This window comes from Mycolicibacter engbaekii (assembly GCF_002101585.1).
GTDB classification, from domain to species: Bacteria; Actinomycetota; Actinomycetes; order Mycobacteriales; family Mycobacteriaceae; genus Mycobacterium; species Mycobacterium engbaekii.
In genome coordinates, this window is sequence record NZ_LQOT01000016.1 from 56,064 (window position 1) to 109,418 (window position 53,355).

The following is a 53,355-nucleotide window of genomic DNA, read 5'->3' on the forward strand; positions in this document are numbered from 1 at the left end:
ACACGATCTGGCCACCGGCGAGCTGAGCCCGCTAGTCGAGACTCTCGCTGACCTCGTCGACGCAAGCGCTCGAGCCCAGAGCCGCCACCCACCCGGTGATCTGGCGGGCCACGTCCTGCGGGGTCAGGCCGACCTCGGCCAGCACCTCGCCGCGCGAGGCGTGGTCGTAGAAGCGCTGGGGCAGGCCGACGTCGCGGCAGGGCAGATCGAGCTCGGCGCGGCGCAGCGCCGCCGACACCGCCGAGCCGACACCCCCGGCCACCCCGTTGTCCTCGCAGGTGACCACCAGTTTGTGCGCAGCGGCCATCTCGACGAGCACGTCGGGCACCGGGAGCACCCAGCGCGGATCGATCACGGTCACTCCGATACCCTGCTTGCGCAGGCGCTCGGCCACCGCCAGCGCCATCGGGGCGAACGCGCCGACCGCGACGAGCAGAACGTCGGCGGCCAGACCGTCGGCCGGCACCGCCAGCACGTCCACCCCGGACCGTCGCTCAACAGCGGGAATATCTTCGCCCACTTCCCCTTTCGGGAATCGCAACGCGGTGGGGCCGTCGTCGACATCGAGCGCTTCACCGAGTTGTTCACGCAGCCGCACGCCGTCGCGCGGTGCGGCCACCCGGATACCGGGCACCACACCCAGAATGGACAGATCCCACATGCCGTTGTGGCTGGCGCCGTCGGGCCCGGTGATCCCGGACCGGTCCAGCACCAGCGTGACCGGCAGCTGATGCAGCGCCACGTCCATCATGAGCTGGTCGAAGGCGCGGTTGAGGAACGTCGAGTAGACCGCCACCACCGGGTGCAGACCGCCCATCGCCAGCCCCGCCGCGGAGGTCAAGGCGTGCTGCTCGGCGATCCCGACGTCGAACATCCGATCCGGAAAACGCTGCCCGAACGGCGCCAGCCCGGTGGGGCCGGGCATGGCAGCGGTGATCGCCACCACATCGCGGCGCTTGGCGCCGTACTCGATGAGCGCATCGGAGAACACCGCCGTCCAGCCACGCCCGGACGTCTCGGCGGCGTAGCCGGTCAACGGGTCGATCACCCCGCAGGCGTGCATCTGCTCGGCCTCGTCGTTCTCGGCCGGGCCGTAGCCCTTGCCCTTGCGGGTCACCACGTGCACGATCACCGGCCCGCCGAACCCGCGCGCGCGGCGCAACGCCGACTCCACCGCCGCCTCGTCATGGCCGTCGATCGGCCCCAGGTATTTCAGGCCGAGGTCGGTGAAGAGTGCCTGCGGCGCCAGCGCGTCCTTGAGGCCCGCTTTGACGCTGTGGATGACCTGGTAGCCGAGTTCGCCGACCAGTGGCACGCCGCGGACCGCGGTCCGGCCCCGTTCCAGCAGCCGCTCGTAGGCCGGCTGCAGCCGCAGGACGGCCAGATGGTCGGCGAAGCCGCCGATGGTGGGCGCGTAGCTGCGGCCGTTGTCGTTGACCACGATCACCACCGGACGGTTGCCCGCAGCGATGTTGTTGAGCGCCTCCCAGCACATCCCACCGGTCAGGGCGCCGTCGCCGACGACGGCCACCACGTGCCGGTTGCGGTGCCCGGTCAGCTCAAAGGCTTTCGCCAGCCCGTCGGCGTAGGACAGCGCCGAACTGGCATGGCTGGATTCCACCCAGTCGTGCTCGCTCTCCGCGCGCGACGGGTAACCCGACAGGCCGCCCTTCTTGCGCAGCGTGTCGAAGTCGAGGCTGCGCCCGGTCAGCATCTTGTGCACGTAGGCCTGGTGGCCGGTGTCGAAGATGATCGGGTCGTGCGGCGAGTCGAACACCCGGTGCAACGCCAAAGTGAGTTCCACCACACCCAGGTTCGGCCCCAGATGTCCGCCGGTTGCGGCGACCTTGTGGATCAGGAACTCGCGGATCTCCGCCGCCAAATCGGTCAGCTGGGCCTGCGAAAGGTGCTGCAGATCGGCGGGGCCGCGGATCCCTTCAAGCATCTGGCCAGTCTACGCACGGCGACCGGAAGCCCAGCTATGGTCGTCCTATGCGTGCCGCGGAGATCGCCGAGGAATTCCCGGTGGTGGCCATCGACTCCAGCGCCCTATCGGCAGCCAAACTGCTCGCCGAGCACCGGTTGCCTGGGATCGTGGTGGTCGATGGATCGGGTCGTCCCCTAGCAGTGCTGCCCGGCTCCCAGGTGGTGCGTTTCATCGTGCCGGGCTACATCCAAGACGACCCGTCGCTGGCGGGTGTGCTCAACGAGCACATGGCCGATCACGCCGCCGACAAGCTGGGCGCCAAAGCAGTACGCGACATGCTGCCCGAGCACCTGCCCGAATTGCCGGCCGCCGGCGCCGACGAAACCGTGATCGAAGTCGCTTCCACCATGGCCCGCTTGCGTAGCCCGCTGGTCGCCGTGGTCAAAAGCGGTACACTGCTCGGCGTGATCACCGCGTCGCGTCTGCTGGCCATGGCCCTGGAAGCCTGATACCGCGGATGGCCTTTTTCGCGACGGCGGTGTTTTTAACCGCGTACGCGTTCATCGCCGCTGACCGGATCAACAAGACCGTCGTCGCGCTGGCCGGCGCCGCGGCCGTGGTCATCCTGCCGGTGATCAGCTCCGAGGACATCTTCTATTCCCGCGAAACCGGGATCGACTGGGACGTCATCTTCCTGCTGCTGGGCATGATGATCATCGTCAGCGTGTTGCGCCAGACCGGCGTCTTCGAGTACGTCGCGATCTGGGCAGCAAAGCGCGCCAACGGTTCTCCCCTGCGGATCATGATCCTGCTGGTGCTGGTGACGGCGGTGGCCTCGGCGCTGCTGGACAACGTGACCACGGTGTTGCTGATCGCCCCGGTCACGTTGCTGGTCTGCGACCGCCTCGAGATCAACGCCGCGCCGTTCCTGATGGCCGAAGTGTTCGCCTCCAACATCGGCGGCGCCGCCACGCTGGTCGGCGACCCGCCCAACATCATCATCGCCAGCCGGGCCGGGCTGACCTTCAACGCCTTCCTGATTCACCTGGCGCCGATCGTGGCCGTGGTGATCGTGGTGTTCATCGTCATGCTGCCCCGGCTTTTTCCCGGATCGTTCGCCGTGGAGCCCGAGCGCGTCGCCGATGTGATGGCACTCGAGGAGCGCGAGGCCATCCGCGACCGAGGGCTGCTGATCAAATGCGGCGTGGTGCTGGCCGTGGTGTTCGCTGGATTCATGGGCCATGGGGCGCTGCATCTGGAGCCGTCGGTGGTGGCCCTGTTGGGCGCCGGGGCGCTGGTCATGACGTCCCGGCTGGACCGCTCCGACTACCTGTCGGGGGTGGAATGGGAAACCCTGCTGTTCTTCGCCGGACTGTTCGTGATGGTCGGCGCGCTGGTGGACACCGGGGCGATCGGCGCGCTGGCCAAGACTGCCGCCGAGCTCACCGGAGGCAACGCGCTGCTGACCACGATGGGCATCCTGGGGGTGTCGGCTCCGGTGTCGGGAATCATCGACAACATCCCCTACGTGGCGACCATGACCCCGATCGTCGCCGAGCTCAGCACCACCTTGCCCAACGACCTGCATCCCGACGCGTTGTGGTGGGCCCTGGCGCTGGGCGCCGATTTCGGCGGCAACCTGACCGCCGTGGGAGCCAGCGCCAACGTGGTGATGCTCGGCATCGCCCGGCGCGCCGGCAACCCCATTTCCTTCTGGGAGTTCACCCGCAAGGGCATCGTGGTGACCGCGGTGTCGGTGGCGCTGTCGGCGGTGTACCTGTGGTTGCGCTACTTCGTGTTCGGCTGACGCCGGGCGTTCACCGGGTGAGCAGCGCCACGCACTCCATGTGATGGGTCAGCGGGAAGGCATCGAACACCCGGATCTGCTCGACGCTGTACCCGTGGCCCCGATACAGGCCGATGTCGCGGGCGAACGCGGCCGCCTCACAGCCGACGTGCACCACGCGCGGCACATCTGCGGCCGCCAGCAGGTCGATCACCTCACGCCCGGCGCCGGCGCGTGGCGGGTCCAGCACCGCGACCGCGGCCGGCCCGCGCTGCGCCTCCAGTGCCCGGCGCACCGAGTCGGTGCGCACCGATACCTGCGGGAGATCGGCCAGCGCCGCCCGGGCGGCGCCCGTCGCGGCGCGTGAGGTGTCGACGCTGATCACCTTCCCCGACGGCCCCACCGACTCGGCCAGCGCCGCGGCGAAGATTCCCGCCCCACCGTAGAGATCCCAGGCGGTGCTGCCCGAATCGGCCTGTGCCCACTGCGCTATCAGCGCACTGTAGATCGAGGCCGCCCGCCGATGCGCCTGCCAGAACGCGGTCACCGGGATCTGCCAGCGGCGGCGGCCGACCCACTGGGCGGCGTGGTAGTCGCCCTCGACGACCTCCGGGCGATGCCCCCGACCGGTGCTCACGACATGCCGGACCCCGTCGTCATCGGCCACCACATGCACGTGATCGCCAGGACGCCAACGTTGTTCGGCCAGCCCCTTGATCATCCCCGCCGGCAGCTGACCACACCGCAGGTCGGTGACCAGCTCATCGCTGTGGTATCGGTGAAATCCGGCCTGCCCGTCGGCGCCCACCTCCAGGCGGACCCGGCTGCGCCAGCCCGTCGGTCCGTCATCGCCGAGCGGCTCGGCTTCCCCGTGCCAGGCATGGCCGCCGAGCCGGGCCAGCTGGTTGGCCACCACCTCGCCTTTGAGCACCCGCGCTGCCGCCGGGTCGGCGAACGCCAGGTCACAGCAGCCGGCACCGTCCGCACCGGCGATCGGGCACAGCGACTCGATCCGGGCCGCGGCCGGTTCGAACACCTCGACGCACTCACCGTGCCAGTAGGAGCCGCGCTCGGCGGTGATCCGCACCCGCACCCGTTCGCCGGGCAGTGCGTAGCGAACGAAGACCACTCGGCCGTCGTGCCGGGCCACGCAACTGCCGCCGTTGGCGGCCGGCCCCGTGACCAGGGTCAGCTCTTGATCGATCACTGCCTTAAAAGCCTCTCCGGGTGTCGCCGGGCGCGGGGCGCTGCGCCAGGACCTTGCGCCGCTCCGAGGAGTTCAGCTGCCAGGGCACCGAGGTGACCATGACCTGGGGCATGAACAACAGCCGGGTCTTGAGTCGCAGGGCACTCTGGTTGTGCAGCAGCTGTTCCCACCAGCGGCCCACCACGTATTCGGGGATGTACACGGTCACCACAGTGCGCGGCGACTCCTTGCTGATGCGCTTGACGTAGTCGAGCACCGGCCGGGTGATCTCGCGGTACGGCGATGCGATCACTTTAAGCGGGACGGTGATATCGCTTTCCTCCCACTCTCGGACCAGGCGGCGGGTCTCGGTGTCGTCCACGTTGACGGTGATCGCTTCCAGCGAGTCCGGCCGCGTCGCCCGGGCGTAGGCCAGCGCGCGCCGAGTCGGCAGGTGCAGTTTCGACACCAGCACCAGGGCATGGTTGCGGCTGGGCAGTATCGCCTGGTCCTCCTGGGCGGCCGACTGTGCGGCCAGTTCCAGGTTGACCGCGTCGTAGTGCCGGCGGATCAGCTTCATCAGCAGGAACAGCACGGACATCGCCACGATCGCGATCCACGCGCCGGCGATGAACTTGGTGGCGATCACCACGATCAGCACCACCCCGGTGGCGATGAAGCCGATTGTGTTGACCACCCGCGAGCGCATCATCTTCGACCGGGCAGCCGGGTCGGTCTCGTTGCGCAGCAATCTGTTCCAATGCCGCACCATACCGATCTGACTCAGCGTGAACGAGACGAATACCCCGACGATGTAGAGCTGGATCAGCGCGGTCACCTCCGCCCCGAACGCCACGATGAAGGCGATGGCCACCACCGCCAGAAACACGATGCCGTTGGAGAACGCCAGCCGGTCGCCACGGGTGTGCAACTGCCGGGGCAGGTAGGAGTCCTGGGCCAGGATCGATCCCAGCACCGGAAAGCCGTTGAAGGCGGTGTTGGCGGCCAGCGCCAGGATCAGCGCGGTCACCCCGGCGATGATCCACAGTCCGGGCGGAAAGCCCCGGAACACCGTCTCGGCCAGCTGGGCCAGCAGCGTCTTCTGTTCGTAGTCCGCCGGCGCCCCGATCAGCTGCTCATGCGGACGGGCCGCGATCTTCACCCCGGTCTCCCGGGCCAGCACGATGATGCCCATCATCAACGTGACGGCAATCACACCCAGCATCAGCAGGGTGGTGGCGGCGTTGCGCGACTTCGGCTTGCGAAACGCCGGCACACCGTTGCTGATCGCCTCCACACCGGTCAGCGCGGCACAGCCCGACGAGAACGATTTCGCCACTAGGAACACCAGGGCGACGCCCACCACCTCACCCTGGGTGGAGTGGATCTTGAACTCGGCCGAATCGGCCTGCAACGGATCGCCGAGCACGAAGATCTGGAACAGGCCCCAGCCCAGCATGACGAAGATCCCGATCATGAACGCATACGTCGGAAAGGCGAACGCGGTACCGGATTCGCGGATGCCCCGCAGATTCGCCGCGGCCACCACGATCACCGTCCCCACCGCGAACGCCACTTTGTGCTCGGCGATGAACGGTATCGCCGAGCCGATGTTGGCGACTCCCGAGGAGATCGAGACGGCAACCGTCAGAACGTAATCCACCATCAACGCACTGGCCACGGTCAAGCCCGCGGTGGGACCGAGGTTGACGGTGACGACTTCGTAGTCGCCGCCGCCGGACGGGTAGGCGTGCACATTCTGGCGGTAGGAGGCCACCACGGTGACAAACACGAACGCGACCGCCAGACCCACCCACGGCGTCATCCGATAGGCCGCCAGGCCCGCCACCGACAACACCAGAAAGATCTCTTCGGGTCCATAGGCCACCGAGGACAGCGCGTCGGAGGCGAACACCGGAAGGGCGATGCGCTTCGGAAGCAGCGTGTGGCTGAGCCGATCACTGCGGAAGGGCCGGCCCAGAACCAGGCGCCGAGCAGCGGTGGAAATCTTCGACACGAGAGCCAAGGGTAAGCCAGCCGGGCATTGGCGGTAGCGTTCACCGAATACGGGCACCACTGCTGCTGCCAACCAGGCGAAACCGGCCGAAAGGACGTTGCACGTGCGGGTAGTTGTGATGGGTTGTGGCCGAGTTGGCGCCTCGGTGGCCGATGGGCTGTCCCGGATCGGCCACGAGGTCGCCATCATCGACCGAGACAGCACCGCGTTCAACCGGCTCAGTCCGGAGTTCAACGGCGAGCGCGTGCTCGGTATGGGCTTCGACCGCGATGTGCTGCTGCGAGCGGGCATCGAAGATGCGGCTGCGTTCGCCGCGGTGTCCTCCGGTGACAACTCCAACATCATCGCGGCGCGGCTGGCCCGGGAGACCTTCGGCGTATCGCGGGTGGTGGCCCGCATCTACGACGCCAAGCGGGCGGCGGTCTACGAGCGCCTGGGCATCCCCACCATCGCCACGGTGCCGTGGACCACCGACCGGATGCTCGATGCGCTGACCCGGGAAAGCGAGACCACCAAGTGGCGTGACCCCACCGGCACCGTCGCGGTCGCCGAGGTGGTTCTGCATGAGGACTGGATCGGCCGTCCCGTCACCGATCTGGAGGCGGCCATCAATGCCCGGGTGGCGTTTTTGATCCGGTTCGGTACCGGTGTCCTGCCCGAGCCCCGGACGGTGATTCAGGCCAGCGACCAGGTCTACATCGTCGCGGTGTCGGGTCGGGTGGCCGAAGCGATCGCGATCGCGGCGTTGCCGCCGAGCGAGGACCTGGACAAATGAAACCCCCCACCGGCCTCCGGCCGAAGGAGCGGCGCAGATGAAGGTAGCGGTAGCCGGGGCGGGCGCGGTCGGCCGGTCGATCGCTCGCGAACTGCTCGACAGCGATCACCAGGTGACCTTGATCGAGCGCAACCCTGAGCACGTCGACCCCGAGGACATCGCCGACGCGCAGTGGCATCTGGGCGACGCCTGCGAGCTGAGCCTGCTGGAGGCGGTGCACCTGGAGTCCTTCGACGTGGTGATCGCCGCGACGGGCGACGACAAGGCCAACGTGGTGCTGTCCCTGTTGGCCAAGACCGAGTTTGCGGTGCCCCGGGTGGTGGCGCGCGTCAATGATCCCCGCAATGAGTGGCTGTTCACCGACGCGTGGGGGGTGGACGTCGCAGTGTCCACGCCCCGCATGCTGGCGTCGCTGGTCGAGGAGGCCGTCGCGGTCGGCGACCTGGTTCGGCTCATGGAGTTCCGCAAAGGTCAGGCCAATCTGCTGGAGATCACCCTGCCCGATGACACGCCCTGGGGCGGCAAGCCCGTGCGCAAGCTGACGCTGCCCCGCGACGCCGCGCTGGTGACGATCCTGCGCGGGGCCCGGGTGATCGTGCCGCAGGACGACGAACCCCTCGAGGGCGGTGACGAGCTGCTGTTCGTGGCTTCCAGCGGCATCGAGGACGAACTGCGGGCCCTGCTGCTACCCCACTGACCGGGGGGCACCCTCGGCTGCCGGGGCGGCAGGGCGCGCGTCGAGAGCCCGCTGAACGTATTTGACCGCCAGGTAGGTGGCCACCGCCGCGACCGCCGTCAGGGGCCAGCCCATGGCGATGCGGGCCACCCCCAGCCAACCCGTCTGATCGGCGTTGTAGAGCAGCCGCTGGACCACGAACCGGGACCCGAAGACCAGCACCCAGGCCAGGGTCGCCAGATCGTAGGCGTAGACGGCCGACCGCAGCTCGCGCCAGACCGTGGGCTGACCTGTTGCCCATGACCAGACGTAGCCGACCACCGGGCGGCGGATCACGATCGACGCGGCGAACACCGCTGCCCACACCAGCGACATCCAGATTCCCAGCAGGAAATAGGCCTTGGAGTCGCCCATGCGATAGGCGATCAGGGCGCAGACGGCAACCCCGAAGAAGCCGGAGACGGCCGGCTGGCTGGATTGCCGGCGCAGCAGGCGCCAGGCCAGTACGGCCGCGGCCACGCCCACCGCCGCCAGGACCGCGGCCCACAGGCCGAAGAGGTTGGAGGTCGGCACGAACACCACGATCGGCAACGAGGAGTAGATCAGCCCGGACAGCCCGCCGACCTGCTCCAGAAGGCGCTGCGGCCCCTGGGCGCCCTCGGAGCGGTAGTCCTCGCTCATCGCTGTGCCGGTCTGCCGCGAGGTGGGGTCACTGCTGGATTTCGTAGTGCGGGTTGTAGATGGCCTTGCCGCCGCTTTCCAGCTTGCCCAGCCTGCCGTGCACCCGCAGCGTGCGGCCGGAGTCGATTCCGGGAATGCGGCGCTGCCCGAGCCAGACCAGCGTCACCGTGTCGGTGCCGTCGAAAAGTTCGGCCCGGACCCCGCCGACGCAGCCCTTGGCGTTGGCTTCGACGCTGCGCAGTACCCCGACCATGGTGACCTCTTGGCCGCGCTGGCAGTCGATCGCGCGCTGCGCACCGGTGTTGAACGCCTCGCCGGACAGCTCTTCGACGTCACGCAGCTCGGGATCTTCCGTCAATCGCCGAGTCAGCCGGCGCAGGTACTCTTTCGGAGCAGCCATTGCCCTCTCCCTCAATCGTGTGCGCACGCTACGGTAGACCTGTTGATTACCTAATGCCACACGACCGGCCTGCCGGGTGGCGGACAACACCCGACACGATCAAGAGGTGGCATTGGTTCTGCGCGGCGTGACGGCCGTTCTGCTGCCGGGAACCGGATCCGACGACGACTATGTACGCCGGGCGTTCGGCCGACCGTTGCAGCAGGTGGGTGCCGCCTTGGTGACCCACCGGCCGCAGCCGGGCCGCCTCGTCGAGGGATATCTGGAAGCGCTGGACGCCGCAGCCGCCCGGTCCGGCCCGATCCTGGCCGGCGGAGTGTCGATCGGTGCGGCGGTGGCCGCCGCGTGGGCACTGAGCCATCCCGACCGGGCGGTCGGGGTGCTGGCCGCGCTGCCGGCCTGGACCGGCGCACCCGATGACGCACCGGCTGCCCAGGCCGCCCGCTACAGCGCCCAGCAGCTGCGCGACGAGGGGCTGGCCGCTGTGGTGGCCCAGATGCGGGCCTCCAGCCCGGAGTGGCTCGGGGACGAGTTGGCCCGTTCGTGGACCGCCCAGTGGCCACAGCTGCCCGATGCGCTGGAAGAAGCCGCGGCCTACGTTGCACCGACATCCGCCGAGCTGGCGGCGCTGACCGCTCCGATGGGTCTGACCGCAGCCGTCGATGACGCGGTGCACCCGTTGCAGACGGCCTCCGATTGGGCGGCCACCGTCCCGCGAGCGGCGCTGCGCACCGTCACCCTGGATCAGATCGGCGCCGACCCGGCCGCCCTGGGCAGCGCCTGCGTCACCGCGCTGATCGCCGCCATGGGCTGACCGGCCGCCCCACGATCGCTAGCCGCCGGTGATGGTGCGCAACTGCTGCATCGCCGATCCCTCCACACTGCGGCGGGCGGCGGGCGCCGGCGGCGCAGGCGGTGGCGGTGTGGCGCCGCCTCCCCCGAACTGCTGCATTGCGGCGGCCTGCTGGGCTGCCGCCTGCTGGGCCGCGGCCTGCTGGGCTGCCGCCTGCTGGGCCGCGGCCTGTTGGGCTGCCGCTGCACGCAACTGCTCGGCCATGGGTTCGGGCAGGCGCACCGGCAACGGCGTGCGCACCGGCAGCGGCGTGTCGCCGCGCCGGACCACGGTGTCGGCCAATGCCTGGCGTGCCAGCTGGGCCAGTGGCTCGATGGTCTCGGGCCGGCCGTTGATCACGCAGCGCACCATCCAGCGGTAACCGTCGACACCGATGAACCGAACGGCGCCGGTCGCCGTTCCGACCACCTCCCGGCCCCATGGTCCGTCGACGATGCTGACGTTCGCCGAGTCCCTGCGCAGCGCTTCTGCCAGCTCGGCAGCCACCTCACGCCACAGACCCGGTGACTTGGGCGCGGCGTAGGCGGCGATGTTGAACCGGCCGTACTGGGTCACCAGCCACACCGCACTGGGAACACCGGCGTCGCTCAGTTCAACCTGAACCTGAGCCCCTGCGGGCATCGGCACCAGCACCGAGCCCAGATCCAGCCGAGCCGTGGTAGCCGCAGCCGGGTCGTCGAAATCCTCGATGTCGAAGGGCCCCTCCAGCTCCTCCGGCTCGGTTTCGTAGTCGTCGTCCAATTCTGCGGAGGCCTCCGGCCCGGCGCTCGTCGGCTTGGCCGCCTCGCCCTTGCCTTTACCTCTACCGAATGCCATCACAGCCGCCCATCTTCATCACTTCGTGCTTTCCGTGTCACAAACTCGCATGTCCCCCCGAGGAGCCGTGTCCATCGGCGCCGCGGCTCGTCTGGGCCAGTCCAGCATCGTCGAACGATGCCACCTCGACCAGTTCCGGCAGTTCCACCCGCTGCACCAGCAGTTGGGCGATCCGGTCGCCGCGGTGGATCTCGATCGGCGTCGCCGGATCGAGGTTGATCAACGCCACCTTGATCTCACCACGATAGCCCGCATCGACGGTGCCCGGGCTGTTGACGATTGAAAGACCCACCCGCGCAGCCAAACCCGACCGGGGATGAACCAGGCCCACCATGCCGAACGGAATGGCCACCGCGATCCCGGTGGGCACCAGCGCGCGCTCGCCGGGACCCAGTTCGACGTCGATCGCGCTGTAGAGGTCCACGCCGGCATCGCCGGGGTGCGCACGGCTGGGCAGGGGCAGATCCGGATCCAGGCGAACAACCGCGAGACTGGGTGACACGAGGCGCAAGACTACTCTTAGCCGGATGTCGGGATCGCGTCTGAACCACCGGACATCGCAAACCGTGCGCTACAGCGAGCAGCTGTGGGTGCCGTGGTGGTGGTGGCCACTGGGGTTTGCGGGCACTGGGCTGTTGGCCTACGAAGTCCGGTTGGGGCTGCGCAGCCTGCCTGACTGGCTGCCGTTCGCGGTGTTCTTCGCGATCACCGCGGGCGCCCTGCTGTGGTGGGGGCGCATCACGGTGCGGGTGGTCGACAGCGGCGGGGACAGACAGCTGTGGGTCGGTGACGCGCACCTGCCCACGTCGGTGATCGCACGCTCGGCCGAGGTACCGCGGTCGGCGAAATCCGCGGCGCTGGGCCGCCAACTCGATCCGGCCGCCTACGTCGTCCACCGCGGCTGGGTAGGCCCCATGGTGCTGGTGGTTCTCGACGATCCCGACGACCCGACCCCCTACTGGCTGGTCAGCTGTCGCCATCCGCAGCGACTGCTGGCAGCACTGCAGACCTGAGTGGGATCCGGCGGCGCGGCCGGCTCAGGCCGCGCAGTCGGTGCAGATCATCACGCCGTTCTTCTCGCTGGCGAGCCGACTGCGGTGCTGAACCAAAAAGCAGCTCGAGCAAGTGAATTCGTCGGCCTGCTTCGGAATGACCCGCACCGACAGCTCTTCGCCCGACAGGTCGGCGCCGGGCAGCTCGAACGACTCGGCCGATTCGGACTCGTCCACATCGACCACAGCGGACTGCGCCTCGTTGCGACGGGCCTTGAGCTCCTCCAACGAATCCTCGGAAACGTCATCGGTCTCTGTGCGCCGCGGGGCGTCGTAATCGGTAGCCATGGTCTTCTCCCCTCCAGTCCCCTCGTAAGCCTGCGCGAGCTTTGTACCAGCGTCGAACGCATCCACCAAATGATTCGTGCCCGGATTGCCCCCGAAACAAGTGTGAGTTATATCACACTCCCCTGCTGACCACGGTCATCGCACGCCCGCGCGCCCTCTAGAGTGCGTACGTGGTCGCGCAAATCACCTCCGGTACCGAGTTCGACAAGCACGGTCGGCCGTTCCGGCGACGTAACTACCGACCGGCTGCCTACGCGGCGGCCGCCCTGGCCCTGCTGACCGCCGTGGTGTGGGCGGTGGCGCTGACCCGGCCGGTCGATATTCACGAGGTCGCGGTGTGCAACGCCCCGCCGGCGCCCACCGAACCGGACCAGCCGCAGTTGGGTACCCAGGTGCCCCGCACCGCGATGGTCGCCACCACCCCGGCCCGGCTTGCCGACGTCAAGGCACGCGTGCTCAACGCCAGCGGCCGGGCGGGTCAGGCCGCCGACGTCGCCGACGCCCTGCGCGACGACGGCTTCCCCCAGCCGACGGCGGCCAACGATCCCATCTACAGCGAAGTCCGCCTGGACTGCCAGGGCCAGATTCGCTTCGGCCCGGCCGGCCAGGCAGCCGCGGCGGCACTGTGGCTGGTGGCGCCCTGCGCCGAACTGTTTCGCGACGACCGCGCCGACGACTCGGTGGACCTGGCCGTCGGCAGCGACTTCATCAGCCTGTCTCACAGCGACGACATCGAAGCCGCCCTGGCCGGACTGCGTCCGGACTCCACCGGCATGCCCGATCCTGCCCTGCTGACCAAGATCCATTCCGGCACCTGCTGACGATCGACCGCCGAAGAGGAGATCCATGACCGGACCCGCCCCCGCTTCCCCCCCGGCCACCGGCGAGCGGCAGCAGCGACACGGCTTCGGAGTCGACGTCGGCGGCAGCGGCATCAAGGGCGGCATCGTCGACCTTGACACCGGCGCGCTGGTCGGTGAGCGGGTCAAACTGCCCACGCCCAACCCCGCCACGCCGGCCCTGGTGGCACAGACCGTCGCCGCGGTGGTCCGGGAGTTCGGTTGGACCGGCCCGCTGGGCGTCACCTATCCCGGGGTGGTCGTCGACGGCATCGTGCGGACCGCCGCCAACGTGGACAAGTCCTGGATCGGGCTCAACGTGCAGGAGACGATCGCCGCCGAACTGGACGGCCAGCGGGTGGTCGTCCTCAACGACGCCGACGCCGCCGGGCTCGCTGAGGAGCGCTACGGGGCGGGCAACAACAACCCCGGCGTGGTCGTGTTGCTCACCTTCGGCACCGGGATCGGATCGGCGGTGCTCCACAACGGAAAGCTGCTGCCCAACACCGAACTCGGGCATATCGAGGTGGGCGGCAAGGAGGCCGAGCAGCGGGCCGCGGCGTCGGTCAAGGAGCGCAAGAACTGGTCCATGGCGAGGTGGGCCGAACAGGTCACGATGGTGCTGACGGCGATCGAGGACGCGCTCTGCCCGGACCTGATCATCGTGGGCGGCGGTATCAGCCGTAAAGCCGATCGGTGGGTGCCGCTGCTGGGCAATCGGACTCCGGTGGTGGCCGCGACACTGCAGAACACCGCGGGCATCGTCGGGGCGGCGATGGCGTCTTCGGCCGACGAGACTCACTGAATTGCGCCCGCTCGACGAGTCCCGCCCCGTCCTGTCGTTACAATGGTCCGCGGCGGCCGCCTAACCGATAGCGGCGACTATCCCAGTTGATCTCCAACTGAAATAGAGCCGACATTCGACATACCCGATACTTTCGGTTGCGCACGACGCTGCGACCCGAAAGTCAGTCCGACCGAAGGGGTGGACGTGGCAGTGAGCAAGGCACAGCCGGCGGCTGAGGAGCCCAAGAAGGCCAGCGCCACCAAGGCGCCCGCCAAGGCCGCCGCGAAGTCGCCTGCCAAGGCTGCCGCCAAGTCCGCCGCCGCGGCGCCCGCCAAGCGCACCGCGGCCAAGGCCACCAAGGCGGCAGCACCGGCCAAGAAGGCGGCCAAGTCGACGGCGCGGAGCGCCGACGCAGCGGCCAAGCCCGCGACGCGCGCCACGCGGGGTCCGGCGAAGAAAGCGGCCAAGGCCACCAAGGCGGCGGCGAAGAACGCCGATGCCCTGGCGCCCGAGAACCTCGATGCCGATGTAGAGCTCGACGGCGAACCCGGTGTGGACGACATCGACGTCGCCGACCTGAGCCTGGACGATCTCGATGACGACGACACGGCCGCCGACGGCGACGACACCGCGTCGAGCCCGGCAGCCGAGGCGGCCGACGACGGCGACGAGGACGGCGACGAGGACGAGATCGCCGAGCCCAGCGAGAAGGACAAGGCGTCGGGCGACTTCGTCTGGGACGAAGAGGAGTCCGAGGCGCTGCGCCAGGCCCGAAAGGACGCCGAGCTCACCGCGTCGGCCGACTCGGTGCGTGCCTACCTCAAGCAGATCGGCAAGGTGGCGCTGCTCAACGCCGAAGAGGAAGTCGAACTGGCCAAGCGCATCGAGGCCGGCCTGTTCGCCACCCAGAAGATGGCCGAGCACGCCGAGAAGGGCGACAAGCTCGCGGTTGCCTACCGGCGGGACATGGCGTGGATCTGCCGCGACGGCGACCGCGCCAAGAACCACCTGCTCGAAGCCAACCTGCGCCTGGTGGTGTCGCTGGCCAAGCGCTACACCGGCCGCGGCATGGCGTTCCTGGACCTGATCCAGGAGGGCAACCTCGGTCTGATCCGCGCGGTGGAGAAGTTCGACTACACCAAGGGCTACAAGTTCTCCACCTACGCCACCTGGTGGATCCGCCAGGCCATCACCCGCGCCATGGCCGACCAGGCCCGCACCATCCGCATCCCGGTCCACATGGTCGAGGTCATCAACAAGCTCGGCCGGATCCAGCGGGAGCTGTTGCAGGACCTGGGCCGCGAACCCACCCCTGAGGAACTCGCCCGGGAGATGGACATCACCCCGGAGAAGGTGCTGGAGATCCAGCAGTACGCCCGCGAGCCGATCTCGCTGGACCAGACCATCGGTGATGAGGGCGACTCGCAGCTCGGCGACTTCATCGAAGACAGCGAGGCCGTGGTCGCCGTCGACGCGGTCTCCTTCACACTGCTTCAGGACCAGCTGCAGTCGGTGCTCGAAACGCTCTCCGAGCGCGAGGCGGGCGTGGTGCGGTTGCGCTTCGGCCTCACCGACGGACAGCCGCGCACCCTCGACGAGATCGGCCAGGTCTACGGGGTGACCCGGGAACGCATCCGCCAGATCGAGTCCAAGACCATGTCGAAACTGCGCCATCCCAGCCGGTCTCAGGTCCTGCGCGACTACCTCGACTAGAGCACAGATGGCCGCCACTCCCCCCTCGGCAGTACTGCGTGCCGTCGATGCGTGCCGTGGCGGCCTACAGCGCCTGCGCCAGGTGACCGTTCCCGCCTCCGTCGCCGCCCTGGAATTGGGGTTGGGCGGTTGGCTGTCGCAGGCCCTCAGCGCCGCCGTGCGGCTGGGAATCCCCGACGCGCTCAGCGCGGGTCCGCTGACCGCTGACGAGGTCGCTGCCCGGGCCGGGACCAACCCCGCGGCCACCTACCGGCTGATGCGCGCGCTGGCCAGTCACTCGGTGTTCAAACTGCGCCGCGACGGCCGGTTCGCGCTGACCCGCGTCGGCCGGGCCCTGGTGTCGGATAATCCGGCCGGAGTGGCCCCGATGATGGCGTTCGTCGGCCACCCGCGACACCGGGAACATTGGTCGCAGCTCGAGCACTCGGTGCGGACCGGCGAGACCGCCGTCGACGAGCTTCGTGGAATGCCTATCTTCGAGTACCTGGACACCGACCCCGAACTGGCGCAGGTCTTCAACGACGCGATGACGGGCGCCTCTGCAATCGCCATCGAAAGCGCGGTACCCGCATACGATTTCAGCTCCAGCAAGCTCATCGTCGATGTCGGTGGCGGTCATGGCGCGCTGCTGGCCGCGGTGCTGCGCCGGGCCCCCGACGCTCGCGGCGTGCTGTTCGACCTGCCGCAGGTTGTCGCCGGCGCCGGAGCGGCGATGAGCGCCGCCGGGGTGGCGTCGCGCTGCGACGTCCAGGGCGGCTCGTTCTTCGAGTCGGTGCCCGTCGGCGGCGACACGTACCTGCTCAAGACCGTCATCCACGACTGGGACGACGATCGATCGCGCGCGATTCTGCGCAACGTCCGCAGCGCCATCGCGCCCGGCGGAAAGCTGCTGCTGTTCGAGATGGTGCTTCCTGAGGGGGCTCCTGCCCACCTGGGCCTGCTGCTCGACCTGGAGATGCTGGTGACCGCGGGCGGCCAGGAGCGCACCCGCCGGGAGTATGGCGAGCTGCTGGCTGCCACCGGTTTCGAACTGCGCCGCGTGGTGCCCACCACCAGCCCACTGGCGATCGTCGAGGCTCGGCCGATCTAGGCCGCCGGCGCCGGGCCGGCGTAGGATCGCCGAGCATGTCCCCGGATGATCCCGTGTCGTCCCAGACCTTCGCCGCGTTGCTCAAGCGCGCGACCACCCATGGTCATCCCGCGCCGCCCGAGGCTGGTTTGAATCCCGCTGTGCTCGACGCGATCAACGCCGTCGCCGCGACCTGGCCACGAGTGCCCGCGGCGTTGATCAACAAGGCGCAGACCACGTTCGCCCGTAGCGAACTCACCCGGGCGTCGGCAGCCAAGCCGACCACCCCGATCAACCTCAACCAGCCGGGGCGAACACGCCATCCGGGCCCGGCCGGTACGGACTGACACCGCACACCGCCGCAACGGGCAACGGCCCGTACAGATGCGGGAACAACATCGACTCCGGATCGCCCGGCACGCCGGGCTCCCAGCGCACCGGAGCGCCGAGTTCGTCCGGATTCACCTGCAGTAACACCAGATCCGTGCAGCCGCGGTAGAGCCGATTCGCCGGCAGGTGCACCTGCTGCGGCGTCGACAGGTGCACGAATCCGACACTGCGCAATGACTCGGGGCGTAGCTCGCCGGCCTGCTGCGCCCGCTCCCAGTCGCCGGCGCGGCACATGTGTACCAAGACCCCCGCCGGTATCGGTTGCTGCTCCATATCACCGATCCTGCCGCACCGCGCTTCGGGGTGAGACACGACACAGCCGGAGCCGGGAACAACGCCGAACGCTCAAGCGTCTGACACACTTGAGAGCAACCGCGAGAACGGAGGAGCCCATGAACGCGACTCTGACCAGTCCCGAACTGACCCGGGCTGATCGATGCGACCGGTGCGGCGCAGCCGCCCGGGTGCGAGCCACGCTGCCCTCCGGTGCCGAACTTCTCTTCTGCCAGCACCACGCCAACGAGCACGAGGCCAAGCTGATCGAGCTGGCCGCGGTGATTCAGGTCAGCGCGTCCGACGAGGCGTGACGCGAGGCGCAGCCAACACGCCGTCTGAGCAGATTGTGCAATAGCGGCAATCGTCAGGAATGCTGGGCTGGTCATGACTGACCGGATTCCCAAACCCTCCCGTCATCACCTGCTCCGGATCGCCCGGCGCACCCTGGTGAAGAGCTGGGACGATTCGATCTTCTCCGAATCGGCGCAGGCGGGCTTCTGGTCGGTGTTGTCCCTGCCGCCGCTGCTGCTGGGAATGTTGGGCTCGCTGTCCTACGTGGCGCCGCTGTTCGGCCCGAACACGCTGGCCACCATCCAGGACCGGCTGATCAGCATGGCCAGCAGCTTCTTCTCCAAGAACGTGGTGGTGGAGATCATCGAGCCGACGGTGCGAGACATCGTGGCCAATGCGCGCGGTGAGGTGGTCTCGCTCGGCTTCGTGATATCGCTGTGGGCCGGATCATCGGCGATCTCGGCGTTCGTCGACTCGGTGGTCGAGGCCCACGATCAGACCCCGCTGCGTCATCCGGTGCGGCAACGCTTCTTCGCGCTCGGGCTCTACGTCGCGATGCTGGTGATCGCGGTGGCCACCGCCCCGCTGGCCGCGCTGGGACCGCACGCGATCGCCGAGCGGCTGCCGGCCAGATGGACCGACATTCTGCGGTTCGGCTACTACCCGGCGCTGGTGCTGGGTCTGCTGCTCGCGGTGACGGTGCTCTACCGGGTGTCGCTGCCCAAGCCCCTGCCCTCGCACCGGCTGATTTTCGGCGCGTTGCTGGCCACGACCGTGTTCGTGGTGGCGACGATGGGTCTGCGCATCTACCTGCGCTACATCACCAGCACCGGCTACACCTACGGGGCGCTGGCGACGCCGATCGCCTTTCTGCTGTTCGCGTTTCTGCTCGGCTTCGCGATCATGCTGGGCGCCGAACTGAATGCGGCCGTCCAGGAAGAGTGGCCCGCCCACGCCACCCACCTGCACCAGCTGCGTAGGTGGGTGGTCTCACGAGCCGGCCAGGCCGGCGACGAGACCGATCCGGTCAAGCCTGTTTGAGCGTCGCGTAGATCTTCTTGCAGTCCGGGCAGACCGGGGAACCGGGCTTGGCCGACTTGGTCACCGGGAACACCTCGCCGCACAGCGCCACCACGTGGGTGCCCATGACCGCGCTCTCGGCGATCTTGTCCTTCTTCACGTAGTGGAAGTACTTCGGGGTGTCGCCGCCGGTCCCGTCATCGACGCGTTCCTCGGAATCGGTGCGCTCGAGGGTGTCGGTCTGTATGCCCATGTTCCCATTGTGCCCAGAACCGCAGGGTTCCCAAAACCCCTCGTGCCGGGGAGCCGGACATGTGGGACAGTGGAGGGATGAAGCACGGCCCCGAGCTGGGTTTCGACGACGACGGCCGACCGGTCCTGATCACCGCGGCAGCCCCGTCCTACGAGCAGCAGCACCGTGAGCGGGTACGCAAGTACCTGACCTTGATGGCGTTTCGGGTGCCTGCGCTGATCTTCGCCGCGATCGCCTACGGAATCTGGCACAACGGGCTGATCTCCCTGCTGATCCTGGTGGCGTCGATCCCGCTGCCGTGGATGGCGGTGCTGATCGCCAATGACCGGCCGCCCCGCAGCAAGGAGGAGCCCCGCCGCTATGAGGCGGCTCCTACGCGCACCCCGCTGTTCCCCACCGGCACCCGGCCGGCCCTGCAGCGGCCACCGCGCCCGGATTCCGGCGACGGCGCGGGCGGCGAAGCGCCGCACGCGAACGGTTCTTAGCACATTCTCAAAGTCATTCCCGTATTTCCGCACGTCAGGTGGTGTGGAAATGCGATCGTCCGGGAACTCTGCGTGCGTGTCGGGCGTTGACACGTGTGACAGCTGAAGCCGATCAACGGGAGGCCCCAATGGCAAAGGGAGATGCCAGCATGAGTCGGATCGACGGCGATCTGGACGCGCAGAGCCCAGCCGCCGACCTGGTACGGGTGTACCTCAACGGCATCGGCAAAACCGCGTTGCTCAACGCCGCCGACGAGGTGGAACTCGCCAAGCGGATCGAGGCCGGGCTCTATGCCCAGCACCTGCTCGACACCCGCAAGCGTTTCGGCGAGAAGCGCAAGCGCGAACTGGCAGCGGTGGTACGCGACGGCGAGTCCGCGCGCCGGCACCTGCTGGAAGCCAACCTGCGTCTGGTGGTCTCACTGGCCAAGCGCTACACCGGCCGGGGCATGCCGCTGCTGGACCTGATCCAGGAGGGCAACCTCGGACTGATCCGCGCCATGGAGAAGTTCGACTACACCAAGGGCTTCAAGTTCTCCACCTACGCCACCTGGTGGATTCGCCAGGCCATCACCCGAGGCATGGCGGATCAGAGCCGCACCATCCGGCTTCCGGTCCACCTGGTCGAACAGGTCAACAAGCTGGCGCGGATCAAGCGTGAGATGCACCAGCAGCTGGGCCGCGAGGCCACCGACGAAGAGCTGGCCGCCGAGTCCGGCATTCCGGCGGAGCGGATCAACGACCTGCTCGAGCACAGCCGCGACCCGGTCAGCCTCGACATGCCGGTGGGCTCTGACGAGGAGGCCCCGCTGGGCGACTTCATCGAGGACTCCGAGGCGATGTCGGCGGAGAACGCGGTGATCGCCGAGTTGCTGCACACCGATATCCGCAGCGTCCTGGCCACCCTCGACGAGCGGGAGCACCAGGTGATCCGGCTGCGGTTCGGCCTCGACGACGGTCAGCCCCGCACGCTGGACCAGATCGGCAAGCTGTTCGGTCTGTCGCGCGAGCGGGTCCGCCAGATCGAGCGCGAGGTGATGGCGAAGCTGCGCCACGGCGAGCGCGCCGACCGGCTGCGTTCCTACGCCAGCTGACACCGGCGGGCCCGGTCGGGCCCGGTGCATCGTCCCCGTTCCGGCGGGCCGCCGCAGATCGCGGAGGCCCGCCGGAGCTGCATCTGCGGACCTGCATTGCCGCCGCAACGCCGAGCATCGCGGCTCACCGCGGCCTTGGCTGTCCAAGTAGACTCAGCTGCGACGGAAGGTGCCGAATGAATGACTTGGTTGATACCACCGAGATGTACCTCAGGACGATCTACGACCTTGAGGAAGAGGGTGTCACCCCGCTGCGTGCACGCATAGCCGAGCGCTTGGAGCAAAGTGGCCCGACCGTCAGTCAGACGGTGTCCCGGATGGAACGCGACGGCCTGCTAAAGGTGGCCGGCGACCGTCATCTCGAACTCACCGAGAAGGGCCGCTCCCTGGCGGTCTCGGTGATGCGCAAGCACCGGCTGGCCGAACGCCTGCTCGTCGACGTCATCGGCCTGCCGCTGGAGGAGGTGCATGCCGAGGCCTGTCGCTGGGAGCATGTGATGAGCGAGGTCGTCGAGCGGCGCCTGGTTCAGGTGCTCGACAACCCGACCACGTCGCCGTTCGGCAATCCCATCCCCGGTCTTCTGGATCTCGGTTTCGGCGCCGGGTCCGGCGGCGGCGATTCCGACCTCGTTCGGCTGACCGAACTGCCGGCCGGCGCCCCGGTGGCGGTGGTGGTGCGCCAGCTCACCGAGCACGTCCAGGGCGATATCGACCTGATCACCCGGCTCAAGGAAGCCGGTGTGGTGCCCAACGCCAGGGTGACCGTCCAGACGGACGGCGACGACGGGGTGACCATCGTGATCCCCGGCCACACCGACGTGAGCCTCCCCTACGAGATGGCGCACGCCGTGAAGGTCCAGAAGGTCTGACGCCCGGTCCTCAACCGGCCCGCCGATCCGGGTCCTGCCGCCGCGGCAGGCGCACCCCGATCTGCTGTCCCAGCCGGTAGCCGGTGTCGGCCAGACCACGGATACGCTCCGGCCTCAGCCCGGATTGCAGGGCAGTGTCGAGTAGGCCCGCCATCCGATGCCCCGGCACACTGCGCAGGGCGGCTTCCAGCGATACCCCGGCCAGCGGCCCGTCCCCACGCGCGTAGGCGCTGAACGCCAGCAGCACCAGCGCCTCGGCGCGCCAGGGCTCCGGCAGAGCCCGGGCCAGGGTCGCCCACAGCCGCTCGGCTTCGGCGGCGCGCTCACCGATCGCCAAGGCGCACAGGGTGTCCCGGACCAGCACATCGGTGAGCGAACATCCGAGCCGGGCCAACTCCGCCTCGCCCGGCTCCTGTCCGGCCGCCAGCGCAGCGACAGCAGCCAGCACCTGCGCGACGTCGCGGCCAGCTCGGACGAGAGCCGCACCGCGCCCCGCGGCCCGCTCTGCCGTACAGTCGGCGATCGCCGCGGCCACCGCGGCACGGCGCACCGCGTCATCGGGGGTGACCACCGCTTGCACGTCCGCACGGCGGGCATACAGTCGCCTGCCCTCCAGCACTGCGGCGGCGGCCAGCGGCGACGCCTCCGGGTCGTCGACCGGACCGCCGGCACCGCAGCCGTCGGCGCAATGCCACCTGCCGCCCCGGGCCACCCGATCCACCACATGCGCGCCGAGCAGCGCGATGTCGCGGCGGGACAACTCTTCGGTCAGCCGGGCGATCAGCAGCCGGTGCTGATCCCCGCAGGCCGGGCAGCCGGCTCCCGGCTCGTCGACGAGCACCGCGACGGCCTCCGCCGGCGCGGCGGCCGCCGCCACCTCCGCAAGCCGCCCCAGGGTGCCGATGAGCGCGTCGGTCAGATCGACCCGCAGCACCGAGCCCAGTTCACCGCCGTCGAGCAAGATCAGGACCAGGGAGTTCTCCGGCACGAAGCCGAGGATGGCCGGCAACGCCGCGATCAGCGCTTCGGGCCGGTTCAGCGTGAAGTCCGGTTGCTTTGTCGTCATGGCTGCAACGGTGACGACAAGCTCCGTCACGCCGGGCGCGTGCCTGCCCCGCCGCACCCCGCGTTGGGGATGAACCGGCGGCTGTGGACAGCTGTTCGGGCGACGCCGCGAATCCATGCGCCGTTGCGCCGCCGTGGGGCCGGCTGCCAGCGCGTTCTCCGGTGAGCGAACGCCGGACACCTGCGGAATTCCGCCGGTGCCCACCGGCGTTGATCACCACAGAGTGCACCGTTTTCCGGTGCGTCCCCCGGTGGGGGAAAATGGCGAGTGCGATCCGCACAACGAGGAGGCAAGACGATGGCCGACCACCCGGACAACGGTCCCGACCGGGACCGGCACTACCAGGCCGAGCAGAGCGGCATGTACGAGCTGGAAGTTCCGGCACCGCAGCTGATGTCGGCCAACGGCGAGGGACCCGTGCTGATTCACGCCCTGGAGGGCTTCTCCGACGCCGGCCACGCGATCCGATTGGCGGCCCGGCACCTCAAGGCCACGCTGGACAGCGAACTGGTGGCGTCGTTCGCGATCGATGACCTGCTCGACTACCGGTCGCGCCGGCCGCTGATGACGTTCAAGGCCGACCACTTCACCCACTACAGCGAGCCCGAGCTGAACCTGCACGCGTTGCGTGACAGCGCGGGCACCCCGTTCCTGTTGCTGGCGGGCATGGAGCCCGACCTGAAATGGGAGCGTTTCATCACAGCCGTGCGCCTGCTTGCCGAGCAGCTCGGAGTGCGACGGACCATCGGCTTGGGCACCATCCCCATGGCCGTGCCGCACACCCGTCCGGTGACCCTGACCGCGCACTCCAACAACCGGGAACTCATCAGCGAGTTCACCCCGTGGATCACCGAGGTCCAAGTGCCGGGCAGCGCATCCAACCTGCTGGAGTACCGGATGGCGCAGCACGGCCACGAGGTGGTCGGTTTCACCGTTCACGTACCCCATTACGTGGCGCAGACCGACTACCCCGACGCGGCTGAGGCGCTGCTCAAGCACGCGGCCCAGAGCGGCGCGCTGGACCTGCCGCTGACCCAACTCCGCGAGGCCGGTGCCGAGATCCGGGCCAAGATCGACCAACAGGTGGAGGCGAGCGCCGAAGTCGCCCAGGTGGTGACGGCTCTGGAACACCAGTACGACGCGTTTGTCACCGCCCAACAGAACCGTTCGCTGCTGTCGCGCGATGAGGACCTGCCGAGCGCCGACGAGCTGGGAGCCGAATTCGAGCGCTTCCTGGCCCAAGAGGCCAAGAAGGATCGCGACGGCGACGAGTGAGCCGCGCCGCCGGCTACGCGGTGCGGCGAAGGGTGGCGGTCAGGTGGTTCTGCGCGGGCTGGCCGACGGCGCCCATCTCCAGCGTGTAGGACAACTCATCGCCGTCGAGCCGGTAAACGCGGCTCAGCGCGGTCACTTCCTTGGCGGTCGGCGCCAGCCCGATCGCGGTGGCCGACAACCGTAGCTCCACGCCGGTGCCGGTGACCGCGTAGCTGCCGACCTCGATCTCGGTGATGCCACTGGGGTGCGCCAGCACCCATTCGATCCGGCCGGGTTGCGGCACCCGCAGATAGCCCGTCTCGGCATGCAGCGGCAGGCCGTCGACCGGTGACCGGGTCTTCTGGCCGTAGACCAGGAATGGCTTACCGACGTGGGAGAACACCACCTCTTCGAGATAGTCGAACGAGGCGATCGTCGGATAGACCCCGAAGCCCTCGCCCGACCAGGTGCCCAACAGCGGTGCCAGCTCCACAAGGTTCGGGTGCAACTGCGGTGCCATCCCGCCAGCGTAATGCGCCCCGGAGCCGGTACGGCTCAATCGGGGCTGGGCATCTCGCGGTGCTCGCGAAGGGACTGAATCTCCCGCTCGAAGTCGGCGGCGGAGGAAAACGACCGGTACACCGAGGCGAAACGCAGGTAGGCCACCTCGTCGAGTTCGCGCAGCGGGCCCAGGATCGCCAACCCCACCTCATGGCTGGGGATCTCCGGTGAACCGGCGGCGCGAACAGCGTCCTCTACCTGCTGAGCCAGCAGGTTCAGCGCGTCGTCATCGACCTGGCGGCCCTGGCAGGCCCGCCGTACCCCGCTGATGACCTTCTCCCGGCTGAACGGCTCGGTGACGCCACTGCGCTTGACCACCGCGAGCACCGCGGTCTCCACCGTGGAAAACCTGCGACCGCATTCCGGACACGAACGACGGCGCCGGATCGCCTGGCCCTCATCGGTTTCGCGGGAGTCCACCACCCGTGAGTCTGGATGGCGACAAAACGGGCAGTGCATCGCCGCTCCTTCGCCGTGCCGAGAACCAGGGCCCTCTGACAGGCGAGGCACCCCGGGCCGTTGAGACCCCTGCGAGCGTACCTGCGCGGCCGGCCGTCGGGGTCCGGCAGTGGCTGCAAGCGGCCCCCGGATCAGCACGGCGGTCCTCAGCCCAACGGCGCGATCAGCGTCTGACCGGCGTCCAGGGCGACCGTCTGAAGGCCGTTGAGTTCGCGGATGCGCTCGATGACCTGCCCGGCCGGCGCGTCAGGTGCCACGCGCGCCGCCAGGTGCTGCAAACTCTCCCCGCTCTGAACACGTACGACACCGAGCCGGTCCGGCACCGCGGCGCTACCGCCGGCGGCGGCCGCGCCGAACTGCGCGATCAGCCCGAGCCACACCGTGATGGCGGCGGCGATCAGGGCGAGCACCACCGTGGTCGCCGGGGTGATGGCCTTGGCGGCCTGCGGCCGGTGCGGCGCGCGCGACATCAGCACCCCGGTGCCACGCTGCCGCAGCGGCGCGCCGCCCGGCCGGGACCGGACCAGACGCGCCGGGCGGGTGTAGACCGGGTGGGCGCGACCCGATGTCCGCGCAGCCCGATGCATCCGCGCAGACTGGCGCCCGACGGGCTCGGCGGTCACGGGGATCGTGTCGATGAGCATCATGTGCGGTTCTCCCTCGCTCGGCGTCGGCGACCCTGTTCGCTCGACTGTTCGAATACTAATCGCTTGTATGTTCGATTTCCGAACATGTGATCGAATCGTTGTCGAAAACATTAGCGAACACCTCCGACAACCTCGCCCAACAGTTCGAACGCCGGCGCGACACACCTCGAACACATGTTTGATTAATCGCAGCTCGGCGACTAGATTCGCCCCCATGAGTGACAGCAGCAGTAGCGCCACGGGGCCGGACTCAGCGCTGACCCCCCGCCAGCGCACCATCCTGAGCGTCATCCGCGCCTCGGTGAACGAGCGGGGCTACCCGCCGAGCATCCGCGAGATCGGCGATGCGGTCGGGCTGACCTCCACCTCCTCGGTCGCTCACCAGCTGCGCACGCTCGAGCGCAAGGGCTATCTGCGCCGTGATCCCAACCGTCCCCGCGCAGTCGACGTCCGCGGCCTAGACGATGTGGCCGGTGCCGCCGAGGCCGCCCCGACCACCGAATTCGCCGGGTCGGACGCGCTGCCCGAACCCACGTTCGTCCCGGTCCTGGGCCGCATCGCGGCCGGCGGGCCGATCCTGGCCGAGGAAGCCGTCGAGGATGTGTTCCCCCTCCCCCGCGAACTGGTGGGCGAAGGAGAGCTGTTCTTGCTCAAGGTCGTCGGCGAGTCGATGGTCGACGCCGCGATCTGCGACGGCGACTGGGTTGTGGTGCGCCAACAGAACGTCGCCGACAACGGTGACATCGTGGCCGCCATGATCGACGGGGAGGCCACCGTCAAGACCTTCAAGCGCACCGGCGGCCAGGTCTGGCTGATGCCGCACAACCCGATCTTCGACCCGATCCCGGGTAACGACGCGGTGGTGCTGGGCAAGGTTGTGACCGTCATCCGCAAGATCTGACCGTCTTCGCGCCCGTCCCACCCTGCGACGCCGCGTCCGCACAACGCAAGGCGCAGGCCGCCGAAGACGCTTGGAACAGCAGGGGTCCGGCGCGCGTGGCACTGGCCCACACCGAGGACTCGCTATGGCGTAACCGCGACGCGTTCATCACCGGCCGCGCGGAGACCGGAGGCCTTCCCCTGCAACGCAAATGGGCCGCCGAGCGCGACTAGAGACCTGTGGTGCTGGGAGGGCAGCCGGATCGCGGTCCGCTACCAGTACGAATGCACCGCGCCCGCCGGCCGAGGCGAATCTGCCTCTGCCGCTGCGGTGATCAGCCGGCCCGCGTGAAGCCGTTGAGCCGCGCGGCCTCCTCGGTGGCGAACCAGATCTCGGCGAGGGTGTCGTCATACAGTGCGTTCTGCGGGGTGTAGTAAAGCCCCGAGCCGATGTTCGCCTTGATCGGGTAGCCGTTCGGCTGCTGGTACGGGTCGTCGAGCGGCAGATGCATCACCGGATGCACCGTTTCCTCGATGCCGAAACCGCGCCCGGACGCGCCGCGGCCAAAGCTGCGCGGCTCCGCGCCGCCGCCGAACCTGTTCGGATCCGCCGGGGTGCCACCGTTGCCCACCGCGTGCCGACCGGAACCGAAGTCCTCGTCGGTCACCGTTCGGGTGGGCGCGGTGTCGGTGTCGTCATCGTCGTCGAGGTGGGCCTCGCTGTCGTTCTCGCCGTAGTGCAGCCACGGCGCATCGGCACTGGTGGACACGGGCAGTTCGGGCTCGGATGGATACGGCGCCGACCCGTACCGGCTGGGCAGCCGGACGGTGCCCTCGAACTCCCGGTGCTCCTCACGGCGCTCCTCGCGGTGCTCCTGGTGCGCCCACTGCTCGTCATCGTCGTCGTGCTCGTCGGCAGCCGGGGCGGGCACCGCGATCGGCGCGCCCGTACGCCCGTTGGCCGGCCGCCGCCGCTGCCACCACATCGCCGCCCCGGCGAGCGCGCCCAGAACCGCCAGCACCGCAACGGGGATCAGCACCCACAGCCAGTTCCACCGGGTCTCCTTGGCGGTGACGCCCGTGGTGGCCTTGCTGCCCTCCGGCAGGTTCATCCCGGGGATCTGCACGCCGGACAGCGATTGCGCCAGCTCGGCCGGATCGGCGCTGAAGGTGTTCGTCGCCTGGTTCCAGGTGATCGTCCCGCCGCTGAACTTCTGCGACACCACATCGCCTTCGACAGTCTGATCGCCCACCGGGACGCCGAGCCGGCCGGTGGCTCCGTCGAGCTTGTCCCAGGCCGCCTTCATCGCGCTGCGCACCACGAAGGCGCCCTTGTCGGGGCTGAAGAAGATCACCGGTTCGTCCTCGGCGGCGAACGCATTGAACTTGCTGCCGGCGGCCGCGCCGTCGGCAGTGCTGGTGATGGGGAAGCCGAGATCGCTGCCGGCCGGCCCGCCCAGGGACTCGTACTTGGCCAGCACGTCGCCTGCGACCGCGTTGGCGCCGGTGACGGGGCTGAAGTAGACCTTGCCGTGCACGAAGTCCTGGCCCGCGCCGCCGTTGTCGCCGATCGGGTACAGGCCGCCCTCCTTGGCGCCCAGCGCGCCGGCCGGTCCGCCGGCGGTGCGCCACGCCTGGTCGATGGCCGCCGCCGGATCCGCCTGGGCCTGCACGTCGGCCAGCTGCGCCGCCAGTTCGGGCGGCACGGTGGTGAAGGTCCGGGTCGCGCTGTCGAAGGAGAGCGCACCGGCGCTGAACTTCTGGGTGACGACGGCGCCGTCGTAGCGCTCGTCCTCGACCGGGACGCCGAGCGCGCCGGTGGAGCTGCCCAGCTTGTCCCAACCGGCGTTGATCGGTCCGCGCACCACGTGCGCGCCGTGCTCGGGCGTCCAGAAGATCACCGGGTTGTCGGCGCCGGACAGGATGGCCACCCGACTGCCCGGAACGAGGCCGGGTACTTCGTCACTGCTGGGGAATCCCAGGCCGTTGTCCGCCGCCCCGCCCAGCGCCTCGTACTTGTCCAGAATCGCACCGTAGAGCGCCTTGGCGCCGGTCTCCGGGGTGAAGAAGATTGTCCCGCCGGCGAAGTCCTGGGCGAACCCGCTACCGGCCGGGTGCACCTCCCCCTTGGGCGGCCCCAGCGGCGAGCCTTCCCCGCCAGCCGTCTGCCATGCCGCCGTGATGGCGTCCTGGGCATCGCTATCGGGTGTTGCGGCGGCGGTGTGCACCGACAACAGCACGGTGACCGTCGCCACGAGGCCGAGCGCCGCGCGCACCGCCGTCTTGCCGAACCGATCTCTCCGACTAGTCACCAGCGCCCTCCCAGGCATCGTTATCGACGCAAATATTTCCGGCATAGACTTTCCCGCAATCCGGCCGAATTTCGAAGCCCAGTATCCGATATTGCGGAAACAGATACCCACCCGATGCTGAAATGATGCCAAACTATCAGCCCTGACGCGAACAAGGGGCGCTACCAAACCTGCAGGTAGCGCCCCTGAGAGCGTCCGCGGGACGCCTCGATGTTCGGTTTTGCCGCGGCTAGACGCCCAGGCTGCGACCGATGATCTCTTTCATGATCTCGGTGGTGCCGCCGTAAATGGTCTGAACGCGAGCGTCCAGATAAGCCCGGGCGACCGGGTATTCGCGCATGTAGCCGTATCCTCCGTGCAGCTGCAGGCAGCGGTCGATCAGGTGCACCTGCTTCTCGGTGGAGTACCACTTGGCCATCGCGGCCTGCTCGACGGTGAGCTTCTTGTCCAGGTGCAGCTTCACGAACTCGTCGACCATCATCCGCACCACGGTGGCCTCGGTGGCCAACTCGGCCAGCAGGAACCGGCTGTTCTGGAAACTGCCGATCGGCTTGCCGAACGCCTTGCGCTCCTTGGTGTACTGGATGGTCTGCTCCAGCACCGCCTGCATCGCCCCGGCGGCCATGATGGCGATCGAGATCCGCTCCTGGGGCAGGTTCTGCATCAGGTAGATGAAGCCCTTGCCCTCCTCGCCGAGCAGGTTCTCCACCGGAACGTGCACGTCGGTGAACGACAGCTCGGCGGTGTCCTGGGCGTCCAGACCGATCTTGTCCAGGTGCCGGCCGCGCTCGAAGCCCTCCATCCCGCGCTCCACGACCAGCAGGGAGAAGCCCTGTGCGCCCTTGTCGGGGTCGGTCTGGGCCACGACGATCACCAGGTCGGAGTGGATGCCGTTGGTGATGAACGTCTTGGAGCCGTTGAGCACGTAGTGGTCGCCCTGGCGTACCGCACGGGTCTTGATGCCCTGCAGGTCGCTGCCGGTGCCCGGCTCGGTCATCGCGATCGCGGTGATCAGCTCACCGGTGCAGAACTTGGGCAGCCAGCGCTGCTTCTGCTCTTCGTTGCACAGTTCCAGCAGGTAGGGCGCGCAGACGTCGTTGTGCAGGCTGAACCCCAGTCCGCTGTATCGGCCCGCGGTGACTTCCTCGGTGATGATCGTGTTGTAGCGGAAGTCCGGGTTGCCGCCGCCGCCGTACTCCTCGGGCACCGCCATGCCCAAGAAACCCTGCTTGCCCGCCTCAAGCCATACGGAGCGGTCGACGATCTTGGCCTTTTCCCACTCCTCCATGTAGGGCGCGGCGTGGCGATCCAGGAAGGCCCGGAACGACTCCCGGAACAGCTCGTGCTCGGGCTCGAACAGGGTTCGCTGGTACTTGATTGCGGCACTCATTGCCTGACCTCCGGTCGACTGATCTTTCCGACGAGAATAGACCAACCGGATGGTTGGTCGCCCGTGGTGGTGGATGGGGGGATCTGCCGCCTACCCGGCCTGGCGCCGGGGGCCGGTGCCGCCGCGGTGCCGGCGCCGGGAGTCGGCAGCCGGAGCCTGCTGCGGGGTACCGCTGCGCCGGCGCCGCGGGCGGCCCGAGCGGGCCGGCGCGGTCGCAACGCGTGCCGGGGCGGCGGCTACCGGCGCGGGCGCGCGCAACGGCGCGACCTCCCCCACCAAGTCGAGCACCGAAACCGAATCGGCGGCCACCTGCTGCGGGGCGACGGTGATGCCGGCGCGGCGCAGCAGCACCTGGGTCTCACTGCGCTGCTCGGGCAGGACCAGGGTGACGACGTCTCCGGCGCTGCCGGCCCGGGCGGTGCGCCCGGAGCGGTGCAGGTAGGCCTTGTGCTCGGCGGGCGGATCCACGTGCACCACCAGCTCGACTTCGTCGACGTGGACGCCGCGGGCGGCGATGTCGGTGGCCACCAGCACCCGTACCTCGCCGTCGGCGAAGGCCGCGAGATTGCGCTGACGGGCCGGTTGGGACAGGTTGCCGTGCAGATCGACCGAGGGAACACCGCTCTCGGTCAGTTGCCGGGCCAGCTTCCTGGCCTGGTGCTTGGTGCGCAAGAACAGAATTCGCCGCCCGGTTCCCGACGCGAGCAGCTGCACCAGTTCCTTCTTCTCCTGCAGACCCGACACGTGGAACACGTGGTGGGTCATGGCCGGAGGAGGCGCGTCGAGCTCATCGACGGAGTGCAACACCGGATTCCGCAGGAAGCGCCGAACCAGCTTGTCCACCCCGTTGTCCAACGTCGCCGAAAACAGCAGTCGCTGACCGGTTTCGGCGGTGGCCGCCAGAATGCGGGTGACTCCCGGCAAGAAACCGAGGTCGGCCATGTGGTCTGCCTCGTCCAGCACACTGATGCGTACGGCGTCCAGCGTGATCAGCCGCTGCTTCATCAGATCTTCCAGGCGGCCGGGGCAGGCCACCACGATGTCGGCTCCGGCGTTGAGCGCAGCCACCTGACGGTTCTGCGACACCCCGCCGAAGACGGTGGTCACCTTCAGACCACTGGCCCGGGCCAGCGGTTCCAGGGTTGCGGCAATCTGGGTCGCCAGCTCGCGCGTGGGGGCCAGCACCAGTCCAGTGGGCGCCGAGGGACGGCGCTTCTCACCGGCCAGCCGAACTACCAGCGGCAAAGAGAAGGCCAGCGTCTTGCCGCTACCGGTCTTGCCGCGGCCCAGCACATCGCGGCCGGCCAGGCTGTCCGGCAGTGTCGCCACCTGAATCGGGAACGGAGCAGCGATTTCGCGCTCGGCGAGCACGCGCACAAGTGCGGCGGGCACACCGAGGTCGGCGAATGAAGGGGTTGTCATGTCATGCCTTTCCGGCATCGGCTGTGCCGCAGCGGTCAACACGAGATGACCGATCCATCTGCAACACAGGGTTGGCGAGATTGCCTGTTGGCAATAGCGATCGCCGCGAGAAGAGCTTTGGAACCGGCTGAATCACGGCCCAATGGCCGCAATGGCGGTGAGTAAGCGTTCCACGACGCGTGATCGCCAGCCTATCGCACGGTGCGCCGAATGCCTAAAGGGCGGCGAATTCCCGCAGACTGGCCGCCAGAGCCAAGGGGACTCGCGCACGGATCCGGGTGCCGCCCTCGCCGTGTTCGGCCAGCTGCACGCGGCCCTGTTCATGCACTCTGGCTACCAAATCACCACGGCCATAAGGGATCACGACATCTACAGCGGTGTCGACGGGCGCCACCAGCTGCCCCATCCGCTGCCGTAACACGTCGATGCCGTCTCCGGTGTGTGCCGAAACGAACACCGCGTCGGGCAGAGCACGGCGCAGCTGCGCCAAAGCCAAATCGCCCGCGGCATCAATCTTGTTGACCACCAGCAGCTCCGGGGCACGCTGGTCGCTGGGCCCTGAATGACGCTCGGCGATGACTTCGGAGATCACCTCGCGCACCGCGCTGATCTGCGCCAATGGTGCTGCATCCGATCCGTCGACCACATGGACCAGCAGGTCGGCGTCGGCGACTTCCTCGAGCGTGGAGCGGAACGCCTCGACCAGCTGGGTGGGCAGGTGGCGCACAAAACCGACTGTGTCGGTGAGCACAAAGTGGCGGTCATCGTCGAATTGGCCACGACGGCTGGTGGGTTCCAGTGTGGCGAACAACGCATCCTGAACCAGTACCCCGGCACCGGTCAATGCGTTGAGAAGGCTCGACTTCCCGGCGTTGGTATAGCCGACGATCGCCACCGAGGGGACGTCACTGTGCCGGCGCCGGCTGCGCTGCGTGTCGCGCACCTGCTTCATGGCCCGGATCTCGCGGCGCAACTTCGACATCCGTTCCCGGATCCGCCGCCGGTCGGTCTCGATCTTGGTCTCGCCGGGCCCACGCAGGCCCACTCCACCGCCGCTGCCGCCGGCCCGTCCGCCGGCCTGCCGCGACATCGACTCGCCCCAGCCGCGCAGCCGCGGCAGCATGTATTGCATCTGCGCCAGCGCCACCTGCGCCTTGCCCTCGGCACTGGTGGCGTGCTGAGCGAAGATGTCGAGGATCAACGCGGTGCGGTCGATCACCTTGACCTTGACCGCCTTTTCCAGCGCGGTCAGCTGCGCCGGCGACAGTTCACCGTCGCAGATCACCGTGTCGGCCCCGGTGGCCAGCACCAACTCCCGCAGTTCCTGGGCCTTGCCGGAGCCGATGTAGGTGGCCGGGTCGGGCCGCTCCCGACGCTGGATCAGGCCCTCGAGCACCTCCGAGCCGGCGGTCTCGGCCAGGGCGGCCAGCTCCACCATGCTGGCGTCGGCCTCGGCCGCGGTGCCCTCGGTCCACACTCCCACGAGCACCACCCGCTCCAGGCGCAGCTGGCGGTATTCGACCTCGGAGATGTCGGCGAGTTCGGTGGACAGCCCGGCGACCCGGCGCAACGCAGCGCGGTCGTCGAGGTTGAGCTCACCGGTGCTGGGCTGCGTCCTCGCGTCGGGATAGGTCACTGGGCCGCCCACCACTGGGGCGCGATCTCGCCCCGGGCCACCAGTTCCGACGGCCCACGCAGGTAGCTGCCGGCCTCGGTGACGGTGACGCTGACCCGCCCGCCCGGGATCTCGACGCACAGCGTGCCCGTCGACGAGCCGGCATAGGCCAGGGCCGCCACCGCGGCCGCCACCGTGCCGGTGCCGCACGAGCGGGTCTCACCGACGCCGCGCTCATGCACGCGCATCCGCACCGCTCCGTCGCGCGGCGCGGTCACGATCTCCACATTCACCCCGTTCGGGAACGCCGTGGTGTCGAACGACACCGGGGCTGCCACGTCGAGGGCCGCCAGCGCTGCCGCGGACAGCTCCGGGTCCACACAGGCCAGATGCGGGTTTCCCATGTCGACGCCCAGGCCGGCGAACCGCTTCCCGCCGACCACCGCCTCGAATGCCGGGCCGGTGCTTCCGAGCAGGTTCGGCTTGCCCATGTCCACGGTGACGTCGGCGTGCACGTCGTCGGCGTGGTGGACGACCACCGGCCGCGGCCCTGCCAGCGTGGCGACCACGAACTCATCGCGGGTGTCCAGGCCGGCAGCCCGCAGATAGTGCGCGAAGACCCGGACTCCGTTGCCGCACATCTCGGCAACCGAACCGTCGGCGTTGCGGTAGTCCATGAACCAGTCCGCGGGCGCCACCGCTTCGGGAAGGCGGTCGAGCACACCTGCCTGCACCGCCGCACCTGCGGTGGTGACCCGCAGCAGACCGTCTGCCCCCAGTCCGCGACGGCGGTCGCACAGGGCGGCCACCGCGGCGGGGGTCAACTGCACCGCCGCGTCCAGGTCCGGCAGCAACACGAAGTCGTTCTGGGTGCCGTGGCCCTTGGCGAAAAGCATGTGCTCAGGATACGTGCCGCACCGCGCTCAACGCCGCGTCGAGCAGGCCGCCGGCGGCGGCGTCGAGCCACTGGATGCGGTGATCGCGCCGAAACCAGGATCGCTGCCGGCGCACGTAGCGGCGGGTGCCGATGAACGTCGGTTCGGCGGCGCCGGCGCCGTCGCCACCGGCCTGCAGGTCGGCGATCACCTGGGCGTACCCCAGAGCCCTGGCGGCCGTGGCTCCCTCGCGCAGCCCCGCCTCCAGTAGGCCCTGGACTTCGGCCACCAGCCCGTTGGCGAACATCGAGTCGGTCCGGGCGGCCAACCTTTCATCGAGAATGGTTGTGTCGCAATCCAAGCCGAGTATCACGGTATTCCAGCGCGGAGTTCCGATGGCGGGCGCCGAAGCGGCGAAGGGCTGACCGGTCAGCTCCACGACTTCCAGTGCCCGCACGATCCTCCTGCCGTCGGTCGCCAGGATCGAAGCGGCGGCGGCCGGATCGACGCCGGCCAGTTCGGCATGCAGGGCAGCGACCCCGACTTCTGCCAACCGCTGCTCGTAGCGGGCACGCACCACCGGATCGGTGGCCGGGAAACACCAGTCGTCGAGCAGGGCCTGCAGATAGAGCATCGACCCGCCGACGATGATCGGGACCGCGCCGCGGGCCATGATCGCCGCCACGTCGGCCGTGGCGGCCTGCTGGTAGCGGGCCACCGTCGCGGTCTGGGTGACGTCGAGCACGTCGAGTTGGTGGTGCACGATGCCGCCACGCTCGTGCGGCAACAGTTTGGCGGTGCCGATGTCCATGCCGCGGTAGAGCTGCATGGCGTCGGCGTTGACGATCTCACCGCCCAGCCGCGCCGCCAGCTCCAGTGCCAGTTGTGATTTTCCGGTGCCGGTGGGTCCGACGATGGCGATCGGCCTCACGGCTGCCAGACCCCCACGAAGTAGCCGACCCCGTACGGCGCGTCGCAGTAGAGCTGCTTGACCGCGCGCGGCGCCGTCCCGGCCAGCCCCGCCAGTGCCGCCAATCCCGCCCGCCCGACGATTTGTGGCGGCAGCCCCGCCAGGGCGGCGACGTCGCCGCCGGCCAGCGCCTCTTCGAGGGCGTGCTGATCTTCGCGGTGTTCGGGGTGGTAGCCGCCGGGTGCGGCCGGCGTCAGCGTGGCGGCACCGTCGGCGAGCACCAGCACGCCCGTGGGCTCGGCCAGCTGGTCCAGCTCGGCGCGCAGCCGCGCCCCGGTGGTCCACGCCGCGCGGGGATCGGCGTTGGAGTACACCACCACCTCGCCCTCCGGGCAGACCTGCCCGCGCACCCAGCCGGCCAGCAACGCGCACAACGGCAGATCAACCACCTGCCGGGCCTTCGGCGACAACCCGACCGTGACATCGGCGCCGAATCCCCCGAAACTGCCCACGCTGTCTGGCCCGAAGACCCCGTCCGGTCCGGCGCCGAGAGCCACCCAACGCCGCGGCAGCAGCGCCGCGGCGCCCAGGGCAGCATTCCGCAACTCGGCGGCTTCGGCGGCGGCGCCGGCCAGTTCGGGCACCAGCACCGGCGCCGACGGCATGATCGCTATCGGTCCCAGCACGGCACCCAAATTAGCTGTTCGACGGCGCGGCCACCGGCGCGGCCAGGTCCGCCCCCGCATCGGCGACGATGGTGGCCGCCTCACCGCGGGCCAGGGCGGCCGTGGCGACCACGACCAGGATCACCCCGGCGATCACCGCGACGTCCTCTGCTCCACCGGCCTGGATCGTCTCGTTGAGCAGCAGCACGCCCAGGGCGGTGGCCACCAGCGGTTTGGCCACGATCATCGTCGGCATGGATGCCGTCAGCGCGCCGGCCCGAAACGCCGACTGCTGGAAGATCATCCCGGCCAGCGTCGCGGCGACCCAGGGCACCAGCGCCGGGGCGCGCAGCACCGCGGCGAAACCGTCGGCCTTGAGCACTTCCACCAGCACCTTGGTCAGCAGGGCGAACACCGCCAGCGACGTCCCGGCCACCACGGCAAGCAGCACTGCGGCGGCCGGCCGGCCGCGGAACATCCGGGCGGCCAGCACGCAGCCGACCAACACCGTCGGCAAGACCACCGCCACGATGATCCAGGTGGCCGCCGGAGCGTGACGTTTGCCTTCGGTGGGATCGCCCACGATCACCACCACCGCCAGCGAGGCGGCCAGCAGGACGGCCCACATCCACTCCCGGTTGGTCACCGGGCGGCGGGTCAGCCAGGCATAGATCGGCAGGGCGAACAGCAGCGCGGTCACCTGCAGGCCGGTCACCAGCATCACCGAACCGACCGCCAATGCCACCGCCTGCAGGGCGTAGTTGGCCACCGCCGCGGCGCCCCCGCCCCACCACCGGGGGTCACGCAGGCAGAGCCGGAACAACTCCAGGTGGCCCACCTGCTGGTCGGTGATCTCCTGCGCGGAGCGCTGCCGGATCACGTCGCCGATCGCGGACGCCAAGGCAGCGCACAGCGCGATCAGCGCCGCTAGGACATTTCCTGTCGACATGGCCCCCTCCTCAGACGGGCAACGATACCCGCAGTCGGCGTTGCGGCCCGGGAGCAAAGCCGACGGCGGTAACCCGCCCGCTGGCCATCCCGCGCTATGTGGCGACCGCCGGGACCTCGGCAGTGGCCGCCTGATCCCGCGAGAGCGCCGCCACCGCGGCGACCAGCGTGCCCACCGCCAATACCAGGATGAAGGCGGCGTCGCGGCCCGGATTGAGCACCTCGCCGAGCAGGACCACACCCAGCGTTGCGGCCACCAGGGGTTCGAGCACCGTGATCGTCGGTAGCGAGGCCGTCAGGGCCCCGGCGCGAAACGCCGACTGCTGGTAAACCATGCCCACCAGGGCCAGAGCTCCCCAGGCATACAGCTCCGGAGCCGTCAGCAGCGCGCGTGGACCATGGCCGATCAGATCGACCACCCCCTTGGTCAACACCGCGAAGATTCCCCAGGCGATGGCCGACACCGCAGCCAGCAGCACAGCCGCGACGGCCCGCCCGGCATAGACCCGTGCTCCGATCACGCACAGCAGCATCGTCGGTGCCAGCACGCCGATCACCCACACCCAGCCGTCCAGCGACGCCCGCGGCTGCCCGGCGGTGGGATTGCCGACGATGATGACCACCGCCAAGGCCGCGACCAGCAGCCCCGCCCACAGCCAGACCGATGGGGCCAGCCGCCGGCCGGCCTGGCGAGCACCCAGCGGCAGCGCGAACAACAGCGAGGTGACCAGCAGTGACTCCACCAGCAGCACCGATCCGAGTCCGAGCGCGACCGCCTGCAGAGCCAGTCCCACCAAGCCCGACACGCTGCCCACCCACCAGCGCCGGTCGGTCAGCAAGCGGGCGAACAATGCGGCGGATCCCACAGCCTGGTCGCCGACACGATGGGCGCTGCGCTGCTGGATCACATCGCTGATCGCGCCGAACAGCGCCGCACCGAGAGCGAACAGCACGGCTACCGTCTCTTTCGCCATGGCCGCCTCCTACCAGTCCGCAGGGAATTTCGGTGGCGATCCGACAGGCTACCGCCCGGCCTATACGGCGGCCCCAGCGTCGCCTCTCCTGCGTCGAGCCTCGCTGAACCGCACCACCCATCCGGCGGCCCCAGCTTCGCCTCTCCTGCGTCGAGCCTCGCTGAACCGCACCACCCATCGGCGGCCCCAGCTTCGCCTCTCCTGCGTCGAGCTTCGCTGAACCGCCGAGTTGGCGGCGGAGTGTGGCGGGTAACTGCTTGAATACTCTTGAATACTTTCCAGGCATATCGAAGGCGCCGCGTCGCGCGGCAGATGCGCGGGCTATCCCGCGAAGGGTTAGGTGACGACAGCGATGACCACTGACAGCGGTTCGCCCGCCCCCCGCCCGGGTCCGCGTCCGGGGCCGCGCCCCGGCCCGAAGCCGGGCGCCCGGCCGGCCCCGGCCGTCGTGGGGCCGCCTACCTGCGATCCACACCGATTCGGCCGCGTCGATGACGACGGCACGGTATGGCTGATCACGGCGGCCGGCGAGCGCCAGATCGGCTCGTGGCAGGCCGGTGACCGCGAGGCGGCGTTCGCCCACTTCGGCCGCCGCTACGACGATCTGAGCACCGAGGTGACCCTGCTCGAGGAGCGGTTGTCCTCCGGCAGCGGCGACGCCCGCAAGATCAAGGCGTCCGCGGCGGCGTTGGCCGAGCAGTTGCCCACCGCCAGCATCCTCGGCGACGTGGAGGCCCTGGCGACTCGGATCTCGGTGGTGTGCGACCATGCCGACTCCCTCGCCGCCGCAGCCCGTGCGCAGCGCGACGAGCAGCGCGCAGCGGCAACGGCACGCAAGGAAGCCCTGGCCGTCGAGGCCGAGGAGCTGGCCGCGACGTCGACGCAGTGGAAAGCTGCCGGCGACCGGCTGCGCGCCATTCTCGACGAATGGCGCACGATCACCGGACTGGACCGCAAGGTCGATGATGCGCTGTGGAAGCGCTACGCCGCCGCACGCGACAGCTTCAACCGGCGGCGCGGGTCGCATTTCGCCGAGCTGGACCGCGGCCGGGCAGGCGCCCGGGAGGAGAAGGAACGGCTGTGTAAGCGGGCCGAGGAACTGGCCGCGTCCACCGACTGGGCGGCCACCAGCGCCACCTTCCGCCAGCTGCTGGCCACCTGGAAATCAGCGGAGCGGGCCTCGAAGGACGTCGATGAGGCGCTGTGGCAGCGCTTCAAGGCCGCCCAGGACACCTTCTTCGCCGCCCGCAACGCCGCGAACGCCGAGCGTGATGCCGAGCTGGAGGCAAACGCCGCGGCAAAAGAGGCCCTACTGGCCGAGGCGGAGCACATCGACCCCGCCAACCAGAACGCCGCGCGCGCCGCGCTGCGCTCGATCGTCAACAAGTGGGATGCCCTCGGCAAGGTACCCCGGGAGCGCTCCGCGGAGCTCGAGCGACGGCTGCGGGCGGTGGAGAAGAAGGTGCGGGATGCCGGCGCGGCAGCCGAGGCCGCCGTGGTGGACCCCGAAGCCGAAGCCCGGGCGGCTCAGTTCCGCACCCGCGCCGAACAGTTCGAGCGGCAAGCACTCAAGGCCCAGGCCGCGGGCCGGGACAAGGAGGCCGCCGAGGCCAGCGCCAACGCCGAGCAGTGGCGGCAATGGGCCCAGGCCGCCGAGCAGGCGCTCAACCGACGCTGATCCACCAGCTCTCGACCAGCCGATGTTTGGGCATCGGCGACGTTGGGCTACCACCTCCAGACGAGACGGCACAACCACTCACTGGAGGTGAGCATGGCCAGCAACATCACCGCGGCCCTCGACGTCAAGCGGCCGATTCAGACGGTGTACAACCAATGGACCCAGTTCGAGTCGTTCCCTCAGTTCATGGAGGGCGTCGAGCAGGTGCAGCAACGCGACCCCACGCACCTGCACTGGAAGATCAAGGTGGGACCGGTCTCGCGTGAGTTCGACGCGACCATCACCGAGCAACACCCCGAAGAGCGCATCGCCTGGCGATCCGACTCCGGACCGGCCCACGGCGGTGTGGTCACCTTTCACAAGATCGATGACAACACCACGCGGGTGACCACCCAGATGGACATCGACCCCGACGGTGTCCTGGAGAACGTCGCCGACAAGCTGCACATCCTGGACCACCGAGTGCACGGCGATCTCAAGCGCTTCAAGGAATTCATCGAAAGCCAGGGCAGCGAGACCGGCGCGTGGCGCGGAGACGTACCGCGCCAATGATCGGCGGGGAACTGTTTCGCCGGGGGCAGCGCTGCGGCAAAGCCGGTTTTTTCACCCCGACGGTGTGCTGGCGACCGGCGTTCTCGAACGGGATGCACCTACCGGTGCGGGCCTGCCCGTCCCGTCGGCCACGGTCGTGGCGCGCATCTCCAAGGCCACCGGCACACCGGGCGCGCTACCCGACGCCGTCGGGCTGGCCCTGCGGATTCCCGCCTCAGCGCCCGATCAGGGCTGCTGGGACATCCTGCTGGCCTCGGCGGGATCGGGGATCGTGGGCCGCGCGTTGGGGATACGGCCCGCACTGCGGTGGTCGGGTCTGACGATGACCTCACTGCAGCCGCTGAGCTACCGCGAGCAGACGTGGTGGTTGCGGGCCCGGCTGAACACGCCGATCGACGGCCTGGGCTTGTCGCTGCGCAGCATCCGCCGGCAACTCGACGGCGGCGAGATCCGCTTCGAACTCGAGCAGGCCCGCGGGACGGCCGGATTCCATCCGCTCGCGCACCTGGTACTCACCGGCCTCGAGGGGACCGGCGATGCGGGGCATGACGTGTCGTTCGACCCGACCGTCAACACCGCTCCGGGGGTGGAACTGCGTCCCCGTTGGCTCACCCGGTTGCGCGCCGACGCCTATCGCGCGAGCCGGGAAGGCCGGGCCGCAACGGCTCCTACTCCCCCGCCGCCGGCGGTGGCTGGTCCTCGGGACCGTTGAGGCCGTCCAGCAGGTTCTTGGAGTGCAGTTCGGCGGTGCTGCGCCGGCGCTCGGCCTCTGCGGCGAGCTGCAGCGCGGTGCGGGTCCACACCACGCGCGCCCAGTGAAACGTCAGCACGAACAGCGTGATCCAGGCCAGGATCAGCCCGATGCCCGGGCCGGGGTCGCCCGGCACCGCGGTCTGGCGGGACCACACGGCCAGCAGTCCCGCCGCGGTGGCCACCGCCGACCCCGACAGGGCCACCCAGGCCACCGTCCAGCGTCGCGTCACCAGGGCCAGCAGAGAGAATCCCACGCCGAACACCAGGGCCAGCCACATGAACAGCTTCGACGGCAGCGTCACGAGGGCTCCGTCGGCGCTGTTGCCGGGGAACAGCACGTCCCAGCCGCGCACCGATCCGGTGTGCGGCAACAGGAACGAGCCCAGCAGGACGAAGACGCAGATCGCCACCACCAGGCCTCTGCCGCCCGGATCGATCTCGCCGGCCACGCGGCGCTCGGCGGCCTCGATGTCGGCGCGGTAGGCCTCGAAGTCTCGGTGGTTGTCGCCGCTGCCGCTCATCGCGCCACCCCCGGCATCTTGGGCATACCGAGTCCGACACCGGGTGCCGGTTCGGCGTGCAGGTCTCCGGCCCGGGTACGCCGATGACTCAGCAGGGCGCCGTCGGCCAACAGGTGGTGCGGCGCCGCGCCGGTGACCGTCGTGGTCACCACGTCACCGGGACGCACCTGCGCGGTCCCGGGCGCGAAGTGCACCAGCCGGCCGTCGCGGGCCCGGCCGCTCATGCGTGCGGTCGCGGCATCCTTGCGTCCCTCACCGGCTGCCACCAGCAACTCGACGGTGCGACCGATCTGGGCCTGGTTCTCCTCCAACGAGATCTGCTCCTGTAGTTCGATCAGCCGGTCATAGCGCTGCTGGACAACCTCTTTGGGCAATTGATCGGGAAGTTCGGCAGCAGGTGTCCCGGGGCGCTTGGAGTACTGAAAGGTGAATGCGGCCGCAAATCGGGCCGCCGCCACCACCTCAAGGGTCTCGGCGAAATCCTGCTCCGTCTCACCGGGGAATCCCACGATCAGGTCCGTGGTGATGGCCGCGTCGGGAATGGCGGCCCGGACCCGCTCCAGGATGCCCAGGTAACGCTCGGCCCGGTAGGAGCGGCGCATGGCCCGCAGCACGCGGTCGGAACCGGACTGCAGCGGCATGTGCAGTGTGGGACAGACGTTCGGGGTCTGCGCCATCGCTTCGATGACATCGTCGGTGAACTCAGCCGGATGCGGTGAGGTGAAGCGCACCCGCTCCAGCCCGTCGACGTCCCCGCAGGACCGCAGCAGCGACGCGAATGCGCCGCGGTCGCGCGGCAGGTCGGGGTCGGCGAACGAGACGCCGTAGGCGTTGACGTTCTGGCCCAGCAAGGTCACTTCGAGGACGCCCTCGGCGGCCAGCGCCCGCACCTCGGCAAGGATGTCGTCCGGGCTGCGGTCCACTTCGCGGCCCCGCAACGAGGGCACGATGCAGAAGGTGCAGCTGTTGTTACAGCCGACGGAGATCGACACCCAGGCCGAGTAGGCCGAGTCCCGCGCGGTGGGCAGCGACGACGGGAACTCCCGGAGCGATTCCACGATCTCGACCTGGGCGCTGCGGTTGTGCCGGGCGCGCTCCAGCAGCGCCGGTAACGACCCCAGATTGTGGGTGCCGAAGACGACGTCCACCCACGGCGCGCGGTTCAGCACGCTGTCCTTGTCTTTCTGGGCCAGGCAGCCGCCCACCGCGATCTGCATGTCGGGGTTGCTGCGCTTGTTGGGCGCCAGGTGACTCAGGTTTCCGTAGAGCTTGTTGTCGGCGTTCTCGCGCACCGCGCAGGTGTTGAACACCACCAGGTCGGCGTCCGCGCCGTCGGAGGCGCGGCGATAACCGGCCTGTTCCAGCATTCCGGCGATCCGTTCGGAGTCGTGAACGTTCATCTGACAGCCGTAGGTGCGCACCTCGTAGGTGCGCATCTGTTCGGAAATCACCGGCGAACTCACCCGGTCTATGGTACGGCGGCGCGCGGCACCCGAGTCGATGGGACTGACCCGACCGATAGCGGCGTCCCGGCCGGGACTTCCTGGGTAGGGTCAGATGCCATGATCAGCAGCGGAGGGGATCCGGTGCCGATGATCGCCATCCGTGAGGTCAACAAGTACTTTGGCGATCTGCATGTGCTCAAAGACATCAGTCTCGAGGTTGCCCGGGGCGAGGTGGTGGCGATCCTCGGTCCATCGGGGTCGGGCAAGTCCACCCTGTGTCGCACCATCAACCGGCTCGAAGTCGTCGACTCCGGCACCATAGCTCTCGACGGCGAGCCGCTGCCGGCCGAAGGTGCGGCCCTGGCCCGGTTGCGCGCCCAGGTCGGCATGGTGTTCCAGTCGTTCAACCTGTTTCCGCACAAGACGATCCTCGCCAACGTCACACTGGCTCCGATGAAGGTGCACAAGCTGCCCCGGGCGCAGGCGCACAGCCAGGCGATGGCACTGCTGGAGCGGGTCGGGGTGGCCGATCAGGCCGACAAGCACCCGGCCCAGCTGTCCGGCGGGCAGCAGCAGCGGGTGGCGATCGCGCGCGCCCTGGCGATGAATCCCAAGGTGATGCTGTTCGATGAGCCGACCAGCGCCCTGGACCCGGAGATGATCAGCGAAGTGCTCGACGTGATGACCACCCTGGCCGACGACGGGATGACCATGGTGGTGGTCACCCACGAGATGGGTTTCGCTCGCCGTGCCGCGGACCGGGTGGTGTTCATGGCCGACGGCGCCATTGTCGAGGTCGCCGCCCCCGCAGAGTTCTTCGGCTCGCCGCAGACCGACCGGGCCCGGGACTTTCTGGCCAAGGTCCTCGACCATTGATGCTCACCGGGCGTTTGCGCAGGTTGGCGCGGGTCGCTGCGGTACTGGTGTGGGCGGCCGTCCTGACTGCGCTCACCGGGGCATGTACCGCCCACGACAGCGACAAGATCACCATCGGGGTCAAGTTCGACCAGCCCGGGTTGAGCGTCAAGAGACCCGACGGGACGCTGGACGGGTTCGATGTCGCCGTGGCCCGCTACGTCGCGGCCCGGCTGGGCTACCCGCCCGACCGCATCGCCTGGATCGAGGCTCCGTCCAGCCAGCGCGAGATGCTGCTGCGCAACGGCCAGGTCGACTTCCTGGTGGCCACGTATTCGATCACCGATTCTCGCCTGCAGAAGGTCGACTTCGCCGGCCCCTATCTGCTGGCCGGGCAGTCGCTGCTGGTTCGCGCCGATAACACCGACATCACAGGTACGGCCTCGCTGCAGCGGCACAAGAAGCTGTGTTCGGTGTCCGGTTCGACACCGGCGCAACGGATCAAGGACCGCTACCCCGGTGTGCAGTTGCAGCGTTACGACACCTACTCGGCATGTGTGGAGGCCCTGCGTAACGGCGCGATCGACGCGGTGACCACCGACGACGTGATCCTGGCCGGTTATGCCGCCCAGAGTCCCGGCGACTTCAAGCTGGTCGGCGAACGCTTCTCCCAGGAGCTTTACGGGATCGGTGTGCGTAAGGGCAACGACACGCTGCGGCAGCGGATCAACGACGCCCTCGAAGAAATGGAACGTGACGGTTCGTGGCGGGCGGCGTTCGAGGACAACTTCGGCCCGGCCGGGTTTGCCGTCCCCGATCCGCCGCCGATCAGGCGATGATGTTCGGCGAATATCGGGGCCAGATCCTGCAATCCTTCACCGTCACGGTGGAGTTGGCGGTGCTGTCCGGTGCGCTTGCGCTGACCTTGGGCACCGGGTTGGCGGCGATGCGCCTGGCTCCGGTGCCGGTGCTGCGCCTGCTCGGCGGCGGCTACGTCCATCTGGTGCGCAACACCCCGCTCACCCTGCTGTTGTTGTTGTGCTCGTTCGGGCTGTCCCAGACGCTGGGGGTGACGCTGACCGACCCGCAGTCGCCGACCTCGGTCGACGACAGCAACTTTCGCCTCGCGGTCCTCGGGCTCGGTGTCTACACCGCGTCTTTCGTCTGCGAAGCGGTGCGCGCCGGTGTCAACACGGTGGGTATCGGGCAGGCCGAGGCGGCTCGCTCGCTGGGGCTCAGTTTCACCCAGAATCTCCGGATCATCCTGCTACCTCAAGCCTTTCGCGCCGTCATAGTCCCGTTGGGCTCGGTTTTCATCGCGCTGACGAAGAACACCACGCTGGCCTCGGCGATCGGCGTCGCCGAGGCGGCGTTGCTGATGAAGACGATGACCGAGAACACCGCGGCGCTGCTGGGCGTGGGCGCGGTGTTCGCCACCGGGTTTCTGGTGCTGACTCTGCCGCTCGGACTGTTGTTCGGTTACCTCGACCGGCGCTTGGCGGTGTCGCGATGAGGTCCGTGCCGCAGGCGACCGTGCTGTTCGACACCCCCGGCCCGCGGGCCCGGGCCCGCCACCACGCCTTGTCGGTGGCCACGGTGCTGGTCGCCGGCCTGCTGAGCTGGATGGTGTACTCGCGGCTGAGCGCCAAAGGCCAGCTGACGGCGGAGAAATGGGCGCCGTTTCTGACCGCGGACCTGTGGCGGACCTACGTGTTGCCGGGGGTGGCGGGCACCCTCACCGCGGCAGCCTGGTCGATCGGGCTCGCACTGATTCTGGGCGTCGCGCTGGGGGTCGGCCGGCTGTCGCAGATCACGCCGGTGCGCTGGTGTTGCGCGGTGGTCGTGGAGTTCTTCCGGGCAATTCCGGTGCTGATCATGATGATCTTCGCCTATTTCGTCTACGGCCTGCTCAACGTGTTTCCACCGCAACAGATCGCATTGGCCGGGGTCGTCACCGGCCTGACCCTCTACAACGGCGCAGTCATCGCTGAGATCGTGCGGGCCGGGGTCAACGCCCTGCCCGGTGGACAAGCCGAGGCCGCCGCCGCGTTGGGCCTGGGCTGGATCCGGTCGATGCGGCTGGTCCTGCTGCCGCAGGCCGTCACCGCCATGCTTCCGGTACTGGTGTCGCAACTGGTGGTGGTGCTCAAAGACACCGCTATCGGCTACCAGATCACGTTTGTGGAGATGGTGCGCCAGGGCACCGTCGTCGGCTCCCAGTACAGCAACTACCTTCCCGCGCTCCTGGTGATCGCCGCACTGATGATCACCGGAAACATGGTGTTGTCAGCCGGCGCCATCGGCTTGGAACGCCGCCTGCGCCGGGCCCGCCAGTCCCCCTTGGAGGCCACCACCATCGAGCCGGAAGGCACCCCGGGCACCCGCGTCGTTTAGGCACTGCGCACCCGGTGCCCGGCGTCTAGAGTCGGAATCGACAGCTAGCGACAGGAGACTCCGATGGCCATCACTCCCAAGGACGCAATCAGCGCCGCACGGGACATCGCCGCTCACACCATGGAGAAGGCCTCCGACATCGTCGTGGACGCCGGCGACATCATTCGGGGGGACATCTCCGGGGGCGTCAGTGCGATCGTCCAGGACTCGATGGCGATCGCCACGCATGCTGTGGAGCGAACCCGGGAGGTCTTCACCGGCACAGACGACGCCGAGGAAGGCGTCTAGCGCACGTCGTCAGACTCGGCGGCGCTCTCGTTCGCCGGCCAATGCGCCGCTGACCACGTCGTAGGCCATCGCCGGGCTGTAGCCGCGCCGGGCCAGCATCGCCACGAGCCGGCGCGTGATCTTGACATCGTCGTCGCCGAGGGCTTCCCGGCGAAGCTTGGCTGCCACCAGTTGCTCGGCGCGCTCGCGCTCGGCCCCGGCGTCGATGCCCGACAACGCTGTGGCGATCACGTCCTCATCGATGCCCTTGGTGCGCAACTCGGCTTCCAGCGCCTTGCGGCCCTTGCCCGCCCGCTCGCGCCGCGAGCGCACCCACTGTTCGGCGAAATCGGCATCATCGATCAACCCGGCGGTGGTCAACCGGTTGAGCACTCGGGTGCTGACCTCCTCGGAGTAGCCGCGTTTTGCCAGCTGCTCGGTGAGTTCGGCACGAGTCCGCGCCCGGGCGGTGAGCAGGCGAAGGCACAGCGCCTTCGCCTGCTCTTCGCGTTTGGGCTCTGCCGCCTCGACCAGCTCAGAAGTCGACAGGGGCAGGCAGGACTTCATCGGCCAGCTCATCGGTCAGCACGGCTCCGATGCCGAGCTTCTCCTTGATCTTCTTCTCGATCTCATTGGCCACGTCAACGTTGGTCAGCAGGTAGTTGCGGGCGTTCTCCTTGCCCTGCCCCAGCTGCTCGCCGTCATAGGTGAACCACGAGCCGGATTTGCGGATGAAGCCCTGATCCACGCCCATGTCGATCAGTGAACCCTCACGGCTGATGCCCCGGCCGTACAAGATGTCGAACTCGGCCTGCTTGAACGGCGGCGACACCTTGTTCTTGACCACCTTGACCCGGGTGCGGTTGCCGACCGCTTCAGTGCCGTCCTTGAGGGTCTCGATCCGCCGAACGTCGAGGCGCACCGATGCGTAGAACTTCAAAGCCTTTCCACCCGTGGTGGTTTCAGGACTGCCGAACATCACCCCGATCTTCTCCCGCAGCTGGTTGATGAAGATGGCGGTGGTACCCGAGTTGTTCAGTGCGCCGGTCATCTTCCGCAGCGCCTGGCTCATCAGCCGGGCCTGCAGGCCGACGTGACTGTCCCCCATCTCGCCTTCGATCTCCGCGCGCGGCACCAGGGCGGCCACCGAGTCGATGACCAGGATGTCCAGCGCCCCGGAGCGGATCAGCGTGTCGGCGATCTCCAGCGCCTGTTCCCCGGTGTCGGGCTGGGACACCAGCAACGAGTCGGTGTCCACGCCGAGCTTCTTGGCGTATTCGGGGTCCAGTGCATGCTCGGCGTCGATGAACGCCGCGATCCCTCCGGCGGCCTGGGCGTTGGCCACCGCGTGCAGCGCCACGGTCGTCTTACCGGAGGACTCCGGGCCGTAGATCTCGACGACCCGGCCCCGGGGCAGGCCGCCGATGCCCAGCGCCACGTCCAAGGCGATGGAACCGGTCGGGATGACCGAGATCGGCTGACGCACCTCGTCACCGAGGCGCATCACCGAGCCTTTGCCGAAATTCTTGTCGATCTGGGCCATCGCCAGTTCGAGTGCTTTTTCGCGATCGGGCGCTTGCGCCATGATGCCTCTCCTGTGGTTCGGTAGTTCGGTTGACCGTTCTCGGTCGGTTGGCCGTGACGCTAGCGACGGGGTCTGACAAACCCGTCAGGCCGAACGAACTGCCTCCACAGTAGGCGAACGAATGTTCGAATCAAGTAGGCGCGCGGCGTGTCGCCGCAGCGCCCGGCTCCGCCGCGCTCGCGATCGCCGCTAGCCCACTGGCGCCGACCCGCAGCGCCCGGCTCCGCCGCGCTCGCGATCGCCGCTAGCCCAATGGCGCCGACCCGCAGCGCCCGGCTCCGCCGCGCTCGCGATCGCCGCTAGGCCACCTGCATGACGTGCGCAGAGGCTCCGATGGTGGTGTCGCCGGTGCCCATCAGGGTGCGCATGAACGCCTCCTGCTCGCGCCGCCCGCGGCGCGCCGCGCGATCCAGTCCACCGGGCAGCGTCAGCGCCGCAACGCTGCGGGCCAGGTTCACCGGCATCCGCACCAGCGGGTACCACGGCAGCACCGAAGTCGGCAGACCGAGTTTTCGCATCGTGCCCGATCCCAGGAAGCTACTGGTCAACGAGAGATGCTGGGCGCGTGCGATGCGACGCCGCAGGCCGGCCATGGCGCCGAAATGCCATCCCAGCGGATCGTCGGCCATCGGTGCCGCCAGCTGCTTGGTGGTCTCGTCGGGCGCGGAGAGTGCACCGAGGGTCTGGTAGAGAACGCGGATGCCGTCCCGGAAGCTGCGGGGCAACCAGTCGTCGCGGACTCCCATCAGCCAGCCGACATAGCGGGTCAGGTGCGCGATGTCGTCCAGTTCGGCCGGCGGCATCACGAGTCCCAGGGCCAGCCCCCCGGCCGGCGGCGCGATCAGCGCGCCCACCAACGTGGCGGCCATGTCGGTTTGGTTGACCGGCAGGCCCCATTCGTCGGCGCGCCAGTCCGGCAGTGCCGCCACATGCCGGCGCACGTACTCGTGGATCAGCCGGACCCGGATGGTGGCCTGGTAACCGACGCCGAGCGGCTCCAGTCCGCCTTCCGCACTGACGTCCAGCGCCCACTGCAGGGTCTCGGCGAAGCGCTTGTTCGAGCCCTTCTCCAGCACACCGGTACGCAGCAGCGTCTTGTTGAACGAGGAGAACTGGTAGCCCCCCAGAAACGACACGTCCCGGGCGATGTAGGTGCCGTCGGCACCGCCCCGGCGCAGCGCACGCTGGCCGCGCCGCACCCGGGCCATGTCGACCCAGTCCGGTATCGGCTCGAACTCACCGAAGAACTCCCGCAGCGGCTCAGGTGCATCCGGCACGCTGGCGAGGCCACGGGTCAGGATCTGTTCGAAGATCGGCCGCGTCTCGGCGGCCCCGGTGCTCGACATCCACTCGACCAACCGCTGCATCGGCTCGTCTCCGGCGGTCAGGTCCGCACCGATCTTCTGCCACCGCTCGGCACTGGGCCGGCCTACCGCCAATACCCGGGCCAGCGCCGCGATGCCCGCCGGTACGCGGCCGGGCCCGGACGGGTGGCGGGCGGGGATGGTCTGCGCGGGCGCGTTCATCGGGCGGCCTCCCAACTATTTGGATAACATCCGTATTCCGAATTTACGGGCGCTAGTAGGGTGATGTCAATGAAACGCCCTGAGGTGGTGCGTGACTACGGCGGGATCAGCGCGGTGGACCGCCGCGCCGAGCGCCGCGGAAAATTGCTGGCCGCCGGGCGCCAGATCTGGGGCGAGTCGGGCATCGGCGAGGTCACGGTCCGTGGGGTCTGCACCGCCGCCGGACTCACCCCGCGTTACTTCTACGAGCAGTTTCCCAATCGCGAAGCGCTGTTCTTCGCAGTCTCCGACGATGTCCGCGACCAGCTGCTCGAAGCGATGGTGACCGCCGGCGTCGGCGACCCCGGAACGCTGTCGGACAAACTCCGCTCGGCGCTGACCGCCTTCCTCGACCTCATCGCCGCCGACCCCTACATCCACCGCATCGCCACCAGCGACCTGTCGGCGATTCCGGGCCTCAACGAGCACCGCGCGGGCATCCTCGACATGATCACCGACACCATCGTCGAATACGCCCCAGCCGTTCTCGACGGCCAGAAGCTGGCCCCCGAAGAGTTACGGCGCGGCGCACTGTTCATCGTCGGCGGCGTCAATCAGATCATCGAAACCTGGCTCGACAACCCGGTCGAAACTCCGGCCGAACTGGCCGCGATCTGCTCAGACCTGTCGGTCGCCCTGGTGCGCAGCATCGTGGCGCACAGCGACTCGTCTCACCACTGATCGCGCGGCACGTCGAAGTCCGCGCACAGCGCCCACCACACCTCGCGCGGCTCCACACCGTCCTCGATGGCCTGCGCCGCGGTGCGTCCGCCCACCGCGGCCAGCACGTGATCTTCCATCACCGTGTTGCCGTAGGCGGCACCGAAACGCATCGCGACCCGCTCGCGAAATTCGGTCAGACGCACAGCCCCCAACCTACCCAGTGCTCGCCAGTGCTTCGTGGCACACCCGTACCGGGTCGGCGACTTCGCCGGCGGTGCGCGCCGCTCGCCGCGCTGCCTCACGATGGTCCGGCGACGCCAGCACGGCGCCCACCGCCTCGGCCAACGCCGGCCCGGTCAGCGGCCGGATCAGGCGTCCGCTGCCCTGGCGCACCACACGGTTGGCGATCTCCCACTGATCGCCACCACCGGGCACCACCACCAGGGGCACACCGTGCAACAGCGTCTTGGCCACCATCCCGTGCCCGCCACCGCACACCACCACGTCGGCGTGCTGCAACAGCTGATCCTGACGCCCCAGACCGGCGACGGCCCACGGCGGCAGCGTCAGGGGCGGACCGCTCAGGCGCGATACCGCCAATCGGGCTCCCTCAGGCAGGGTGGCACCCGGCACCAGATGCTCCACCGCCAGCTCGGCCAGCCCGGCGGTGCCGGTCGCTGCCGTCGACGGGGCCACCACCACCAGCGGTCCGGTTCCCGCCGGTACGTCCAGCACCTGCTCGGTCGGTTCGAAGTGCAGGGGGCCGACCACAGCGGCCTCGGCGGGCCAGTCGGGCCGGTCGACCTCGAGCGCGGGCAGCGTGGCGATCAGGCGCCGCAGCGGCCCCGGATCGTGGCCCGGCAGCCCGATAGCGACCCGGGCGTCGGCACGCTGGCGCAGCCCACTGCGGACCGACCGTGCCGTCAGCGACCGCATCACCGCATCCCGCAGCCGGCCGCGCACCCCCGTGCCCGGAGCCAGCCCGCTGCCGATCGGCGGCAGGCCCTTCGACGGCAGGTACAGCGGGTGCGGGCTCAGTTCCACCCACCCGATGCCCAGCAGCTCGGCCGCCATTCCGCCACAGGCCGTGATGACGTCGGAGACCACCAGGTCGGGCTGCAGGGCCCGCAGCTGATCTCGGTTCTGCACCGCCATCCGGGCCGCACGGTGGTGCAGTTTGGCCCCGTCGTCGGCGTCGTCATCAGCAGCGGTGGGATCGAGCCCGAGTAGTTCAGTGGCGTCCACCCCGGCGGCACGCGCGGTGTCGAGCCACTTGACCCCGGTCAGCAGCGTCGGTGCGTCGCCGGCGGCCACGAAGCGTTTGCACAGGGCGATCGCGGGGATCGCGTGACCGGGATCGGGGCCTGCTACCACTACCACTCGCATCGGCCTACCGTGCCACAGCCCCACGGGCCTAGGGTGGCAGGCATGACCGAACTGACTGACCAGCACGGCGCCGCGGACACCGCCGAGAACATCCGCATCGTTGAGACCTTCCTCGAAGCCCTCCGCGACGAGGATCTCGACGCGGCGGCCGCAGCGCTCGCCGAGGACGTCGTGTATCAGAACGTCGGGCTGCCGACCATCTACGGCCGCAGCGCCACGGTCAAGGTGTTCCGCCGGTTGGCCGGACGCGGGTCGTTCGACGTGAAGACCCACCGCATCGCCGCCGACGGCTCGGCGGTGCTCACCGAGCGCACCGACGTGCTGACGCTGGGTCCGCTGCGGCTGCAGTTCTGGGTGTGTGGAGTGTTCGAGGTGCACCACGGGCGGATCACCTTGTGGCGCGACTACTTCGACTTCCTCGACATGTTCAAGGCGCTGCTGCGCGCGGTGGCAGCCACGGTGTTTCCGGCGCTGCGCCCGACGCTCTAAGGTCACGACCGTGTCAAAGCGCCCCAACCCGATTCAATACATCCGTTACTGCTACGGGCGCCCGTTGCCGCCGGAGCTGCTGGACTGGGTCCGCAACGACCTCGCCGGGCGCGGCGCCACCATCCGGATGATCATGCGCGCCGCCGTGCCCACGACGCTCATCCTGATCCCGTTCTGGTTCCTGCCTGCCGACTTCATGACGCATTTCACCATGACGTTTCCGATCTGGTTCATGGTGATTCTGTTCGCACATGCGCTCAACAAGGTGTGGCGCACCCACATGCTGCGCATGCACGGCCTCGACCCGGAACTCGCCAATGCCCGCAAGCGGCAGCGCGACGCCCACATCCACCGTTCCTACGTGGAACGCTACGGCCCGCGGCCGGACGTGGATCAGCGCAGCGACGACATTTAGACGACCCGGGGCAACTCGGCCAGTTCGTCGAACGCCTGGGCCCAGCCCAGCATCCGGTCGGTCGCACCGGCCAGCTCCTCGCGGTAGCGCCGCTGCGACATCGGGGAATTGGCCGGGTCACCGGTCAGGGTCGCCGAGCCGTCGTTGGCAGAGGCAACCAGTTGCGCTGCGGCGGTGACCATCTCGTTGTACTGGCGGACGCCGGCGCTGAGCTGCGCGGTGAACGCGTTGATGGTCGGCACCAGGTATTGGCGAGACTGCGGACTGTCCTGCACGGCGCGCTCCATGGACACCACCTCAGCAGCGGTGGCCGCCATGGTGGATGCCGCGCGGTTGACGGCGTCGGTCAGTTCGGTGATCTCGTCGGCGGGCAGCAGCCGGCCCCGCTCGAGCACGCCCAGCAGCGAGAGCATCCCCCGCTCGGAGGCGCCCAGCGCGTACATCGCCGGACGCGCCGCCGAACCAGCCGCCGGCAGCCGCCGCGCGGTGGCCGCACGCACGGCCGGCAACGGCGCGGCGCGCAACCAGCGGTAGCGCAGCAACAACAGAGTGGCCGGCGCAGCGGCCCCCGCCGACACCAGTCCGGTGATCAGCAGCACCCACACCGGCGTCGACCAGGAGGCCAACACCGCCGTCACCAACATCCAGAACCCGCAGGTGGCACCGAAGAACAGGCCCAGCCGCAGCGCCCACCGCCGCTTACGCAGCATTCTGGCCCGCGGATCGGCCAGGGCACCCAGCCTGGCGGCCAGGACGTCGGCGGCCTCGCTGGCCCGGTCCACGGCACGCTGCAGCAGCGGATGCCGGGCGCTGCCTCCGAGTGTCGCGGCCACGTCGCTACCGTCCCAGCGGATTCTCGGGGGTTGGGTTCGCCCCCGACTGCGGGGCCGCCGGCGTGCCCTGGCCGGCCGCGCGGGCCGATCCGCCCGCAGGCAGCGACTCGCCGCGCATGGACGCCCGGATCTGCTCGAGACGGGAATGACCGGCCATCTGCACACCGGCCTGCTCGACTTCGAGCATCCGCCCCTGCACCGATCCCTGGGCAAGCTCGGCGGCTCCGATCGCGTTGGCGTAGCGCCGCTCGATCTTGTCGCGCACTTCATCGAGGCTCGGGGTCGTGCCCGGGGCCGCGATCTCGCTCATCGAGCGCAGCGATGCGCTGACCTGCTCCTGCATCTTGGCCTGCTCAAGCTGGCTGAGCAGCTTGGTGCGTTCGGCGATCTTCTGCTGGAGGACCATGGCGTTCTGCTCGACCGCCTTCTTGGCC

Annotated in this window: 63 protein-coding genes (2 of these 63 running past the window's edge); 31 read left to right on the plus strand and 32 right to left on the minus strand. The window is 69.0% G+C overall.

The genetic code is table 11. From position 1 onward, the window contains the following. On the plus strand, positions 1 to 26 hold the 3' portion of the coding sequence (locus tag AWC02_RS03575; protein WP_085127444.1) for a PACE efflux transporter. The gene continues 382 nt to the left of window position 1, outside the view; the window shows 26 of its 408 coding nt (coding positions 383-408); its start codon lies beyond the left edge, outside the window; it ends in the stop codon at positions 24 to 26. 5 nt (positions 27 to 31) lie between these two features. Here the strand turns inward: AWC02_RS03575 and dxs are convergent, their stop codons facing one another. Further along, positions 32 to 1,945, minus strand: coding sequence for a 1-deoxy-D-xylulose-5-phosphate synthase (gene dxs, locus AWC02_RS03580; protein ID WP_085127283.1), 1,914 nt, complete (start codon positions 1,943 to 1,945; stop codon positions 32 to 34). A 47-nt stretch (positions 1,946 to 1,992) separates the two neighbouring features. Here dxs and AWC02_RS03585 point away from each other — a divergent pair, with 47 nt between their 5' ends. Both AWC02_RS03585 and AWC02_RS03590 read left to right on the plus strand, forming a co-directional pair. Then, on the plus strand, positions 1,993 to 2,436 hold the full coding sequence (locus AWC02_RS03585) for a CBS domain-containing protein (protein WP_085127284.1): 444 nt from the start codon (positions 1,993 to 1,995) through the stop codon (positions 2,434 to 2,436). 8 nt (positions 2,437 to 2,444) lie between these two features. After that, positions 2,445 to 3,734, plus strand: coding sequence for an ArsB/NhaD family transporter (locus AWC02_RS03590; RefSeq protein WP_085127286.1), 1,290 nt, complete (start codon positions 2,445 to 2,447; stop codon positions 3,732 to 3,734). A 10-nt stretch (positions 3,735 to 3,744) separates the two neighbouring features. Here AWC02_RS03590 and AWC02_RS03595 read toward each other — a convergent pair whose 3' ends face one another. Both AWC02_RS03595 and AWC02_RS03600 read right to left on the minus strand, forming a co-directional pair. Then, positions 3,745 to 4,920 (minus strand): class I SAM-dependent RNA methyltransferase, encoded by a 1,176-nt coding sequence (locus tag AWC02_RS03595; RefSeq protein ID WP_085127288.1) that lies wholly within the window; start codon positions 4,918 to 4,920, stop codon positions 3,745 to 3,747. A gap of 4 nt (positions 4,921 to 4,924) precedes the next feature. Then, positions 4,925 to 6,916, minus strand: a complete 1,992-nt coding sequence (locus tag AWC02_RS03600) for an APC family permease (RefSeq protein ID WP_085127290.1) — start codon at positions 6,914 to 6,916, stop codon at positions 4,925 to 4,927. 103 nt (positions 6,917 to 7,019) lie between these two features. Between AWC02_RS03600 and AWC02_RS03605 the strand changes: the two genes are divergently transcribed. Both AWC02_RS03605 and AWC02_RS03610 read left to right on the plus strand, forming a co-directional pair. After that, the gene (locus AWC02_RS03605) at positions 7,020 to 7,691 is read left to right on the plus strand and encodes a potassium channel family protein (RefSeq protein ID WP_082109500.1); all 672 of its coding nucleotides are present in this window, start codon (positions 7,020 to 7,022) and stop codon (positions 7,689 to 7,691) included. A 37-nt stretch (positions 7,692 to 7,728) separates the two neighbouring features. Then, positions 7,729 to 8,388 carry a potassium channel family protein gene (locus AWC02_RS03610; RefSeq protein ID WP_085127292.1) on the plus strand — a complete coding sequence of 220 codons (660 nt, stop codon included), beginning with the start codon at positions 7,729 to 7,731 and terminating at the stop codon, positions 8,386 to 8,388. Here AWC02_RS03610 and AWC02_RS03615 read toward each other — a convergent pair. Continuing rightward, the gene (locus AWC02_RS03615) at positions 8,377 to 9,048 is read right to left on the minus strand and encodes a DUF3159 domain-containing protein (protein ID WP_085127294.1); all 672 of its coding nucleotides are present in this window, start codon (positions 9,046 to 9,048) and stop codon (positions 8,377 to 8,379) included. The two genes, AWC02_RS03610 and AWC02_RS03615, sit on opposite strands and share 12 nt — an antisense overlap. 28 nt (positions 9,049 to 9,076) lie before the next feature. Continuing rightward, positions 9,077 to 9,448 (minus strand): OB-fold nucleic acid binding domain-containing protein, encoded by a 372-nt coding sequence (locus AWC02_RS03620; RefSeq protein ID WP_085127296.1) that lies wholly within the window; start codon positions 9,446 to 9,448, stop codon positions 9,077 to 9,079. A gap of 106 nt (positions 9,449 to 9,554) precedes the next feature. On the opposite strand from AWC02_RS03620, the gene AWC02_RS03625 reads away from it, so the two are divergent. Continuing rightward, positions 9,555 to 10,262 (plus strand): hypothetical protein, encoded by a 708-nt coding sequence (locus AWC02_RS03625; RefSeq protein WP_085127446.1) that lies wholly within the window; start codon positions 9,555 to 9,557, stop codon positions 10,260 to 10,262. An 18-nt stretch (positions 10,263 to 10,280) separates the two neighbouring features. Here AWC02_RS03625 and AWC02_RS03630 read toward each other — a convergent pair whose 3' ends face one another. Continuing rightward, positions 10,281 to 11,117, minus strand: coding sequence for a DUF3710 domain-containing protein (locus AWC02_RS03630; protein ID WP_085127298.1), 837 nt, complete (start codon positions 11,115 to 11,117; stop codon positions 10,281 to 10,283). A gap of 37 nt (positions 11,118 to 11,154) precedes the next feature. Further along, positions 11,155 to 11,619 carry a dUTP diphosphatase gene (gene dut, locus AWC02_RS03635; protein ID WP_085127300.1) on the minus strand — a complete coding sequence of 155 codons (465 nt, stop codon included), beginning with the start codon at positions 11,617 to 11,619 and terminating at the stop codon, positions 11,155 to 11,157. A 25-nt stretch (positions 11,620 to 11,644) separates the two neighbouring features. Between dut and AWC02_RS03640 the strand changes: the two genes are divergently transcribed. Then, on the plus strand, positions 11,645 to 12,130 hold the full coding sequence (locus AWC02_RS03640) for a DUF3093 domain-containing protein (protein WP_085127302.1): 486 nt from the start codon (positions 11,645 to 11,647) through the stop codon (positions 12,128 to 12,130). Between the two features lie 24 nt (positions 12,131 to 12,154). Here the strand turns inward: AWC02_RS03640 and AWC02_RS03645 are convergent, their stop codons facing one another. Further along, complete coding sequence (locus tag AWC02_RS03645; RefSeq protein WP_019738982.1) at positions 12,155 to 12,457, minus strand: DUF4193 domain-containing protein; 303 nt, start codon at positions 12,455 to 12,457, stop codon at positions 12,155 to 12,157. A gap of 170 nt (positions 12,458 to 12,627) precedes the next feature. Between AWC02_RS03645 and cei the strand changes: the two genes are divergently transcribed. The 5 genes from cei to AWC02_RS03670 all read left to right on the plus strand — a co-directional run bounded on the left by cei (position 12,628) and on the right by AWC02_RS03670 (position 17,212). After that, positions 12,628 to 13,278, plus strand: a complete 651-nt coding sequence (gene cei, locus AWC02_RS03650) for an envelope integrity protein Cei (RefSeq protein ID WP_085127304.1) — start codon at positions 12,628 to 12,630, stop codon at positions 13,276 to 13,278. Positions 13,279 to 13,303: 25 nt separating this feature from the next. Then, positions 13,304 to 14,101, plus strand: coding sequence for a polyphosphate--glucose phosphotransferase (ppgK, locus tag AWC02_RS03655; protein WP_085127305.1), 798 nt, complete (start codon positions 13,304 to 13,306; stop codon positions 14,099 to 14,101). A 186-nt stretch (positions 14,102 to 14,287) separates the two neighbouring features. Then, positions 14,288 to 15,796, plus strand: a complete 1,509-nt coding sequence (locus AWC02_RS03660) for an RNA polymerase sigma factor (RefSeq protein WP_085127448.1) — start codon at positions 14,288 to 14,290, stop codon at positions 15,794 to 15,796. A gap of 7 nt (positions 15,797 to 15,803) precedes the next feature. Beyond that, positions 15,804 to 16,886 (plus strand): methyltransferase, encoded by a 1,083-nt coding sequence (locus AWC02_RS03665; protein ID WP_085127307.1) that lies wholly within the window; start codon positions 15,804 to 15,806, stop codon positions 16,884 to 16,886. Between the two features lie 35 nt (positions 16,887 to 16,921). Next, positions 16,922 to 17,212 carry a hypothetical protein gene (locus AWC02_RS03670; protein ID WP_085127308.1) on the plus strand — a complete coding sequence of 97 codons (291 nt, stop codon included), beginning with the start codon at positions 16,922 to 16,924 and terminating at the stop codon, positions 17,210 to 17,212. Here AWC02_RS03670 and AWC02_RS03675 read toward each other — a convergent pair. Continuing rightward, a complete protein-coding gene (locus tag AWC02_RS03675; protein ID WP_085127310.1) occupies positions 17,163 to 17,528 on the minus strand; it encodes a DUF952 domain-containing protein in 366 nt (121 codons plus the stop codon). The genes AWC02_RS03670 and AWC02_RS03675 overlap by 50 nt on opposite strands. A gap of 119 nt (positions 17,529 to 17,647) precedes the next feature. On the opposite strand from AWC02_RS03675, the gene AWC02_RS03680 reads away from it, so the two are divergent. Continuing rightward, on the plus strand, positions 17,648 to 17,842 hold the full coding sequence (locus tag AWC02_RS03680) for a DUF7455 domain-containing protein (protein WP_064855083.1): 195 nt from the start codon (positions 17,648 to 17,650) through the stop codon (positions 17,840 to 17,842). A gap of 73 nt (positions 17,843 to 17,915) precedes the next feature. Continuing rightward, positions 17,916 to 18,863, plus strand: a complete 948-nt coding sequence (locus AWC02_RS03685) for a YihY/virulence factor BrkB family protein (RefSeq protein ID WP_085127311.1) — start codon at positions 17,916 to 17,918, stop codon at positions 18,861 to 18,863. On the opposite strand, the gene AWC02_RS03690 is transcribed toward AWC02_RS03685, so the two are convergent. Then, a complete protein-coding gene (locus tag AWC02_RS03690; protein ID WP_085127450.1) occupies positions 18,850 to 19,089 on the minus strand; it encodes a DUF3039 domain-containing protein in 240 nt (79 codons plus the stop codon). The two genes, AWC02_RS03685 and AWC02_RS03690, sit on opposite strands and share 14 nt — an antisense overlap. Before the next feature lie 65 nt (positions 19,090 to 19,154). Between AWC02_RS03690 and AWC02_RS03695 the strand changes: the two genes are divergently transcribed. The 3 genes from AWC02_RS03695 to AWC02_RS03705 all read left to right on the plus strand — a co-directional run bounded on the left by AWC02_RS03695 (position 19,155) and on the right by AWC02_RS03705 (position 21,543). Next, positions 19,155 to 19,580 carry a DUF3099 domain-containing protein gene (locus AWC02_RS03695; RefSeq protein ID WP_085127313.1) on the plus strand — a complete coding sequence of 142 codons (426 nt, stop codon included), beginning with the start codon at positions 19,155 to 19,157 and terminating at the stop codon, positions 19,578 to 19,580. 128 nt (positions 19,581 to 19,708) lie between these two features. Next, positions 19,709 to 20,674, plus strand: coding sequence for a sigma-70 family RNA polymerase sigma factor (locus AWC02_RS03700; protein ID WP_085127315.1), 966 nt, complete (start codon positions 19,709 to 19,711; stop codon positions 20,672 to 20,674). Between the two features lie 176 nt (positions 20,675 to 20,850). Continuing rightward, positions 20,851 to 21,543, plus strand: coding sequence for an iron-dependent transcriptional repressor DtxR (locus tag AWC02_RS03705; RefSeq protein ID WP_085127317.1), 693 nt, complete (start codon positions 20,851 to 20,853; stop codon positions 21,541 to 21,543). Between the two features lie 10 nt (positions 21,544 to 21,553). On the opposite strand, the gene AWC02_RS03710 is transcribed toward AWC02_RS03705, so the two are convergent. Beyond that, positions 21,554 to 22,609, minus strand: coding sequence for a DUF4192 domain-containing protein (locus AWC02_RS03710; RefSeq protein ID WP_085127319.1), 1,056 nt, complete (start codon positions 22,607 to 22,609; stop codon positions 21,554 to 21,556). A 297-nt stretch (positions 22,610 to 22,906) separates the two neighbouring features. Here AWC02_RS03710 and AWC02_RS03715 point away from each other — a divergent pair, with 297 nt between their 5' ends. Continuing rightward, on the plus strand, positions 22,907 to 23,884 hold the full coding sequence (locus AWC02_RS03715) for a proteasome assembly chaperone family protein (protein WP_085127320.1): 978 nt from the start codon (positions 22,907 to 22,909) through the stop codon (positions 23,882 to 23,884). A 13-nt stretch (positions 23,885 to 23,897) separates the two neighbouring features. Here AWC02_RS03715 and AWC02_RS03720 read toward each other — a convergent pair whose 3' ends face one another. The 3 genes from AWC02_RS03720 to AWC02_RS03730 all read right to left on the minus strand — a co-directional run bounded on the left by AWC02_RS03720 (position 23,898) and on the right by AWC02_RS03730 (position 25,530). Next, positions 23,898 to 24,383 carry a peroxynitrite isomerase gene (locus AWC02_RS03720; protein WP_085127322.1) on the minus strand — a complete coding sequence of 162 codons (486 nt, stop codon included), beginning with the start codon at positions 24,381 to 24,383 and terminating at the stop codon, positions 23,898 to 23,900. Between the two features lie 35 nt (positions 24,384 to 24,418). Then, positions 24,419 to 24,883, minus strand: a complete 465-nt coding sequence (gene nrdR, locus AWC02_RS03725; RefSeq protein ID WP_046315443.1) for a transcriptional regulator NrdR — start codon at positions 24,881 to 24,883, stop codon at positions 24,419 to 24,421. A gap of 146 nt (positions 24,884 to 25,029) precedes the next feature. Continuing rightward, positions 25,030 to 25,530, minus strand: a complete 501-nt coding sequence (locus AWC02_RS03730; protein ID WP_085127324.1) for a LysM peptidoglycan-binding domain-containing protein — start codon at positions 25,528 to 25,530, stop codon at positions 25,030 to 25,032. A gap of 214 nt (positions 25,531 to 25,744) precedes the next feature. On the opposite strand from AWC02_RS03730, the gene lexA reads away from it, so the two are divergent. Beyond that, complete coding sequence (gene lexA / locus AWC02_RS03735; RefSeq protein WP_085127325.1) at positions 25,745 to 26,431, plus strand: transcriptional repressor LexA; 687 nt, start codon at positions 25,745 to 25,747, stop codon at positions 26,429 to 26,431. Continuing rightward, positions 26,428 to 26,643 (plus strand): DUF1348 family protein, encoded by a 216-nt coding sequence (locus AWC02_RS22415; protein WP_237160311.1) that lies wholly within the window; start codon positions 26,428 to 26,430, stop codon positions 26,641 to 26,643. The genes lexA and AWC02_RS22415 overlap by 4 nt, the downstream gene beginning before the upstream one ends. A gap of 101 nt (positions 26,644 to 26,744) precedes the next feature. On the opposite strand, the gene AWC02_RS03745 is transcribed toward AWC02_RS22415, so the two are convergent. The 9 genes from AWC02_RS03745 to AWC02_RS03780 form a co-directional block, all read right to left on the minus strand. Beyond that, positions 26,745 to 28,721 (minus strand): LGFP repeat-containing protein, encoded by a 1,977-nt coding sequence (locus tag AWC02_RS03745; protein WP_237160307.1) that lies wholly within the window; start codon positions 28,719 to 28,721, stop codon positions 26,745 to 26,747. Positions 28,722 to 28,950: 229 nt separating this feature from the next. Continuing rightward, the gene (locus AWC02_RS03750) at positions 28,951 to 30,111 is read right to left on the minus strand and encodes an acyl-CoA dehydrogenase family protein (protein ID WP_085127329.1); all 1,161 of its coding nucleotides are present in this window, start codon (positions 30,109 to 30,111) and stop codon (positions 28,951 to 28,953) included. Between the two features lie 90 nt (positions 30,112 to 30,201). Next, complete coding sequence (locus AWC02_RS03755; protein ID WP_085127331.1) at positions 30,202 to 31,533, minus strand: DEAD/DEAH box helicase; 1,332 nt, start codon at positions 31,531 to 31,533, stop codon at positions 30,202 to 30,204. Positions 31,534 to 31,747: 214 nt separating this feature from the next. Then, positions 31,748 to 33,169 (minus strand): GTPase HflX, encoded by a 1,422-nt coding sequence (gene hflX / locus AWC02_RS03760; protein WP_085127452.1) that lies wholly within the window; start codon positions 33,167 to 33,169, stop codon positions 31,748 to 31,750. Next, positions 33,166 to 34,044, minus strand: coding sequence for a diaminopimelate epimerase (gene dapF / locus AWC02_RS03765; RefSeq protein ID WP_085127333.1), 879 nt, complete (start codon positions 34,042 to 34,044; stop codon positions 33,166 to 33,168). Before dapF ends, hflX begins: the two co-directional genes overlap by 4 nt. A gap of 4 nt (positions 34,045 to 34,048) precedes the next feature. After that, positions 34,049 to 34,954: a tRNA (adenosine(37)-N6)-dimethylallyltransferase MiaA gene (gene miaA / locus AWC02_RS03770; protein WP_085127335.1), complete on the minus strand. Its 906-nt coding sequence runs from the start codon at positions 34,952 to 34,954 to the stop codon at positions 34,049 to 34,051. Further along, on the minus strand, positions 34,951 to 35,619 hold the full coding sequence (locus tag AWC02_RS21110) for a class III extradiol ring-cleavage dioxygenase family protein (protein WP_109560858.1): 669 nt from the start codon (positions 35,617 to 35,619) through the stop codon (positions 34,951 to 34,953). The genes miaA and AWC02_RS21110 overlap by 4 nt, the downstream gene beginning before the upstream one ends. Positions 35,620 to 35,629: 10 nt before the next feature. Continuing rightward, a complete protein-coding gene (locus AWC02_RS03775) occupies positions 35,630 to 36,547 on the minus strand; it encodes a DMT family transporter (protein ID WP_109560852.1) in 918 nt (305 codons plus the stop codon). A gap of 94 nt (positions 36,548 to 36,641) precedes the next feature. Continuing rightward, on the minus strand, positions 36,642 to 37,520 hold the full coding sequence (locus AWC02_RS03780) for a DMT family transporter (protein WP_085127336.1): 879 nt from the start codon (positions 37,518 to 37,520) through the stop codon (positions 36,642 to 36,644). Between the two features lie 352 nt (positions 37,521 to 37,872). On the opposite strand from AWC02_RS03780, the gene AWC02_RS03785 reads away from it, so the two are divergent. The 3 genes from AWC02_RS03785 to AWC02_RS03795 all read left to right on the plus strand — a co-directional run bounded on the left by AWC02_RS03785 (position 37,873) and on the right by AWC02_RS03795 (position 40,462). Then, complete coding sequence (locus AWC02_RS03785; protein ID WP_085127339.1) at positions 37,873 to 39,198, plus strand: DUF349 domain-containing protein; 1,326 nt, start codon at positions 37,873 to 37,875, stop codon at positions 39,196 to 39,198. Between the two features lie 93 nt (positions 39,199 to 39,291). Next, on the plus strand, positions 39,292 to 39,750 hold the full coding sequence (locus tag AWC02_RS03790; protein ID WP_085127454.1) for an SRPBCC family protein: 459 nt from the start codon (positions 39,292 to 39,294) through the stop codon (positions 39,748 to 39,750). Between the two features lie 64 nt (positions 39,751 to 39,814). Further along, complete coding sequence (locus AWC02_RS03795) at positions 39,815 to 40,462, plus strand: phosphodiesterase (RefSeq protein ID WP_237160308.1); 648 nt, start codon at positions 39,815 to 39,817, stop codon at positions 40,460 to 40,462. Here the strand turns inward: AWC02_RS03795 and AWC02_RS03800 are convergent. Next, complete coding sequence (locus AWC02_RS03800) at positions 40,419 to 41,024, minus strand: Rv2732c family membrane protein (protein ID WP_085127341.1); 606 nt, start codon at positions 41,022 to 41,024, stop codon at positions 40,419 to 40,421. The genes AWC02_RS03795 and AWC02_RS03800 overlap by 44 nt on opposite strands. Then, positions 41,021 to 42,460, minus strand: a complete 1,440-nt coding sequence (gene miaB, locus AWC02_RS03805) for a tRNA (N6-isopentenyl adenosine(37)-C2)-methylthiotransferase MiaB (RefSeq protein ID WP_237160312.1) — start codon at positions 42,458 to 42,460, stop codon at positions 41,021 to 41,023. Before miaB ends, AWC02_RS03800 begins: the two co-directional genes overlap by 4 nt. Before the next feature lie 156 nt (positions 42,461 to 42,616). Between miaB and AWC02_RS03810 the strand changes: the two genes are divergently transcribed. The 5 genes from AWC02_RS03810 to AWC02_RS03830 all read left to right on the plus strand — a co-directional run bounded on the left by AWC02_RS03810 (position 42,617) and on the right by AWC02_RS03830 (position 46,006). Next, positions 42,617 to 43,345: an amino acid ABC transporter ATP-binding protein gene (locus tag AWC02_RS03810; protein WP_085127456.1), complete on the plus strand. Its 729-nt coding sequence runs from the start codon at positions 42,617 to 42,619 to the stop codon at positions 43,343 to 43,345. Continuing rightward, positions 43,345 to 44,163, plus strand: coding sequence for a glutamate ABC transporter substrate-binding protein (locus AWC02_RS03815; protein WP_419179197.1), 819 nt, complete (start codon positions 43,345 to 43,347; stop codon positions 44,161 to 44,163). Before AWC02_RS03810 ends, AWC02_RS03815 begins: the two co-directional genes overlap by 1 nt. Next, positions 44,160 to 44,837 (plus strand): amino acid ABC transporter permease, encoded by a 678-nt coding sequence (locus AWC02_RS03820; protein WP_085127345.1) that lies wholly within the window; start codon positions 44,160 to 44,162, stop codon positions 44,835 to 44,837. Before AWC02_RS03815 ends, AWC02_RS03820 begins: the two co-directional genes overlap by 4 nt. Further along, the gene (locus tag AWC02_RS03825; RefSeq protein WP_085127347.1) at positions 44,834 to 45,718 is read left to right on the plus strand and encodes an amino acid ABC transporter permease; all 885 of its coding nucleotides are present in this window, start codon (positions 44,834 to 44,836) and stop codon (positions 45,716 to 45,718) included. Before AWC02_RS03820 ends, AWC02_RS03825 begins: the two co-directional genes overlap by 4 nt. A gap of 63 nt (positions 45,719 to 45,781) precedes the next feature. Further along, positions 45,782 to 46,006, plus strand: a complete 225-nt coding sequence (locus tag AWC02_RS03830; RefSeq protein WP_085127349.1) for an Rv1893 family protein — start codon at positions 45,782 to 45,784, stop codon at positions 46,004 to 46,006. A gap of 9 nt (positions 46,007 to 46,015) precedes the next feature. Here AWC02_RS03830 and recX read toward each other — a convergent pair whose 3' ends face one another. From recX to AWC02_RS03845, 3 genes are all read right to left on the minus strand, one after another. Further along, positions 46,016 to 46,564, minus strand: a complete 549-nt coding sequence (gene recX, locus AWC02_RS03835; RefSeq protein ID WP_085127351.1) for a recombination regulator RecX — start codon at positions 46,562 to 46,564, stop codon at positions 46,016 to 46,018. Beyond that, entirely contained in the window at positions 46,521 to 47,573 is a 1,053-nt protein-coding gene (gene recA, locus AWC02_RS03840; RefSeq protein ID WP_207567989.1) for a recombinase RecA, read from the minus strand. Before recA ends, recX begins: the two co-directional genes overlap by 44 nt. Positions 47,574 to 47,869: 296 nt before the next feature. Continuing rightward, positions 47,870 to 49,096, minus strand: a complete 1,227-nt coding sequence (locus AWC02_RS03845) for an oxygenase MpaB family protein (protein ID WP_085127354.1) — start codon at positions 49,094 to 49,096, stop codon at positions 47,870 to 47,872. Positions 49,097 to 49,165: 69 nt separating this feature from the next. Here AWC02_RS03845 and AWC02_RS03850 point away from each other — a divergent pair, with 69 nt between their 5' ends. Then, positions 49,166 to 49,816, plus strand: a complete 651-nt coding sequence (locus AWC02_RS03850) for a TetR/AcrR family transcriptional regulator (protein ID WP_085127356.1) — start codon at positions 49,166 to 49,168, stop codon at positions 49,814 to 49,816. On the opposite strand, the gene AWC02_RS03855 is transcribed toward AWC02_RS03850, so the two are convergent. Continuing rightward, entirely contained in the window at positions 49,807 to 50,001 is a 195-nt protein-coding gene (locus tag AWC02_RS03855) for a DUF3046 domain-containing protein (RefSeq protein ID WP_085127358.1), read from the minus strand. The two genes, AWC02_RS03850 and AWC02_RS03855, sit on opposite strands and share 10 nt — an antisense overlap. A 10-nt stretch (positions 50,002 to 50,011) precedes the next feature. Next, positions 50,012 to 51,184 carry a glycosyltransferase gene (locus AWC02_RS03860; protein WP_085127464.1) on the minus strand — a complete coding sequence of 391 codons (1,173 nt, stop codon included), beginning with the start codon at positions 51,182 to 51,184 and terminating at the stop codon, positions 50,012 to 50,014. Positions 51,185 to 51,226: 42 nt separating this feature from the next. Here AWC02_RS03860 and AWC02_RS03865 point away from each other — a divergent pair, with 42 nt between their 5' ends. Continuing rightward, positions 51,227 to 51,673 carry a limonene-1,2-epoxide hydrolase family protein gene (locus tag AWC02_RS03865; RefSeq protein ID WP_085127462.1) on the plus strand — a complete coding sequence of 149 codons (447 nt, stop codon included), beginning with the start codon at positions 51,227 to 51,229 and terminating at the stop codon, positions 51,671 to 51,673. Between the two features lie 10 nt (positions 51,674 to 51,683). Beyond that, entirely contained in the window at positions 51,684 to 52,088 is a 405-nt protein-coding gene (locus tag AWC02_RS03870; protein ID WP_085127360.1) for a DUF5313 domain-containing protein, read from the plus strand. Here the strand turns inward: AWC02_RS03870 and pspM are convergent. Beyond that, positions 52,085 to 52,921 carry a phage shock envelope stress response protein PspM gene (gene pspM, locus AWC02_RS03875; RefSeq protein WP_085127362.1) on the minus strand — a complete coding sequence of 279 codons (837 nt, stop codon included), beginning with the start codon at positions 52,919 to 52,921 and terminating at the stop codon, positions 52,085 to 52,087. The genes AWC02_RS03870 and pspM overlap by 4 nt on opposite strands. 4 nt (positions 52,922 to 52,925) lie before the next feature. Then, a protein-coding gene (gene pspA, locus AWC02_RS03880; RefSeq protein WP_085127364.1) for a phage shock protein PspA crosses the window boundary here: on the minus strand, positions 52,926 to 53,355 show its 3' portion. The gene runs 395 nt beyond the window's last position; 430 of the gene's 825 nt are visible here — the last part of the coding sequence; the start codon falls outside the window, past its right edge; its stop codon occupies positions 52,926 to 52,928.

Excerpts from the sequence above, each read along its gene's own strand:
- dxs (WP_085127283.1), bottom strand. The coding sequence starts at position 1,945 with ATGCTTGAAGGGATCCGCGGCCCCGCCGATCTGCAGCACCTTTCGCAG.
- AWC02_RS03585 (WP_085127284.1), top strand. The coding sequence starts at position 1,993 with ATGCGTGCCGCGGAGATCGCCGAGGAATTCCCGGTGGTGGCCATCGAC.
- AWC02_RS03590 (WP_085127286.1), top strand. The coding sequence starts at position 2,445 with ATGGCCTTTTTCGCGACGGCGGTGTTTTTAACCGCGTACGCGTTCATC.
- AWC02_RS03610 (WP_085127292.1), top strand. The coding sequence starts at position 7,729 with ATGAAGGTAGCGGTAGCCGGGGCGGGCGCGGTCGGCCGGTCGATCGCT.
- AWC02_RS03615 (WP_085127294.1), bottom strand. The coding sequence starts at position 9,048 with ATGAGCGAGGACTACCGCTCCGAGGGCGCCCAGGGGCCGCAGCGCCTT.
- AWC02_RS03620 (WP_085127296.1), bottom strand. The coding sequence starts at position 9,448 with ATGGCTGCTCCGAAAGAGTACCTGCGCCGGCTGACTCGGCGATTGACG.
- AWC02_RS03630 (WP_085127298.1), bottom strand. The coding sequence starts at position 11,117 with ATGGCATTCGGTAGAGGTAAAGGCAAGGGCGAGGCGGCCAAGCCGACG.
- AWC02_RS03640 (WP_085127302.1), top strand. The coding sequence starts at position 11,645 with ATGTCGGGATCGCGTCTGAACCACCGGACATCGCAAACCGTGCGCTAC.
- AWC02_RS03645 (WP_019738982.1), bottom strand. The coding sequence starts at position 12,457 with ATGGCTACCGATTACGACGCCCCGCGGCGCACAGAGACCGATGACGTT.
- ppgK (WP_085127305.1), top strand. The coding sequence starts at position 13,304 with ATGACCGGACCCGCCCCCGCTTCCCCCCCGGCCACCGGCGAGCGGCAG.
- AWC02_RS03665 (WP_085127307.1), top strand. The coding sequence starts at position 15,804 with ATGGCCGCCACTCCCCCCTCGGCAGTACTGCGTGCCGTCGATGCGTGC.
- AWC02_RS03670 (WP_085127308.1), top strand. The coding sequence starts at position 16,922 with ATGTCCCCGGATGATCCCGTGTCGTCCCAGACCTTCGCCGCGTTGCTC.
- AWC02_RS03675 (WP_085127310.1), bottom strand. The coding sequence starts at position 17,528 with ATGGAGCAGCAACCGATACCGGCGGGGGTCTTGGTACACATGTGCCGC.
- AWC02_RS03680 (WP_064855083.1), top strand. The coding sequence starts at position 17,648 with ATGAACGCGACTCTGACCAGTCCCGAACTGACCCGGGCTGATCGATGC.
- AWC02_RS03685 (WP_085127311.1), top strand. The coding sequence starts at position 17,916 with ATGACTGACCGGATTCCCAAACCCTCCCGTCATCACCTGCTCCGGATC.
- AWC02_RS03695 (WP_085127313.1), top strand. The coding sequence starts at position 19,155 with ATGTGGGACAGTGGAGGGATGAAGCACGGCCCCGAGCTGGGTTTCGAC.
- AWC02_RS03700 (WP_085127315.1), top strand. The coding sequence starts at position 19,709 with ATGGCAAAGGGAGATGCCAGCATGAGTCGGATCGACGGCGATCTGGAC.
- AWC02_RS03705 (WP_085127317.1), top strand. The coding sequence starts at position 20,851 with ATGAATGACTTGGTTGATACCACCGAGATGTACCTCAGGACGATCTAC.
- AWC02_RS03710 (WP_085127319.1), bottom strand. The coding sequence starts at position 22,609 with ATGACGACAAAGCAACCGGACTTCACGCTGAACCGGCCCGAAGCGCTG.
- AWC02_RS03715 (WP_085127320.1), top strand. The coding sequence starts at position 22,907 with ATGGCCGACCACCCGGACAACGGTCCCGACCGGGACCGGCACTACCAG.
- AWC02_RS03720 (WP_085127322.1), bottom strand. The coding sequence starts at position 24,383 with ATGGCACCGCAGTTGCACCCGAACCTTGTGGAGCTGGCACCGCTGTTG.
- nrdR (WP_046315443.1), bottom strand. The coding sequence starts at position 24,883 with ATGCACTGCCCGTTTTGTCGCCATCCAGACTCACGGGTGGTGGACTCC.
- AWC02_RS03730 (WP_085127324.1), bottom strand. The coding sequence starts at position 25,530 with ATGATGCTCATCGACACGATCCCCGTGACCGCCGAGCCCGTCGGGCGC.
- lexA (WP_085127325.1), top strand. The coding sequence starts at position 25,745 with ATGAGTGACAGCAGCAGTAGCGCCACGGGGCCGGACTCAGCGCTGACC.
- AWC02_RS03750 (WP_085127329.1), bottom strand. The coding sequence starts at position 30,111 with ATGAGTGCCGCAATCAAGTACCAGCGAACCCTGTTCGAGCCCGAGCAC.
- AWC02_RS03755 (WP_085127331.1), bottom strand. The coding sequence starts at position 31,533 with ATGACAACCCCTTCATTCGCCGACCTCGGTGTGCCCGCCGCACTTGTG.
- dapF (WP_085127333.1), bottom strand. The coding sequence starts at position 34,044 with ATGCTTTTCGCCAAGGGCCACGGCACCCAGAACGACTTCGTGTTGCTG.
- AWC02_RS03775 (WP_109560852.1), bottom strand. The coding sequence starts at position 36,547 with ATGTCGACAGGAAATGTCCTAGCGGCGCTGATCGCGCTGTGCGCTGCC.
- AWC02_RS03780 (WP_085127336.1), bottom strand. The coding sequence starts at position 37,520 with ATGGCGAAAGAGACGGTAGCCGTGCTGTTCGCTCTCGGTGCGGCGCTG.
- AWC02_RS03785 (WP_085127339.1), top strand. The coding sequence starts at position 37,873 with ATGACCACTGACAGCGGTTCGCCCGCCCCCCGCCCGGGTCCGCGTCCG.
- AWC02_RS03790 (WP_085127454.1), top strand. The coding sequence starts at position 39,292 with ATGGCCAGCAACATCACCGCGGCCCTCGACGTCAAGCGGCCGATTCAG.
- AWC02_RS03800 (WP_085127341.1), bottom strand. The coding sequence starts at position 41,024 with ATGAGCGGCAGCGGCGACAACCACCGAGACTTCGAGGCCTACCGCGCC.
- miaB (WP_237160312.1), bottom strand. The coding sequence starts at position 42,460 with ATGCGCACCTACGAGGTGCGCACCTACGGCTGTCAGATGAACGTTCAC.
- AWC02_RS03810 (WP_085127456.1), top strand. The coding sequence starts at position 42,617 with ATGATCGCCATCCGTGAGGTCAACAAGTACTTTGGCGATCTGCATGTG.
- AWC02_RS03815 (WP_419179197.1), top strand. The coding sequence starts at position 43,345 with ATGCTCACCGGGCGTTTGCGCAGGTTGGCGCGGGTCGCTGCGGTACTG.
- AWC02_RS03820 (WP_085127345.1), top strand. The coding sequence starts at position 44,160 with ATGATGTTCGGCGAATATCGGGGCCAGATCCTGCAATCCTTCACCGTC.
- AWC02_RS03825 (WP_085127347.1), top strand. The coding sequence starts at position 44,834 with ATGAGGTCCGTGCCGCAGGCGACCGTGCTGTTCGACACCCCCGGCCCG.
- AWC02_RS03830 (WP_085127349.1), top strand. The coding sequence starts at position 45,782 with ATGGCCATCACTCCCAAGGACGCAATCAGCGCCGCACGGGACATCGCC.
- recX (WP_085127351.1), bottom strand. The coding sequence starts at position 46,564 with ATGAGCTGGCCGATGAAGTCCTGCCTGCCCCTGTCGACTTCTGAGCTG.
- AWC02_RS03845 (WP_085127354.1), bottom strand. The coding sequence starts at position 49,096 with ATGAACGCGCCCGCGCAGACCATCCCCGCCCGCCACCCGTCCGGGCCC.
- AWC02_RS03850 (WP_085127356.1), top strand. The coding sequence starts at position 49,166 with ATGAAACGCCCTGAGGTGGTGCGTGACTACGGCGGGATCAGCGCGGTG.
- AWC02_RS03860 (WP_085127464.1), bottom strand. The coding sequence starts at position 51,184 with ATGCGAGTGGTAGTGGTAGCAGGCCCCGATCCCGGTCACGCGATCCCC.
- AWC02_RS03865 (WP_085127462.1), top strand. The coding sequence starts at position 51,227 with ATGACCGAACTGACTGACCAGCACGGCGCCGCGGACACCGCCGAGAAC.